This window comes from Zobellella sp. An-6 (assembly GCF_052487945.1).
Genome location: NZ_CP199259.1, coordinates 4,118,213 through 4,167,500 on the forward strand (window position 1 = coordinate 4,118,213; position 49,288 = coordinate 4,167,500).

Sequence of the window (49,288 nt, forward strand, 5' to 3'; positions counted from 1 at the left end):
TCTGCTACGTGAACTTCGGGGTGACCTTCGACATGGTGGCGCCGATCAAGGTGCGGGGCGGCGACGCCCACCCCATCTTCAGGGAGATCGCCCGCCAGAGCGGCAAGGCGCCGCGCTGGAACTTCTACAAGTACGTGATCGATCGGGAAGGCCGGGTCACGGCGGTGTTTTCCAGCCTGACCAAACCGGAGGACGAAAAACTGAAAACCGCCATAGAGGCGGTGTTGTAGCCACCCCGCGCAGGCACCCTACTCCGTCTCCCCCGCGCAGGCACCCTACCCCGTCTCCCCCGCGCAGGCACCCTACCCCGTCTCCCCCGCGCAGGCGGGGGTCCAGGGGCTCGGCGTTGTCGCCTTCGCAGTAAGGTACCCGGGTTCTGGATGCCCGCCTTCGCGGGCAACAGGTTACGGCGTCCTGGATTCAGGCGGTAAGCGGGGTGATGCGCACCTGGGCGATGCGAAAATCCTCCACTTCCGTCACCTCGAAGCGCAGATCCTCGCGTTCGAACACCGCGCCCTGCTCCGGCAACTGGCCGGCCAGGGCCAGCAGCAGGCCCGCCAGGGTGGCGTATTCCTCGTCCGGATCCACCAGTCCCTTGCGTGCCAGCACCTGCTCCAGATAATGCAGGTCGGTGCTGCCCTTCACCAGCCAGCCGTCTTCCTGGGCCAGCACTTCCGGGAGCTCGTCCTCGTCCAGGAATTCGCCGACGATGGCTTCCAGCAGGTCGTGGGGCGTGACCAGCCCCTGCACAGTGCCGAACTCGTCGTTCACCAGCACCATGTTGCCGCGGGCATCGCGCAGTATGTTGAGCAGGCGGATCACGCTGATGCTGTCCGGCACTATGATGGGCTCGTTGCCCGTGGCCAGTTCGGCCAGGCTCTTGCCCTCCTTGAGGCCGGCCACCAGATCCTTGGCCCGCACCACGCCCAGCAGGCTGTCCAGCTCACCCTCGCAGATCGGGAACTGGCTGTGGGACGAGGCCATCAGCTCTTCCAGCACCAGCTCGGGGCCGTCGGTCGCGTCCAGCCAGACGATGTCGGACCGGGGCGTCATCACGGTGCGGATGGAGCGCTCGGCCAGCGACAGCACGCCGCTGATCATGTGCCGCTCTTCCTCGGCAAAGCCCTGCTCCCGGGCCTGCTCCTTGGTCTCGGCCGGCTCGTCGGCGACCTGCCGGCCGCCGCCCATCAGGTTGAAGATGGCCTGGGTGGTGCGCTCGCGCAGGGGCAGGCGCGCCTCGGCCTTCTGCGAGTTGCGCTTGGCCAGCTGGTTGAGGAACTCGATCAGGATCGAGAAGCCGATGGCGGCGTACAGATAGCCCTTGGGAATATGGAAGCCGAAGCCCTCGGCCACCAGGCTGAAACCGATCATCAGCAGGAAGCTCAGGCACAGCACCACCACGGTAGGGTGGGCATTGACGAATTCGGTGAGCGGCTTGGAGGCGGCCAGCATCACCACCATGGCCACCACCACGGCGATCATCATCACCACCAGGTTGTCCACCATGCCCACGGCGGTAATGATGGAGTCGAGCGAAAACACCGCGTCCAGCACCAGGATCTGGGCGATAACCACCCCGAAACCGGCATAGGCCACGTTGGTGCTGGCCTCGTGCATCTTGCCTTCCAGCCGCTCGTGCAGCTCCATGGTGCCCTTGAACAGCAGGAAGATACCGCCGGCCATCAGGATCAAATCCCGCCCGGAGAAGCTCAGTTCACCCAGGGTGAGCAGCGGTGTGGTCAGGGTGACCAGCCAGGACACCACGCTCAGCAGGCCAAGGCGCATGACCAGCGCCAGCGTCAGGCCGATGACACGGGCCTTGTCGCGCTGATGGGGCGGCAGTTTCTTGACCAGGATGGCGATAAACACCAGGTTGTCGATACCCAGGACGATTTCCAGGATAACCAGCGTCAGCAGGCCCGCCCAAATAGACGGATCCATCAGGAATTCCATGATTTACCTCTTGATACGTGTCGATAGGTGCAGATCAGCGAACAGCGCAGGCCAGGCCGGCAAGCTGAGTATAGCCGGGGCAGCGGACAAATCCGGATGGGGCGGCGGGCGCCGGGAGCAGTGACAGGAAGGGAACAGCTAAAAAATCAACGTTGTTTTGCAAGCAACTTCGCGAGCAATCCATATGGTTTACCGGCGGTTGACCGGACCTCTTGGTTAAAATGAGCTGGTATCATAATCAGTTCCGCCCCTTTGATAAATAGGCAGAGGCCGAAATGATCCACCCCCGCCGCCGGACGGGGATGAGGGATGAGCTCGCCTTACAACGAGGCCGCCGCCCGGGCCGCCTGATCGTAGAGGCCGGACATGGCACGCAGGGCACCGGCTATCTGGTGCATGTCCTCCTTGGCGATGCCGAGGGAAGAGAGCGACTCCACCAGGCAGGCTTCGCGGATATCCGCATAGCGGGCACAGGTGTCGCGCCCCTGCTCCGTGGTCTTGAAGAAGGTTTCCTTGCCGTGCTTCTCGCCGGCGATCAGTCCCAGCTTGGTCAGCTTCTTCAGGGCATAACTCACGGTGTGGCTGTCCTCCACGTTCAGCACCAGGCAGATGTCCGACAGCCGCTTGGCCCGCTCCCGGTGGTTGATGCTGTGCAACACCAGGATGTCGAGCGAGCCCAGCTCGGGCAGGCCGACGGCGGTCATGCAACGCACCATCCAGCGGTTGAAGGCATGGCCCGCGATAATCAGGCCAAACTCGAACTCCGACAGCTCCCCCGCCTTGCGCGACAGATGTTCGGACGACACTATGGGCCCGCGCGGATCCACCATTACCAGTTTCTCTTGTTCCTTGCTCATTACCTGTTACTCATCGCTTCGGGCAGATAGGTCACAATCTGCGGAAAGATGCTGATCAGTACCACACCCAGCAGCATAAGGAAAAAGAAAGGCAGGGCCGCCCCGGCGATCTTCAGTATGTTCTTGCGGGTCATGCCCTGCAGCACGAACAGGTTAAAGCCCACCGGTGGGGTGATCTGGGACATTTCCACCACTATCACCAGGTAGATGCCGAACCAGATCAGATCGATGCCCGCCGCCTCCACCATCGGCAGCATGATGGAGGTGGTCAGCACCACCACCGAAATGCCGTCGAGGAAGCAGCCGAGCACGATAAAGAAGAGGGTCAGCACCGCCAGCAGCATAAAGGGCGACAGCTCCATGGTGGCAATCCAGGCCGCCAGTTCGCTGGGCAGCTTGGTAAAGCCCATGGCGGCGGTGAGGAAGGAGGCGCCGGCCAGGATAAAGGCGATCATGCAGGAGGTTTTCACCGCCCCCAGCGCCGCTTCCATGAAGGTGGCCCGGTTGAGGGCGCCGTTGGCCCGCGCCAGCACCAGCGACAGCACCACGCCGATGGCGGCGGCTTCGGTGGGCGAAGCCAGGCCGGCGTAGATGGAGCCGATCACCCCGACGATGAGCCCGACCATGGGGATCAGCTTGCGCGAGCGCTTCAGCTTTTCCCCGAAGGAGAGGTGGGGCTCGTCGGACTGGGGCACCCGGTCGGGGTAGCGCCATGCCCAGAACACCAGGTAGCCGGCGAACAGGGCGATCAGCATCAGGCCCGGGAAGACCCCGGCCATGAACAGGCGGGCGATGGACTGGTCGGTGGCCACCGCGAATACGATCAGGATGATGGAGGGCGGGATCAGCAGGCCCAGGGTGGCGGAGCCCGCCAGGGTGCCCAGCACCAGCCGCTCGTCGTAGCCCCGGCGGGTCAGCTCGGGAATGGTCATCTTGCCCATGGTGGCGCAGGTGGCGGCCGAGGAGCCGGACACCGCCGCGAACAGGCCGCAACCCACCACATTGGTGTGCAGCAGGCGGCCGGGCACCTTTTGCATCCAGGGCGCCAGGCCGGTGAACATGTCCTCCGCCAGCCGGGAGCGGAACAGGATCTCGCCCATCCAGATAAACATGGGCAGGGCGGTCAGCTCCCAGCTGTAGCTGGCGCTCCACACGTCCGAGGCCATCATGTCGCCCACCGGAATGGAGGTGAACTGGCTGATGCCCAGCCAGCCCAGCCCCAGCAGGGTGAAGGACACCCAGACGCCGCTGCCCAGCATCACGAACAGCGCCACCAGCAATACCAACATCATCAACAACATGGTTCTACTCCGTGGTTATTCGTGGTCACTGTCGGTGACACGGAAGGAAGAAGGACGGGTCAGCGCCGTGACCAGGGTGTGCAGCCAGGCTTCGAGCAGGGCCGTGCAGAACAGCAGGATGCCGGCCAGCATGGCGCTCTGCGGTATCCACAGCGGTACCCGCAAAATACCGTAGGACACCTCGTTGAAGGCCAGGCTGTCTTCCACCAGCCAGAAGCTGTTCCAGGCCAGGAAGCCGCACAGGGCCAGGGCGATGCTCTGGCACCAGAGTTCGAAGAACACGCGGACCTTGGGCGACAGGTGACCGATCATCAGGGTGACCCGGATGTGTCCCCCCTGTGCGAAGGTGTAGGCCAGGCCGAGAAAGCTGGCGCCCACCAGCAGAAAGCCGGAGGCTTCGGACAGACCGGGGATTTCCAGCCCCAGGCTGTTCATGCCCGCCGCCGCCAGCAGCTTGTCGGTCAGCCGGCCCAGGATCTGGGCGCTGATCAGGCCGCATATCAGGCACAGACAGAGCACGGAGCCATAGGCGCCCAGTTGGTAGAGTGGAAGGAGTCGAAAATGCATCGCGATTCACCATTGCCTGCGATAGAAAAACCCCGGCAATCCCGCCGGGGAGGAAAACTCAGGGCTTGAGCTGCCGGTATTGCTCCAGGATCCGCTGACCCTGGGGGCCGGCGAGTTTGGCCCATTCCTCGGTCATGGTCTGGCCGATCTGCTGCAGGCCCTGCTTGAGTTCGTCGCTCGGCTCGCTCACCACTATGCCGTTTTCACGCAGGGTGGCCAGGGCCTCTTCGGTTTCCTGCTTGCTCCACACCCAGCCGCGCCGCTCGGCCGTCGCCGCCGCCTCCAGCAGTGCCTGCTGGCTGGCTTCATCCAGCGCCGCGAAGGCGCGTTCGTTGACGATCACCATGTTCTTCGGCAGCCACAGCTGGGTATGGTTGAAGTGCTTGAGGTAGTCCCAGGCCTTGGTGTCGGCGCCGGTGGCCGGCGAGGTGATCATGGCCTCCACCCGGCCGGTGCTGAAGGCGGTGGGGATGTCCGGCACCTCCACCTGGGTGGGCACGGCGTTGCTCAGGCGGGCCAGCCGTTCGCTGGCGGTGTTGTAGGCCCGCATCTTGAGGTTGCGCAGATCGTCGACGGCGGTGATTTCCTTCTGGGTATAGAGCCCCTGGGGCGGCCAGGGCACGGCAAACAGCAGGCGCAGACGCTGCTTGGCCAGCTCCTCGGCAATCACCTCCCTGGAGGCCTGCCACAGCGCCCAGGCCTCGTCGTAGCTGGCGGCCAGGTAGGGCACCGAGTCCACGTCGTAGATGGGGTTTTCGTTGGCCAGGCGGGACATGATCAGCTCGCCCATGGGCACTATGCCCCGGCGCACCGAGTTCTTGATCTCCGCATGGCCGATCAGGGAGCCGTTGGCATGCACCGTGATCTTCAGCTCGCCATTGGTGCGGGTGGCCACCTCCTCGGCGAAGTCGCGGATATTGACGGTGTGGAAGGTGCGGTCGCCGTAAGGGGTGGGCATGTCCCACTCGGTGGCGGCATAAGCGCCACTGGCCAGAGTCAGGGTGGCGGCGGTGGCCAGGGTCAGGGCTGATTTACCATACTTCATAACGGTCCTCGTTCTCGTGCTGTGTGTCTCGGAGGTAGCAGGCGAGCCCTGCCACAACAACAGCACGCGCTTCCTGCGTCAGACCATCCGATTCTCCATAAACAGGCATCCATCCCGCTCGATCATAGGCTCTGCGTTGTAGCGACGGCCGGATCACATCACTGCGGTTCGGGGAACCCAGGATTCAAGATTAGGCAACAACCGGAGGGTAAGTCAACATTTTAATAAAATATTACCAATGTTTTGTTTGCATTTTATCGATAAATTATTAGATTGATTCTCAGGTAACCGATGACAGATGGAGTTGACACCATGCCCAAACTACTGTTGAACGCCGATATGGGGGAAAGCTTCGGCCCCTGGGTGATGGGCTGCGACCAGGAGGTGATGCCCTTCGTGGATCTGGCCAACGTGGCCTGCGGCTTTCATGCCTCCGACCCGGACACCATGCGCCGCACCGTGCGCCTGGCGCTGGACCACGGGGTCAGGGTGGGTGCCCACCCCGCCTACCCGGATCTGGTGGGCTTCGGCCGCCGCTCCCTGGCCTGCTCCCCCGCCGAAATCGAGAACCTGGTGCTCTACCAGCTGGGGGCGCTGGACGCCCTGTGCCGGGCCGAAGGCGGCCGGGTGGCCTACGTCAAGCCCCACGGTGCCCTCTACAACGACATGATGCAGGATCCGGCCCGGCTGGAGGCGGTGATGCGGGCGGTGGCCGCCTATGATCCCGCCCTGCCGCTGATGGTGATGGCCACCCGGGATCCGCAGCAAGCCCGCACCCTGGCCGCCCGGCACGGCGTCACCCTCTGGTTCGAGGCCTTCGCCGATCGCGCCTACGACGCCCAGGGCTACCTGGTCTCGCGCCGGCTGCCCGGCGCCGTGCACCACGACCCCGCCGTGATCGTCGAGCAGGCCCGCCGTATCGCCCTGGGCCAGGCGCTCACCGCCAGCGACGGCAGCCCGCTGCTGCTGGCGGCCGACACCCTGTGCGTGCACGGCGACAACCCCGAGTCCATCGCGGCGGTCAAGGCCATCCGCCAGGCCCTGGATCAACTGGCATGAGCACCCTGCCACGGCTGGAAAACGCCGGCATGGACGCCTGGCTGGTGCGGCTGTTCGACCGCATCGACGAGCGCAATATGGGCTGGATCACCGCCCTGGTGCGGGGCTGCGAGCAGGCCTTCGGCGACGAACTGGTGGATCTGGTGCCCTCCTACACCACTGTGCTGGTGCAGTACGATCCCCTGCGCCTGGATGACGACCAGGCACGGAAGAAGCTGCAGGGTGTGCTGGCCGGGCTGGCCCCGGATCGGGACCATGCCGACGCCCCGGTCAAGGAGCTGCCGGTGTGGTATCACCCCAGCGTGGGTCCGGACATGGCCCGGCTGGAGCGGCATACCGGCCTCGACGCCGGGCGGCTGATCCGGCTGCACAGCGAGCACGAGTACCGGGTATTCGCCTTAGGCTTTGCCCCCGGCTTCGCCTTTATGGGCAGCCTGCCCGCCGAACTGGAGCTGCCCCGGCTCGACACGCCGCGCCAGCGGGTGCCGGCGGGCAGCGTGGCCATCGCCGGCCGCCAGACCTCCGCCTATCCGCGGCCCTCCCCCGGCGGCTGGAACCTGCTCGGGCGCACCAGCGCCACCCTGTTCGACCCGCGCAGCAAACGCTTAAGCCTGCTGCAGGTGGGCGATCGGGTGCGTTTCGTACCGGTCGACAAGGCGACCTTCGAACGCCTGGGCGGCGACACTTCCCCCATGGAAACAAGGTAGTTCACGATGACACAAGGATATCTCACCATCAGCCGCCCCGGCCCGCTCAGCACCCTGCAGGACGGCGGCCGCTACGGCGTGCGCCGCCTGGGCGTTACCCAGGGCGGCCCCGCCGACCTGCACGCCTGGGCCTGGGCCAACTGGCTGCTGGGCAACCCCTGGGGCAGCACGGCGCTGGAAATCACCTTGGGCGGGCTGGAACTCAAGGCCGGGCAGGACTGCCGGCTGGCCCTGGCCGGCCCGGACATGCAGGCCACCCTGGACGACCAGCCCCTCGCGCCCTGGCGGGCCTTCACCCTCAAGGCCGGCCAGGTGCTGAGCCTCGGCATGTGCCGCCAGGGGATGCGCGCCTACCTGGCGGTGGCCGGCGGCTTTGTCGCCGAGCCGGTGCTGGGCAGCCGCGCCTGCGTGGTGCGCGACGGCCTGGGCGGCCACCGGGGCGACGGCAGCACGCTGGCGGCCAACGACCGGCTGGCGTTCGGCGACCAGGGTGCGGCCCCCCCGGCCCGTACCCTGCCGCTCGCGACCCTGCCCGACTACGCCGCCCCCGTGGTGCTGGAGCTGATCCCCGGCGCCCAGATCGCCGCCTTCACCGGCCAGAGCCTGTTCGAGGCCTTCAACCGACCCTGGCGGGTGGACAGCCGGGCGGATCGCATGGGCATCCGCCTGCAGGGGCCGGCGCTGCATTGCTCCGTCGCCTCGCTGATCTCCGAGGGCATCAACCTGGGCGCGGTGCAGGTGCCGCCGGACGGCCAGCCCATAGTGCTGCTCAACGACCGCCAGACCATCGGCGGCTACCCCCGCCTCGGCACCCTGAGTCCCCTGGCCTGCGCCCGCCTGGCCCAGTGCCCGCCGGGCACCGAGGTCAGGCTACGGGCGGTAAGCCAGGAGCGCGCCCTGCGGGACTACTGCCGCTTCAGGGCCGGGTTTGCCTGAGGGTAGGCATTTGGAGCGGATTTCCTTATTCTGACGGAAGCATCATATTCGCATCCGACAGGTCACCCCGATGACACCAGGATATCTCACCATCAGCCGCCCCGGCCCGCTCAGCACCCTGCAGGACGGCGGCCGCTACGGCGTGCGCCGCCTGGGCGTCACCCAGGGCGGCCCCGCCGACCTGCACGCCTGGGCCTGGGCCAACTGGCTGCTGGGCAACCCCTGGGGCAGCACGGCGCTGGAAATCACCCTGGGCGGGCTGGAGCTGAAGGCCGGGCAGGACTGCCGGCTGGCCCTGGCCGGCCCGGACATGCAGGCCACCCGGGACGACCAGCCCCTCGCGCCCTGGCGGGCCTTCACCCTCAAGGCCGGCCAGGTGCTGCGCCTCGGCATGTGCCGCCAGGGCATGCGCGCCTACCTGGCGGTGGCCGGCGGCTTTGTCGCCGAGCCGGTGCTGGGCAGCCGCGCCTGCGTGGTGCGCGACGGCCTGGGCGGCCACCAGGGCGACGGCAGCAAGCTGGCGGCCGGCGACCGGCTGGCCTTTGTGCCGAATGAAACCACCATACCGGCACGCCGCCTGCCCGACGACGCCCTGCCCGACTATGGGGAAACGCCCCGCCTGGCGCTAATCCCCGGCGCCCAGTTCCGCTTTTTCGATGACGCCAGCCTGCTCAACGCCTTCGGCCGGCCCTGGCGGGTCGACAGCCGCTCGGACCGCATGGGCATCCGCCTGCAGGGGCCGGCGCTGCATTGCTCCATCGCCTCGATGATCTCCGAGGGCATCAACCTGGGCGCGGTGCAGGTACCGCCGGACGGCCAGCCCATAGTGCTGCTCAACGACCGCCAGACCATCGGCGGCTATCCCCGCCTCGGCACCCTGACGCCCCTGGCCTGCTCCCGCCTGGCCCAGTGCCGACCGGGCCAGCCGCTCTGGCTGTACAGCGCCGCCACCGACGCCGCCCAGCGGGAATACCGGCAATTCCGGGCGCGGTTCGAGTAAGAAGAAGGCGCGATAACATCGGCATCGACGGACGCCGCCGTCCTCACATGGACACGGATACCCAAAGGTTGCACCATATCGGGCACCTTGGCCCCCAAGCAGAGATGGAATGCCTTTATGAGCGAATACCAATATTACGAGTTTGCCGCCCTCGACCAGCCCCTGAGCGCCCGGCAGCAGGCCGAGCTGCGCGCTCGCTCCAGCCGGGCCACCATCACCAGCGGCAGTTTTATCAACGAGTATCACTGGGGCGACCTCAAGGGCAATCCCGTGGAATGGATGCACCGTTACTTCGACGCCCACCTCTACTCGGCCAACTGGGGACATTGCCTGCTGATGCTGAAGCTGCCGACGGACGCCCTGGACCAGGCCATGCTGGATGCCTGCCTGCAGCCCTCGGCCGAGCACGGCCAGAGCGATGCCTTCGAGGCCAGCGTCTCCGGCCGGCACAGCGTACTGACCTGGAGCTTCAACGACGAAGCCGGCGAGAGTGAGCGGTTCTGGCGCCGGGATGACGGCCCCGACTGGCTGAGCCGGTTGCTGCCCCTGCGGCAAGAATTGCTGAGGGGCGATACCCGGCCCCTGTACCTCGGCTGGCTGGCCCGTCTCAGCGCCGGCGAGCTGGACGATGAGGACATGGAACCGCCCTTGCCGCCCGGCCTGGCGACCCTGACACCCGCCCAGCAGGCCCTGGTGGACTTTCTGGAGATCGATCCGGACTGGCTGCAGGCGGCGGCGGCGGCCAGCCCGGCCGAACCCGGGCAGGAAGAGCCGGAATACGAGCTCTGGCTGGAGCAACAGCCGCTGCCGGAGCTCAGGGCAACAGCGCGCCTGCTGCTCGAAGGCCGGGGGCTGGAGGCGGAGCGCGGCCTGCGCCGGCGTTTCCTCGACTGGCAACGGGGCCGCCGGCCTCAGGCGCCGGCCATCTCCCGCCGCATCCTGGCCCAGATCGCCACCGGTTATGCCATCGCGCGCGACCGGCGCCTTGAGCGCGAACGGCTCGCCCAGGTCGAGCTAGAAGCCAGGCGCCTGGCCGAGCACAGGGCCCGCCTCGCCGCCCTGGCGGCGGATCCGGAGCGGATCTGGCAGGAGATGGATACACAGCTCAAGCGCGGCTCCGGGGTCAGCTATGATCAGGCCCTGAACCTGGCCCGGACGCTGGCGGAAGCCCTGCGCCATGCCGGCAGGGAGGAGGACTTCAAGCAGGGCCTGGCCGAGCTGCAACGCCACCACGGCAAGCGCCCGGCCTGGATCACACGGCTCAGACAGGCCGGATTGCTGGGTTAAGCCGTCGCCCGCCAGTCCAGCTCTGTTCCGTCCTCCAGAATGGCGGCCAGAAAGGAAGGAGAAATGCGGTGGGCATCGACGATGTCCACCCGATAAGGCAGAGTCGACTGTTCAAAGGCTTCCTCCAATTGGAACAGCAGTGCCCGGGGAATCTTGTCCGGGCCGATCAGCAGCAAATCCAGGTCCGAATAGGGGCGGCTCTTTCCCGCCCTGGTACGAGAACCGAACACCCTGACCCGGATCTCCGGTGGCAGGTGGCGCCGCAACAATGACAGCACCAGTTCCCGCTCGGACAGGCTCCACTCAATCATTGCGTGCGGCCAGGGCATCCCGCAGCAGGCAGGCCTGCCGGTAGAAGAGTTCGGCACCGGTACAGACCTCGTTGGCGGTATCTTCATCGTAGGTATGGGAAGTCAGGTTGCGCAGCTTGTGGAAGAACATCCACTGCTCCACATCCGCGATCAACCGATGTTCGGCCGCGATGCGGAACAGCTCCCGCCGGGAGACCCCGTCCACATAGACGGCGCCCAGGTTGGCCTCCAGCCAGCGCTTGATAAACTTCCAGCTGAACTCATAGGTGAACTCGAAGCTCTGTACCAGCCCGTAACGCAGGGTGTTGTACTGGCCGGGTGTCAGCAGCAACTTCAGTTCCTCGGACCCGCCGGCCCTGATGGCCTCATCCAGGGCGTGCAGCGCTTTTTCGAAAGCGGATAAATCCAGCATCCGTGACTCCAGTTAGCAAAGGTTCGGAGAACGTATACTCCTATCCTACCCGAACCGGCGCGATCAGTGGTTTGAATAACCGAGCCCCGCCCGCGCGGCCTGCTACAGCCACCGTGCCGGATAGCTCCGCCGCCCCGTGCCGCGGTGATACAGCAGGCCCATCAGCACGATCAGCATCGCCCCCAGCGCCACCGGCGACCACAGGAAACCCCAGCCCTGACCGCTGAGCATCACGATAAGGGGATTGGCCCCGGCCGGCGGATGGGTGGTGCCGGTCAGCAGCATCAGGCTCACCGCCAGGCCCACCGCCAGCCCCAGCGACCAGGGATGTACCCCACACAGGCTCATGACCACCAGCCCGACCAGGGTGGTCAGGAGATGGCCGAACAGGATGTTCCGGGGCTGGGCCAGCGGGCTGTCCGGCAGGCCGAAGAGGATCACCATGGTGGCACCGAACGGCGCCATCAGCCACAGGGCTCCGTCATTGAACTGCTCCAGGCCGGCCAGCACCGAAATGCACAGCATGGCGCCCGCTCCCGCCACCAGGGCCTGGCCCGCGCCCGACAGGCGGGAAATCACCGTATTGCTCATCAGAATCTCCTCTGAAAAAAGTAGACCGAATTGTCTACTTTCAACCTAGAGTAGACAGATCGGTACACCTCTGTCAACATCGACGAAAAAGGAGAAACCCATGGACAAGCGCCAGCAGCTTATCGTCACCGCCTTCGAGCTGTTCTACCGCCACGGCATTCATGCGGTGGGTATCAACCAGATACTGCAATGCTCGGGGGTGGCGAAAAAAACCCTGTACCACCACTTCCCCGGCAAGGAGGCGCTGGTGGAGGCCGTGGTGGCCCATCGTGACCGGAATTACCTGGAATGGCTGGACGCCCGCCTCGCCCGGGCGGGGGACGGCGTGGCGGCGGTGATCGAGGCGCTGTTCGACGCCCTGGATGACTGGTTCAACGACAGGGTCGAGCTGCTTACCGAATTTCACGGCTGTTTTTTTATCAATACCTGCGGGGAATACGGCGATCCGGGGCACGAGGTGCACCGCCGGTGCGCCCGGCACAAGGCCGCCGTGCTCACCTGCATCGCCGGCCACCTGGCTCGCTGCGGCCTGGAGCAGGAAAAGGCCCGCGCCCTGGCCGACACCCTGGGGCTGCTGAAGGAAGGCGCCATAGTGCAGGCCCATGTGATGGGCGACAAACAGGCGGCGCTCAAGGGCAAGGCCCTGGCCGATGCCTTGGCCACCCCCTCTCTCTAGCCGGACCGGTCAGATAAATACTGAAGTGATGAATCCCGGGCGGTTTACCCGAACCGGCGCGACTCCCGGTTGACCTCGTCCACCTGGCTGTTCAGGGTCCAGTAGTCGTAGAGGTAGCCGAGCAGGAAGAGGCCGCCGGTGAAAAACCAGATAATGGCGGTGATCCACTTGCCCAGATAGAGCCGGTGGGCACCGAAGATGCCGAGGAAGGTCAGCAGTATCCAGCTGACGTTGTAGTCCTTGGGGCCGACCACGTAGCGGCGCTCGGCGGAACGGTCCATGGAAGGGATCAGGAACAAGTCCACTATCCAGCCGATAAAGAACAGGCCCAGGGTAAAAAAGTAGATGGTGCCGCTGATGGGGCGGCCGTAGTAGAAGCGGTGCGCGCCCATAAACCCGAATATCCACAGGATATAGCCGATCACCTTGCTGTGCGTGTTGTTCATGCTGCCTCGGAGCGGGTTGCCCAAAACGGCCATTCTAGACGTTGCCGTGTGCAACTGCCATGGCTGTGGGCGAAGCGGCGACCCGGTTCGTCGCCAGAAGCTGTAGGAGATCAGCCTTAAGTGTAAGTAAAACAACAAAGCTGCAGGCACGGCATGGTGCCTGCAGCTTATATCGGGCGGCTTAAAGCTATCAGTTAACGGCTGGCGGAGTAGCTGTTGTCCCAATCCTTCCAGACCGGCTGCAGGCCGGCGGCGGCCACCGCCCTGGCCACCTCGGCCGGGGCGCGGTCGTCGTCGATCTCGAACTGCTCCAGCTCGACGGTGGCGTCGGCGTAGCCGCCGGGCTGGGTCTTGGAGCCGGCGCTGATGCTGGTGATGCCGAGCGGGATCACCTTGTCACGGAACTGCTCCGACTCCCGGGTGGACAGGCTGAGCTCCAGCTCCTGGTCGAACAGCCGGTAGGCGCAGATCAGCTGCACCAGCTGGCGGTCGCTCATCACCGACTTGGGCTCCAGGCCGCCGGCGCAGGGCCGCAGGCGCGGGAAGGACACCGAATAGCGGGTCTGCCAGTAGTGCTTCTGCAGGTAGCGCAGGTGCGCCGCCACATAGAAGCTGTCGGCGCGCCAGTCCTCCAGCCCGAACAGGGCGCCCAGGCCGATCTTGTCGATGCCCGCCTGGCCCAGGCGGTCCGGGGTTTCCAGCCGCCAGCGGAAGTCCTTCTTCTTGCCGCGGATATGGTGCTGGTCGTAGGTCAGGTGCTGGTAGGTCTCCTGGTACACCATGACGCTGTCCAGCCCGTACTCCCGCAGTTCGGCGTATTCCTCTTGGGACAGGGGCTGCACCTCCATCATCAGGTAGCTGAAGTGGCGCTTGATGATCGGCAGCACCCGCTTGAAGTAGTCGAGCCCCACCTTGCCCTCGTGCTCGCCGGTCACCAGCAGCACGGTGTCGAAGCCCATGGCCTTGATCGCCAGGCATTCCCGCTCTATCTCTGCCTCCGTCAGGGTGCGCCGCTTGAGCCGGTTGCTCATGGAGAAGCCGCAGTAGGTGCAGTCGTTGGCGCACAGGTTGGACAGGTAGAGCGGGATATAAAAGCCCACCGTATTGCCGAAGCGCTGGCGGGTCAGGCGCCAGGCCTGCTGCGCCATCTGCTCCAGGTAGGGCTCGGCGGCCGGCGAGATCAGCGCCATAAAGTCCTGCAGATCCCGTTTCGGCCGGGCCAGGGCCCGCTCCACGTCCCGCGCCTGCTTGCCGTAGATGCTCAGCTTGATGTCGTCCCAGTCGAGGGACGACCAGACCTCGAAGAAGCTCATAACGCCCCCAGGAAGGCGGTGAGCGGGCTGGAAGCCTGGGCCTGGTGGCTCTGGCCGGCCAGCCCCGCTTCAAAGGCCATCCGTCCGGCTTCCACCGCCAGCCGGAAGGCCCGGCCCATGGCCACCGGATCGCCGGCCACGGCGATGGCGGTGTTCACCAGCACCGCATCGGCGCCCAGCTCCATGGCGTAGGCGGCGTGGCTGGGCGCGCCTATGCCCGCGTCCACCACCACCGGCACGGTGGACTGCTCGATGATGATCTCGAGGAAGTCCCGGGTCACCAGCCCCTTGTTGGAGCCGATGGGGGCGCCCAGCGGCATCACCGCCGCGCAGCCGGCTTCTTCCAGCCGCTTGCACAGCACCGGGTCGGCGCCGCAGTAGGGCAGCACCACAAAGCCCTCCTGCACCAGCCGCTCGGCGGCGCGCAGGGTTTCGATGGGATCGGGCAGCAGGTATTTGGGGTCCGGGTGGATCTCCAGCTTGAGCCAGTTGGTGCCCAGGGCCTCCCGCGCCAGCCGGGCGGCGAACACCGCCTCGTCGGCGTTTTTGGCACCCGAGGTGTTGGGCAGCAGGTTGACGCCCAGCGCCAGCAGCGGCGGCAGTATGTCGTCGCTGTGGGCCTTGAGGTCCACCCGCTTCAGGGCCATGGTCACCAGCTCGGAGCCGCTGGATTCGAACGCCGCCTTCATGACGGCGCCGTTGGCAAACTTGCCGGTGCCGGTGAACAGGCGGGAATTAAAGGTCTTGTCGGCGATGGTCAGGCTCATCTCAGCCTCCGGCGATGGCGTGGAACAGGGTGATGGTGTCGTCGGGCGCCAGGGCCTGCTCGGGCCAGCGGCTGCGGGCCACCACCTGCTGGTTGAGGGCGACCGCCACCCCGGGTTTGTCTTGCTCAAGCTCCGCCAGCAGCCGGCCCAGGGTGGTGCCCTCCGCCAGCTCCAGCGCTTCGTCGTTCAGGGTTACGCGCATGATGATTCTCCACTCTCTGGGCCGCACACGGGGCAGGCCGGATCCCTGGGCACCTTGAGGCTGTGCCAGCGATGGGCCTTGGCCTCGAACAGCTTGAGTTCGCCCCAGGGCACGCTGCCGGTGCCGGTTAAAAACTTGATGGCTTCCAGCGCCTGCAACAGGCCGATGGTGCCCACCACGGGGCCGATCACGCCGGCGTTGCCGCAGTTGAGCCGCTCGCTTTGTTCCGGCTGGTACAGGCAGCGGTAGCAGCCGTGGTCCAGTTCCGGGTTGAGCGCCAGCAACTGGCCCTCGAAACGGATGGCGGCCCCCACCAGCAGCGGCTTGCCCCAGGCGTAGCAGGCGGCGTTGATGGCCTGGCGCACCGCCATGTTGTCGGTGCAGTCCAGCACCAGGTCCACCTCGGCCACGAAATCGCCCAGGGCGCCTTCGTCCAGCTTCTGGTTGACCGCGATCAGCTCCACCTCGGGGTTGAGCCTGTGCAGCTTGTCCCGGGCTACCTCGGCCTTGCTCAGCTTGAGGCTGTCGCTGTCGTACAGGGTCTGGCGCTGCAGGTTGCTCACCTCTATCTGGTCGAAGTCGGCCAGCCACAGGGTGCCCACCCCGGCCGCCGCCAGGTACTGGGCGGCGGGCGAACCCAGGCCGCCCAGGCCGACGATCAGCACCGAGGCGTTTTTCAGCCGGAGCTGGCCGGCCTCGCCCACCTCTTCCAGCAGCAGGTGGCGGCTGTAGCGCAGGAATTCGCCGTCACTCAGCATGATCCCCCTCCACCAGGGCCAGCAGCTCGCGGGCGGCCGCATCCGGATCCGCCGCTTCGGTGATGGCGGTGACCAGGGCGATGCTACCCACCCCGGTTTGTGCCACCAGCGGTACCCGCTCCCGGCTGATGCCGCCGATGGCCACCAGCGGGTAGTCGTCCATCAGCGCCACGTAACGGCCCAGCCGCGCCAGGCCCTGGGGCCGGGACGGCATGTCCTTGGTCTTGGTGGGGAAGATATGCCCCAGCGCCAGGTAGGAAGGCTTGAGCTCCCGGGCCCGCAGCATCTCGTAGTAGCCGTGGGTGGACAGCCCCAGTTTCAGGCCGGCGGCGCGGATGGCCTCCAGATCCGCCACTTCGATGTCCTCCTGGCCCAGGTGCACGCCGTAGGCGCCGTGGCGGATGGCCAGCCGCCAGTAGTCGTTGATAAACAGACGGGCGTTAAAGCGCTTGCCCAGCTCAACAGCGGCCTGGATGTCGGCTTCCACCTCGGCATCCATCTTGTCCTTGATGCGCAGCTGCAGGGTGCGCACCCCCTGGCCGAGCAGCCGCTCCAGCCAGGCCACCGAGTCCACCACCGGGTAGAGCCCGAGCCTCAGGGTATCCATGGCCGCAAAAGCGCCTTGCGGCAGGCTGCCCGCGAGCCCCAGTTGCTTGCCCAGGGCCGAGCCCGGCATCACCACGGTGGGGAAGTCTTCGCGTCGGTCGGGCCAGCCCAGGTGGGCCACCGGACCGGCGCCCCGGCCCAGGCCTTCGGCGGCCTTGAGCCCCTGGTTGACGTAGGCCTTGGCCAGCACCAGGGCATCCTCGATCGGGTAGTCCTGGGCCACGGCGGTAGCGATGGCCGAGGCCAGGGTGCAGCCGGTGCCGTGACCGTGAACGGTGTCCAGCCGGGGGCTGGCCAGCCAGATCTCGCGTTGGCCGTCGGTGAAATAGTCGAGGGCCTGATCCCCGCTCCACGCCAGGTGGCCGCCCTTGACCAGCACGGCGCGCGCGCCCAGCTCCAGCAGGGCGGCGGCGCCGGCGCGCACCGCCCCGGGCGAGTCGGGCGCTATGCCCGACAGGGCCGCCAGCTCGGCGGCGTTGGGGGTGACCAGGTCCACCTCGGGCAGCAGGTGCTGCTTGATGGCCGGCAGCAGGTTGGGCTCGGCCATGGCCTGGCCGGTGCTGGCGATGGCCACCGGGTCCAGCACCACATAGGGTTGCCACTGGCGCCGATATTCCTTCAGGTAGCGGGCCAGCACCTCGGCGCGCAGGCCGCCGGGCAGCAGGCCAATCTTGATGGCCCGGGCCGGCAGGTCGGTGGCCAGGGCCACCAGCTGGCTGGTGAAGGCCTGCATCAGCACCGGCTCCACCATGGATACCGTGACCGAGTTCTGGGCGGTGATGGCGGAGATCACCGAGCAGCCGTGGCCGCCCAGCGCCTGTATGGTGTGCAGGTCGGCCTGAATGCCGGCGCCGCCGCCCGAGTCCGAGCCGGCGACGGTCCAGACGATGGGTCGGGTCATGCCTCCTCCCGCTCCAGCTTGTCGGCCTGGTGGTAGAGCTCGCCGCCGCGCTTCTTGAACTCCTGCGACATCTGGGCCATGCCGGCGACCACGGTTTCGCTGTTGCCGTCCATGTCCACCAGCTGCACCGCTATGTTGTTCTCCAGGCTGGCGGCGTAGTCGCGCACGTCCTGGGTGATCTTCATGGAGCAGAACTTGGGTCCGCACATGGAGCAGAAGTGGGCCACCTTGCCGGACTCCTGGGGCAGGGTCTCGTCGTGGTAGGCACGGGCGGTTTCCGGATCCAGCGCCAGGTTGAACTGGTCTTCCCAGCGGAACTCGAAGCGGGCCTTGGACATGGCGTTGTCGCGGATCTGCGCGCCCGGGTGGCCCTTGGCCAGGTCGGCGGCGTGGGCGGCGATCTTGTAGGTGATCAGGCCCTGCTTGACGTCTTCCTTGTTGGGCAGGCCCAGGTGCTCCTTGGGCGTCACGTAGCACAGCATGGCGCAGCCGAACCAGCCGATCATGGCGGCGCCGATGCCGGAGGTGAAGTGGTCGTAGCCGGGGGCGATGTCGGTGGTGAGCGGGCCCAGGGTGTAGAAGGGCGCCTCGTGGCAGTGCTCCAGCTGCTCTTCCATGTTGCGCTTGATCATGTGCATGGGCACGTGGCCGGGGCCTTCGATCATCACCTGCACGTCGTATTCCCAGGCGATTTTGGTCAGCTCGCCCAGGGTGTACAGCTCGGAGAACTGGGCCTCGTCGTTGGCGTCGGCGATGGAGCCGGGGCGCATGCCGTCACCCAGCGACAGGGAGACGTCGTAGGCGGCGCAGATCTCGCAGATTTCGCGGAAGTGCTCGTAGAGGAAGTTTTCCTTGTGGTGGGACAGGCACCACTTGGCCATGATGGAGCCGCCACGGGAGACGATGCCGGTGACCCGCTTGGCGGTCATGGGCACGTAGCGCAGCAGCACGCCGGCGTGGATGGTGAAGTAGTCCACGCCCTGCTCCGCCTGCTCGATCAGGGTGTCGCGGAACACTTCCCAGGTCAGGTCCTCGGCCACGCCGTTCACCTTCTCCAGCGCCTGGTAGATGGGCACGGTGCCGATGGGCACCGGGCTGTTGCGCATGATCCATTCACGGGTTTCGTGGATGTAGCGGCCGGTGGACAGATCCATCACGGTGTCGGCGCCCCAGCGGGTGGACCACACCAGCTTCTCCACCTCTTCCTCGATGGAGGAGGTCACCGCCGAGTTGCCGATGTTGGCGTTGATCTTCACCAGGAAGTTGCGGCCGATGATCATCGGCTCGGATTCCGGGTGGTTGATGTTGGCGGGAATGATGGCGCGGCCTTCGGCCACTTCCTTGCGCACGAACTCGGGGGTAATGAACTCGGGCAGGTTGGCGCCGAAGTTCTGGCCCGGGTGCTGCTTGAGCAGCAGTTCGTCCCGTACCCGCTCGCGGCCCATGTTCTCGCGGATGGCGATGTATTCCATCTCGGGGGTGATGATGCCCTGGCGGGCGTAGTGCAGCTGGGTCACGCACTGGCCCAGCTTGGCCTTGCGCGGCTTGGGCAGGTGCTCGAAGCGCAGGTGATCCAGGCCGTCGTCGGCCATGCGCTGCTGGGTGAACTGGGAGGTGACGCTGTCCAGCTCCTCGGTGTCGTCGCGCTCCAGTATCCACTGGCGGCGCAGCTGGGGCAGGCCCTGGCGTACGTCCAGCTCGGAGTCCGGATCGCCGTAGGGGCCGGAGGTGTCGTACACCGGCACCGGCGCGTTGGCCTCGAAAATGGGGTTTTCCTTGGTGCCGCCCTTGAAGCTGTCGGCCAGGCGGATTTCGCGCATGGCCACCTTCAGATCCGGGCGCGAGCCTTCGATATAGATACGGCCGGAGTTGGGAAAGGGTTCGCCCTTGAGGTTCTGGATGTATTCCTGGGCCTGGCTGCGTACTTCGCGACGATTCGTTTTTGACATAGCAATCTCACCTTGCGTCCATTGAGTTCGTGAAAATGCTTGTCAGGAGTGTTGAGGAAGAACCGGGCGGGTGGGAAAGGGTCTTGGGCCTGGTTCTCACTTGTTTCCCTTCGCAGGTATTAGCCTGATCAGGTTCAACGGATCCCGCTTTCGCGGTCTCAGCCCTTGGGGGCACTCCGACAAGATGGACGTCAGTATAGCCAGAGCCGCCGGTCAAAAGCAAAGCGGTTGGATACAATTTTTGCAATCCTGGGTTAACGCTTTATCAACAAAGACATTAATGCGGGGCCCTACCCCCAGGCCAGCCCCAGGGCCAGCAGGCCGGTAAAGATCAGGGTGGCGCGGGCGGTCAGCCCCAGGGCCCGGTTCAGCGCCGGCCCTTGCTCGGTCAGCACCAGCCGGGTGGCACCGGCCAGGGGCCAGAGCCCGAGCAGGGCCAGAAAACCCCAGCCCGCCATCAGCTGCATCCCCGCCAGCAGGGCCGTGGCCAGCAGCAGCAACTGGTAGGCCCGGGCCCGGGCCAGCCCCAGGCGCAGGGCCAGGGTGTGCTTGCCCGCCCGGCGATCCGATTCCAGGTCGCGGATATTGTTGATATTGAGCACCGCCACCGACAGCAGGCCCGCCACCAGGGCGGCCCAGACGGCGCCGGCCCCCGGCTGGTGCAGCATCAGCCAACTGGTGCCCAGCACCGCCACCGGGCCGAAGAACACGAACACCGCCAGATCCCCCAGCCCCCGGTAGCCGTAGGGCCGCCGGCCCAGGGTATAGCCCAGGGCCGCCAGCAGGGCCAAGGCGCCCAGCAGCAGAAAACCGAGCCAGGCGCCCCGGTCGGCGCCCAGGGCCCGGCCCAGCAGCAAGAGGCCGGACAGCGCCGCCAGGCCGGCGGTCAGCCGGATGGCGGACCGCAGCTGCGCCGGGGTCGCCAGGCCCGAGGCCAGCACCCGGGCGGGGCCGGCGCGCCCCTCGGCGTCGGTGCCGCGCACTCCGTCGCCGTAGTCGTTGGCCAGGTTGGAGAGGATCTGCAGCAACAGGGCGGTGAGCAGGGCCAGCAGCAGCACGCCGCCGTCGAAGCCACCCTCCCCGGCCGCCACCCCGGCGCCGAGCAGGATGGACGCCAGCGCCAGGGGCAGGGTCTTGGGCCGGATGGCGTTCAGCCAGGTGCTCAGGGGCATTGGCGCTCTCTTGGTCATCGAGGAAAAAACCTATCATACCCAAGCCCCGGGCGATAAAAACAGCACTACCCTCCCCGGCGGACAGATGTTACTTTTAGTTAAAGATATCTCTGACGGCGATTAACGGGGTCACAACAATGCGGATTGCGGTTTACGGCTATGAACTTCCCCTGACCATGGCGCTCACCATCAGGGGTACCCCCCTCGGTCGCCGCCGGGGCTTTTACGTGTGCATCGACGGCCGCTGGGGCGAGATCGCCCCCCTGCCCGGCGAGTCCCGCGAAAGCGTCGAAGAGGCCCGAGACGAGCTGCTGGCCGCCTGCGCGCGGCTGGCCCAAGGCCAGCCCCACGGCGCCCGCCTGCCCTCGGTGCAATTCGGGCTGGACTGCGCCCTCACCGCCATCGACGGCGAGCCGGCCCCCTCACTGCCGCTGCTGGAAGGCGAGCGGGAACCCATTATCCGCGCCTGGCGCTGCCGCCGGGTTCACCCCCAGCGGGCCTGGCTGACCCTCACCGGCGAGGTGCAGCACGACGCCGGCCTGGTGCGCGAGCTGACCCTGCTGGTGCCCAGCCTGCAACTGGTGCTGGACGCGGGCGGCCGGCTGAGCGAGGAGCAGCTGGAAGGGCTGTGGCGGCGCATCGATCCCACCCGCATCGACTGGCTGCTGGAGCCCGCCGCCGACCTGGCCGCCAGCCAGCGGCTGGCGGAGCGCCACGGCTGGCCGGTGGCCTTCGATCTCGGCCGCCATGCCGCCCCCCACTATCCGCTGTTCGACCAGCTCAGGGCCCTGGTGCTCAGGCCCAGCCAGCTGGGCGGCCTGGCCCTGTGCCGGGAGCTGGCCGAGGCAGCCCGGGCCCGGGGGCTGGAAGTGGTGGTGGCCGACAGCCTGGAAAGCGGCCTGGGCAACGCCCAGTTGGCCCGCCTGAGCGCCCAATGGGCGCCGGGCCAGGCGGCCATGCTGGACCGGTTGCGCTACCTGCTGGACAGGGGGGTGGACAGCAACGGCCGGCCGGACCTCGGCAGACTCACCCTGCTCCGGGAATACGGCTGACAGGCTCCGGTTGGGCACCGAAACCCGGCGCCGGGCCAAGGTTTCCTTGGCAGACGGGGGGTAAATCCGTATAGTCAGGCCGATATTTCGACAGGTTCCCTATCTATGCTTCAAGACAACCCCCTGCTGGCCCAGCTCAAGCAACAGCTGCGCGAATCCATGCCGACCAAGGAAGGCACCGTCAAGGCCACCGCCAAAGGTTTCGGCTTCCTCGAGGTGAGCGAGAAGGAAAGCATTTTCATCCCGCCGCCCTACATGAAGAAGGTGCTGCACGGCGACCGCATCACCGCCCTGGTGCGCACCGAAAACGAGAAAGAAGTGGCCGAGCCGGAAACCCTGGTCGAGCAGGGGCTGACCCGCTTCGTGGCCCGGGTGAAGTGGTTCCGCGACCGGCTCAACATAGTGCCCGATCACCCGCTGATCAAGGACGCCATCAAGGCCCGCACCATCAAGGGGTTGGATGAAAAGGGCCTGAAGGAAGGCGACTGGGTGCTGGGCGAGCTCAAGCGCCACGCCCTCAAGGACAACGGCTTTTTCGCCGAGGTGGTGGAGCTGATCGCCGGGGTCGACGACCCCATCGCCCCCTGGTGGGTGGTGCTGGCCCGCAACAAGCTGGCCAACCAGGCGCCCCGGGACCAGGACGAGTGGCAGACCCTGGAAGAATCGCTGCCGCGCCGGGATCTCACCGAGGTGCCCTTCTTCACCATCGACAGCGAGTCCACCCAGGACATGGATGACGCCCTTAGCGTGAAGAAGCTGGACAACGGCTGGGAGCTGACCGTGGCCATCGCCGATCCCACCGCCTATGTACCCCACGACAGCGATCTGGACAAGGTCGCCGCCGAACGCGCCTTTACCGTCTACCTGCCCGGCCGCAACATTCCCATGCTGCCGCGCACCCTGGCCGACGAACTGTGCTCGCTCAAGGCCGGCGAAGAGCGCCCCGCCCTGTGCGCCCGCCTGCTGATCGACTTTGACGGCAAGGTCACCGACCAGGTGGAATTCTTCGCCGCCCGCATCCGCTCCCAGGCCAAACTGGCCTACGACAAGGTCTCCGACTGGGTCGAGCAGAAAGGCGACTGGCAGCCGGAGAGCGAGGTGATCGCCGAGCAGCTGCGCGAGCTGACCGAACTCACCCGCGCCCGCAGCGCCTGGCGCAGCGAGCACGCCATCGTGTTCAAGGACAGGCCCGACTACCGCTTCGAGCTGGACGATGCCAGCAACGTGGTGGCCATTCACGTGGATCACCGCCGCATCGCCAACCAGATGGTGGAAGAGGCGATGATCGCCGCCAACCTGGCCTGCGGCAACTGGCTGGCCGAACACGCCGGCACCGGGGTATTCAACGTGCACGCCGGCTTCGACGCCGAGAAGCTGGCCCAGGTGGCCGAGCTGCTGCAGGCCCACGAAGCCCCCTTCGAGCCGGAAAGCCTGGCCAGCCTGGAAGGTTTCTGCGCCCTGCGCCGCTGGCTGGACTCTCGCGACACCAGCTACCTGGACAACCGGGTACGCCGCTACCAGTCCTTCGCCGCCATGAGCGTGACCCCGGCCGAGCACTACGGCCTGGGCCTGGCCGCCTACGCCACCTGGACCTCGCCCATCCGTAAATACGGCGACATCATCAACCACCGGCTGATCAAGGCGATACTGGCCGAGCAGGAGCACGAGGCCCATGTGCCCAGCGCCGAGCTGGCTCAGCACCTGTCCGAGCAGCGCCGCATGCACCGCCGCGCCGAGCGCGACATCGCCGACTGGCTCTATGTGCGCTACCTGCAGCCGGCGGTGGCCGAGGGCAAGGTGTTCGACGCCGAAATCATCGACATCGGCCGGGGCGGCGTGAAGCTGCGCCTGCAGGAAAACGGCGCCGTGGTGTTCATGCCCTCCTCCCTGATCCTGGCCAACCGGGACCGGCTGGAATGCAGCTGGGACGACGGCCGCGTCTACCTGGACAAGGAAGCGGTCTACGAACTGGGCCAGCATATCCAGGTGATCCTGACCGAGGCCATTGAAGACACCCGCTCCCTGATCGCCAAGCCGGCCATTCCGCTGGTACCGGAGAAGCAGGAAAAACCGGAATAACCCGCCTCCTGATGCCAAAAGGGCCTGCAATTGCAGGCCCTTTTCAGTTTGTGACAACAGCATATCACCCCGGTGTGAGTGAAGGTGACGGACCGCCACCAGCAGTGCCCGGGCCAGCAGGGTGTTGTCGTTAATTTGTTGCTCCACCGGCCGGGCCGGCCATGTCCGCCAGCACCTCCGCCACCAGCGACTGCTGGTGGCCTACCCGTTGGGTGACCTGCTGAACAATCTCCATGCGGGTCTGTGCACCCGCCTGGATGTCATCAATCGCGGCCAGCGCCTGGCTGGCCTCCTGCAAACAGGTGCCACGGGACTGGTCGATGTTCTCCAGTCCGGTGCGGGCCCTGGTGGCGGAATGCCCCAGGTTTTCGGCAATTTCCCGAATTTGTTCGCTGGACTGGTTCACCCGGCGGGACAGATTGCGGACCTCGTCCGCCACCACCGAAAAACCCCGGCCGTGCTCCCCCGCCCGGGCCGCCTCGATGGAGGCATTGAGGGCCAGCAGGTTGGTCTGTTTGGCGATGTCCTGAATGTTGCCCACGATGGCGCCGATCTCGGCAGACTGATCCTGCAACTGACTGAATACCCGATCGATATTCTCCATATCACCGGCGAGTGAGCGGATCGCGCCCTCCGAGGCGCGGATGCTGTGGGCGGTCTCGGCCACCTTGTCACCGGATTGCCGGGCCAGAATGCCGGCCTGTGCCATTTCTTCCAGGATCAGCCCGGCGTTGGCGCCCAGTTGGTCGAGCTGTGCCAGCAGGCGTTGATGGTAGACCGGAGCGGGTACTGGGTGGGCTATTTTCACGGGCTCGGGTTCGGCCGCAGGTGGCAGCACAGGCGCCGTTTCAACCACGACGGGCTCCGCTGCCGGTTGGTCGACCATGCGCGCCGGCAACCTCAGGGCCAGGCAAGCCGCCGCCAGGGCCAGCAGCGCGCCCGACAGAGACAGCGTCAGTGCCACGCCATCCTGACCACCCAGTCGGATGGAGAGGGCGACCAGCAGCAGGGTCGCGGTACCGATGGCGGCGATCAACACCACTTTGGTATGGGATTCCGGGTAGGTTGCGCGAACATCGCTGATTTCGTAGGAGTCCATGATGAGTTATCTCTTGCCGGTTCCGGGCTGGGGTTACTGAAGACAGGAGCGTTGGCGTGGATTGACGGTGGGCGCTCCCTGCAGGCAGGGGCGCCCTCGTTGCAGGTTAGCTCACTCGTTTAACCAGCAGTTCGGCGAACACCGCCGGACATTCCACCGAGGGCACATGGCCGATGTGCTCCAGGATCACCGGCTCGCCGGCGCCGCTGCATTGGGCCAGGGTACGCAGCGATTCGGGCGGAGTGGCGATATCGTCACTGCCGCCCACCAGCAGCAGGGGCACGCCGAGGCCCTGCAGTTGCTCGCGGAAGTCGGCGCGGCCCAGCATGTCGCACAGCAGGGCGTAGCTGTTGGCGTCACCCCGCCCCATGATGGTGTTCCAGCCCTTTAGCAGGGCCGGCTCGCGCTCGCAGGCGGCGGAGCCGAACCAGCGCGGCACTATGTCCACCGCCATGGCGGCCAGCCCCTTCTCCCGCACCGCCTTGGCGCGGGCCTGCCAGGCCTCGGCGGTGCCGATCACCGCCCCGGTGTTGGTGAGGGTGGCGGACAGCAGGCGATCGGCGTTGGCACTCAGCAGTTGCTGGCCGATCACCCCGCCGATGGAGGTGCCGACGAAGTGGAACCGCGCAGCGCCGGCCTGCTCGACCAGCGCCAGCAGCTCCGCCGCCAGATCGGCGGGCGTAATACGTTCGCCCTTCCAGGCCGCGCTGCTGCCATGGCCGGGCAGATCCCAGCTCAACACCCGGTAATGGGGCAGCAGGGCGGGCAGCAGCTCGTCCCACACCGCCTGGCTCATGCCCAGGGGATGGGCCAGCACCACCAGCGGCAGCGCCGGGTCGCCCAGCAGGCGGTAGCCGACGGCGCGGCCGTCAATTTCCAGAAAAGACATTCAGCCTCCGAATAGTTAGGAGAAGCCGGCCGGAGCCGGCGTTCAGACTGCTGATAAACCTTCAGACATTCCAGCACAGACACGCTCATGCCGAAAGGGAGGACAAAGGGAACTGCTCCGCCGACCGTCACATGCCAGGGATGGCATGTGCGAGCCTACATGGATGTACTTGCGGCGTGTTGGAGGAGCTGTCCCTTTGGCCGACTTATCTGCAGCCTACAGCGGCATGCACTCAGAATTAAACCCGCTCGATCAGGGTGGCAATACCCTGGCCGACGCCCACGCACATGGTGCACAGGGCCAGGCGCTTGTTCTGCCGGTGCAGCTCGTGGGCGGCGGTTTGCAGCAGACGGGCGCCGGACATGCCGAGCGGGTGGCCCAGGGCGATGGCGCCGCCGTTGGGGTTGACCCGGGCGTCGTCGTCCTTCAGCCCCAGTTCCCGCATGCAGGCCAGGGCCTGGGCGGCAAAGGCTTCGTTGAACTCGAACAGGTCGATGTCGTCCATGGTCAGGTTGTGCTGTTTCAACAGCTTGCGTACCGCCGGCACCGGGCCAATGCCCATGATGCGCGGCTCAACGCCACCGGTGGCCATGCCCAGGATGCGGGCCATGGGCTTGAGGCCGTGGCGCTGCACCGCTTCTTCGCTGGCGATCAGCATGGCGGCGGCACCGTCGTTCACCCCGGAGGCGTTGCCGGCGGTGATGCTGCCACCGGCGCGGAAGGGGGTCGGCAGCCTGGCCAGCTTCTCTGCCGTGGTGTCCGGGCGCAGGTGCTCGTCGTCGGCGAAGATCAGCGGCTCCTGCTTGCGGCGCGGGATCTCCACCGGCACGATTTCCTCGGCAAAGCGGCCACTTTTCTGGGATTCGGCGGCCTTCTGCTGGGAACGGGCGGAGAAGGCATCCTGATCTTCCCGGGAGATATTAAACTGTTCGGCCACGTTCTCCGCCGTTTCCGGCATGGAATCCACCCCGTACTGGGCCTTCATCAGCGGGTTGATAAAGCGCCAGCCGATGGTGGTGTCTTCGATGGCCTGGGTGCGGCTGAAGGCGGTGTCGGCCTTGCCCATCACGAAGGGGGCGCGGGACATGGACTCCACCCCGCCGGCCAGCACCAGCTCAAGCTCGCCGGCCTTGACGGCGCGCACGGCCGTGCCCACCGCGTCCATGCCCGAGCCGCACAGCCGGTTGATGGTGGTGCCGGGCACGCTCACCGGCAGGCCGGCCAGCAGGGACGACATCCGCGCCACGTTGCGGTTGTCTTCGCCGGCCTGGTTGGCGCAGCCCATGATGACTTCGTCGATGGCCGCCGGATCCAGCTCCGGCGCCTGGGCCAGCACGGCCCTGAACACCTGGGCGGCCAGATCGTCGGGGCGTACCGCCGCCAGGGTGCCGCCGAAGCGGCCGATGGCGGTGCGTCTGGGGTGGCAGAGGTAAACGGGCTTCATTGGGCGGCCTCCTGGGATACCGGCTTGGCGTGATGGGCGGCGGTTCTGGCCTTGAGCGAGCGCAGTATCTCCAGCTCCTCGGCAGAAGGTTCGGGGGTTTGCGCCAGCGGCTCGGCAAAGCGCACCGGCCAGCCGGTGGACTCGCTCACCTGCTCGCGGGTCACGCCCGGATGCAGCGAGGTCACCACCAGCTCCTTGGTGTCCGCGTCGGGGGCCATCACGCACAGATCGGTGATCACCTTGGTCGGGCCCCGGCCGATGTTGGGCACGCCGTCGCGGCCCTTGCCGTCCCGGCCGTAGCCCAGGGTGGTGATAAAGTCCACCGCCTCCACGAAGGCCCGCGGCGAGTGCTTGAGGGTGATAAACACTTCCCTGGCGTTGGAGGCGATTTCGGGCGCGCCACCGCCACCGGGCAGCCGCACCTTGGGCGCCTGGTAGTCGCCGATCAGGGTGGTGTTGAGGTTGGCGTAGCGGTCGATCTGGGCGGTGCCGAGAAAGCCCACGTCGATATGGCCGCCCTGCAGCCAGTAGCGGAACATCTCGGGCACCGCCACCGTGGTGAGTGCCTGCTCGCACAGCTCGCCGTCGCCGATGGACAGGGGCAGGATGTCGGGCCTGGTCTGCAGGGTGCCGGATTCATAGATCAGCACCACCTCGGGGGCGTGGGTCAGGCGGGCCAGGTTGGCGGCCTCGCTGGGCAGGCCGATGCCGACAAAGCAGGTCATGCCGTTGCTCAGGGCGCGGGCGGCGGTGACCGTCATCATTTCGGAAGAACTGTATGCGAGTGTCATTGGGCCTGCCCTCCTGCGTTGTATACGGTTTGATCCAGCCACTGGTTGAAGGTGTCACGATCGCGGGAGATCGCGTCCCATTCCTTGTAGAAGCTGTTGTTTCTCGGATAGTAGCCGTGGGCGTAGGACGGCGCCGCGCCCCCTTTCACCTCGGCGATGGCGTCGATGGCCCAGCCCGGGATCACGCAGGCATTGGGGTCGGCCCGCAGGTCGTCGACGATCTCCTCCACGGTGACGATGCTGTGTTTGGCCGCCAGCACCGCCTCCTTCTGCACCCCGACGATGCCGGAGACCAGCACGTTGCCCTGCCGGTCGGCGCGCTGGGCATGGATGATGCTCACATCGGGCCGCACCGCCGGCACCGCCGCCAGCCGTTCGCCGGTGAAGGGGCACTCGATAAAGCGGATCTGCGGGTTCACCTTGGGCAGGTCGCTGCCGATGTAGCCGCGCAGCACCGCCAGCGGCAGGCCGGCGGCACCCGCCTCGTAGGCGCAGGCCATGGCGGCGTGGCTGTGTTCGAAAATCTCGAGGGGCTGGGGGTAGCCCTTCTCCACCGCGTCGCGCAACCGGTGCAGGGAGCCGACGCCGGGGTTGCCGCCCCAGGAGAAGATCAGCCGCTCGGCACAACCGGCGCCGATCAGCTGGTCGTAGAGGATGTCCGGGGTCATGCGGATCAGCGTCAATCGACGCTTTTCCTGGCGGATGATCTCATGACCCGCCGCAAAGGGGATCAGGTGGGTAAAACCCTCCATGGCGACGGTGTCGCCGTCCTGGAGGTAACGGGCAATCGCGTCGTGCAGGCTCATGAATTGGGCCATGGGTATCGCCTCCCTGGGTGACTTTGAAGTTCGTATTGCGAACTTGAGTTTGCATTGCGAACATATTTACACCCATTCGACGGACGTGGCAAACCCAGATCCCGGCGATTTTTTTGAAAAAGCGATTAACCGTTTGAAAACGAAAAGATTATTTTTTACTCATCCGCAGGCAAAAAGGGAGGAATGAAAACGGGGGTTCGTTATGCGAACTTTTGCTACCATGGATGGCCAGGGCCACCGCCGACACCGCCACAGGAGGAATACCATGACCGCAGAGGACAAGCTCAGCCCCGAAGACAGGGACTTCGTCGCCGCCCTGGCCAGCGGCCTGGAGGTGCTGCAGGCCTTCGATCAGCAGCATCCGCGCATGACCCTGAGCGAGGTGGCGGCCAGAACCGGCATGGACAGGGCCAAGGCACGCCGCTTTCTGCTGACCCTGCACGCCCTGGGCTACCTGGACAAGCAGCAGCGCCACTTCGCGCTGACCCCCAGGGTGCTGCAGCTGGGCAACGCCTTCCTCTCGGCCAACCCCTACCGGGTGGTGATCCAGCACTATCTGGAGGAGATCACCCGGGAGATCGGCGAGTCCACCTCGCTGGGCGTGCTCGACGACGACGACGTGGTCTATATCGCCCGCTCCGCCGCCGAGCACCGGCTGATGGCCATTCGCCTGTCGGTCGGCACCCGGCTGCCCGCCGCCTACACCTCCATGGGCCGGGTGCTGCTGGCCCAGCTGCCGGAAGCCGAGCTGGCCGCCTACCTGGAGCGGGTACGGCTGCAGGCCCACACCGAACACAGCATCACCGACAAGGCGGAACTGCGCCGAGCCCTGGAGCAGGTGCGCCGCCAGGGCTACGCCATCGTCGATCAGGAGCTGGATTCGGGCCTGCGCTCGCTGGCGGTGCCGGCCTTCGATCAGCGGGGGCAACTGCTCGGCGCCATCAACATCAGCACCAACGCCGCCCGGGTGGACATGGACACCCTGACCGGCCGCTTCCTGCCGCTGCTGCAGGACAAGGCCCGGCTGATCCGGGAAACGCTGCAGGGCTGAGGGCGGCCTCTTGGTGACGGGTACGGCTGTCTGAATTGACGCAGAGAAGAGGGAACAAGGCTGCCTCCGCCGACACCTGATGATGGTGCCGGCAGGCGCTGCGGGGTGATTGGGAGGACAGAGGATGTCTGCTCCGCCGGCCCTCCGCGCCAGGGAGGCCGCGGCGGAGCCTCCATGGATGGATTCACGGCGTGCCGGAGGAGTAGCGCCCTTTGGCCGACGATCTGCTCGGCTTGAAAATCAACAAGAATTTGTGACCAGGAAACAGCACTGAAGGTCTTTAGCCCCTCGGCCTCTCAGGGGTAACGCCCGGTCAGCCGGTTTTCCACCAGCTCCGCCAATATGGTGTTGACCAGCCGCATCGCCGCATTGGGGTTCTCGCCCCGGCGGCGGGAGGCGATCACCGGAATGGTGAGCTGCTCATCCCCCACCGACACAAACGCCACCCCATCCCGCTTCAGCTTGTGCACCTGCTCCGGCACCAGGGCGAAGCCCATTTCCGAGGCCACCAGCGACAGCGCCGTCTGCAAATCGTTGACCTGCTGGATCACCTGCAGCTTCAGGCCCCGGCGGTGGAACAGCCCCAGGGCCACGTCGACAAAGTTGGGGCCGGGACCGGCGGGAAAGGCCACCATGGGCACCTCCGCCAGCTCCGCCATGGTCGGCGACCGCCCGACCAGGGGATGGGACGCGGGCAGGGCGATGAGCAAGGGCTCGTTGAACAGCACCTCCTGCTCCACGTCCGGATCCTCGATGTGCACCCGGCCGAAACCGATGTCGATCTTGCCGCTCTTGAGCGCTTCTATCTGCTCCCGGGTCTTGAGCTCGTGCAGCACGATCTCCAGGTTCTTGTTGCGCCGCAGCCGGCGCACCATCAGCGGCAGCTGGCCGTAGAACACCGAGGGCACGAAGCCGATGGCGAACACCGTCTTGCGCAACTGGGCGATCTGCCGCGTGCCCTCGATGCTGGCGTCCACCCGGTCCATGATGGTGCGGGCCTGCTGCAGGAAGTACAGGCCGCCCTGGGTCAGCTCCAGCCCCCGCGCCTTGCGGATAAACAGCTTCACCCCCAGCTCTTCCTCCAACTGCTTGATCTGCCGGGTCAGGGGCGGCTGGGCGATGAACAGCCGTTCCGCCGCCCGGGTCAGGTTCAGCTCTTCCGCCACCGCGATGAAATAGCGCAGGTGTCTCAGCTCCATCCATACCTCCAGGGTATTGGTTGCGACTTAATCAATATTGGTGAGTATGACTCCGAAAATGTAACTTCATCGCAACAGACAGTTATCACTCGACGTTCGGAGCTTACATGTCAGCAACCATCCAGTCCATCGAAGCCATCCTGGTCGACATCCCGACCATACGCCCGCACAAGCTGTCCATGGCCACCATGGGCGTGCAGACCATGGTCATAGTGCGGATCAAGGACAGCGACGGCCTCGAAGGTCTGGGCGAAGCCACCACCATCGGCGGCCTGGCCTATGGCCCGGAAAGCCCCGAAAGCGTCAAGCTGACCATCGACACCTACTTCAGCCCCCTGCTGCTCGGCCGGCCGGCGGATGCCATCAATACCCTCAGGGTAGGGCTCAACCGGGCGACCCGCGGCAACAACCTGGCCAAGTCCGCCATCGAAACCGCCCTGCTCGACCTGCAGGGCAAGCGCCTGGACCAGCCGCTGCACCAGCTGCTCGGCGGCGCCGTGCACCGGCACATCCCGGTGCTCTGGACCCTGGCCAGCGGCGACACCGCCCGGGACATCGACGAGGCCAAGAGCCTGATCGCCGCCCAGCGCCACTGCGATTTCAAGCTCAAGATCGGCTCCCGCCCGCTGATGGACGACGTGCGCCACGTGGCGGCGATCAAGGAAGCCCTGGGCGAGGGCGCCAGCGTGCGGGTCGACGTCAACCAGGCCTGGGACGAAAGCACCGCCGCCCGGGGCATGGCCGAACTGCAGGCCGCCGGCATCGATCTGGTGGAGCAGCCCACGCCGATGAAGGATCACGACGCCCTGGTGCGGCTGTCCGCGAAGTTCCACCTGCCGATCCTGGCGGACGAGGCGGTGGCCGACGCCGGCGACATGTTCCGCCTGGCCTCGGCCGGCTTCGCCGGCGCCGTGGCGCTCAAGATCGCCAAGGCCGGCGGCCCGCTGCGGGCACTGGAAGTGGCGGCGGTGGCCGGTGCCGCCGGGGTCGGCCTCTACGGCGGCACCCTGCTGGAAGGCACCATCGGCACCACCGCCTCCCTGCACGCCTGGGCCACCCTCGACACCCTGCACTGGGGCACCGAGATGTTCGGCCCGCGGCTGTTAAAGGACGACATAGTGGTGACGCCGCTGAATTTCCATCACAACGGCGTCGAACTGCCCACCGGGCCCGGCCTGGGCCTGGCGATAGACGAAGACAAGCTGGCCCGGTACCGCCGGAAATAAACAGCGGCCGCGAGGACCACCAACAGGAGGACAAGACATGCTGTTCAAAGTCGAGATGAAGGTGAACCTGCCCCACGACATGCCGGCCGAGGTGGCCGCCGAGATCAAGGCCCGGGAGAAGGCCTATGCCCAGGAGCTGCAGCGCCAGGGCAAGTGGCGCCACCTGTGGCGGGTGGCCGGCAGCTACGCCAACGTCAGCATCTTCGACGTGGCGGACAATGCCGAGCTGCAGGATTTGATCAGTGCCCTGCCGCTGTTTCCCTATATGGACATCAGTGTCGCGCCCCTGTGCCGGCACCCGTCCTCCATCCACCAGGATGACCGTTAAGCAAGTACTCATTACCCCTATGACCCGATAACAAGCAAGGAGCCAGAGCAATGTCAGTCAAGACCATGCACACTCAGGAAGTCAAAGAACTGCTGGAAAAAGTGGCCGGCCTGAACCAGGCCGGCGGCAACGAGCGGGTAAAAACCATCGTTCACCGTGTGATGCACGATGTCTTCCAGATCATTGAAGATCTCGACATCACCCCGGAAGAATTCTGGAACGCCGTCTACTACATCAACGACCTGGGCAAGAACGGCGAGGCCGCCCTGCTGGCCCCGGGCCTGGGGGTGGACCGCTACCTGGACATCCGCCAGGACGCCGAGGACGAGCAGGCCGGCCTGGCTGGCGGCACCCCGCGCACCATCGAAGGCCCCCTGTACGTGGCCGGCGCCCCGGTATCCGAGGGCTTCGCCCGCATGGATGACGGCACTCAGGATGGCGAAACCATGATCCTCACCGGTGTGGTGACCGATCAGCACGGCAACCCCCTGGCCGATACCCTGGTTGAAATCTGGCACGCCGACCTCAAGGGCGCCTATTCCTACTTCGATCAGAGCCAGAGCGAGTATAACCTGCGCCGCAGCATCAAGACCGACGCCCAGGGCCGCTACACCGCCCAAAGCATTATTCCGTCCGGTTACGGCTGCCCGCCCGAAGGCGCCACCCAGGCTCTGCTCAACCAGCTCGGCCGTCACGGCCGCCGTCCGGCCCACATCCACTTCTTCGTGTCCAAGCCGGGCCATAAGCACCTGACCACCCAGATCAACCTGGCCGGTGACGAATACACCTACGACGACTTCGCCTTCGCCACCCGCGAGGAGCTGGTGTGTGACGCGGTACGCATTGAAGACGCCGCTGCCGCCGAGCAATACGGCCTGAACCAGCCGTTCACCAAGGTGGAATTCAACATTCAGCTGCTGGCCACCGACAAGCCCGAACTGCAGAACCGCCACGAGCGCAAGCGCGCCCTGGAAAGCGAAACCGCTTAACTTCCGCCCAAACCACCGACGTTTGCCGGCCGCCCCCAGCGGGGCGGCCCGGGAAGACTCACGCCCGACAACGGCATCACATGGAGTGACGACAGATGACTCGCCAACTCGACCGACTCGAAAACAAGATCCGCGGCGCGGTGGAAGCCGACGCCCAGAACGGCCACTACCGCTGCGATCGCAGCATCTTCACCGACCAGGAGCTGTTCGACCTGGAGATGAAACACATCTTCGAAGGCAACTGGATCTACCTGGCCCACGAAAGCCAGGTGGAAAACCCGGGTGACTACTTCACCACCACCGTCGGCCGCCAGCCGGTGGTGATCACCCGCACCAAGGACGGTGAGCTGCGCGCCCTGCTCAACACCTGCTCCCACCGGGGCGCCACCCTGTGCCGCAAGAAGCGCGGCAACAAGGCCTCCTTCACCTGCCCCTTCCACGGCTGGACCTTCAAGAACGACGGCCAGTTGCTGAAGGCCCGCGACCAGAAGAAGGGCGGCTACCCGGACAGCTTCAGCACCGACGGCTCCCACGACCTGAAGCGGCTGCCGAAGTTCGAGTCCTACCGCGGCTTCCTGTTCGGCAGCCTCAACGCCGACGTGCAGCCCTTGCGGGAATACCTGGGCGAAACCACCAAGATCATCGACAACATCGTCGATCAGGCGGAAGACGGCCTGGAAGTGTTGCGCGGCAGCTCCACCTATACCTATGAAGGCAACTGGAAGCTGACCGCCGAAAACGGCGCCGACGGCTACCACGTGGGCACGGTGCACTGGAACTACCTCTCCACCATGAGCCAGCGCAACTACGAGAAGGGCGGCACCGAGGCGGTGGACGCCAAGAGCTGGTCCAGCGAGGGCGGTTTCTACTCCTTCGACAACGGCCACATGATGCTGTGGACCCGGCTCACCAATCCCCAGGTGCGGCCGGTGTTCAACCACCTGCCGCGGCTGGAAGAAAAGCTGGGCGCGGCCCGGGCCGACGCCATCGTCAACACCACCAAGAACCTGTGCCTGTACCCGAACGTCTACCTGATGGACCAGTTCTCCACCCAGATCCGGGTGCTGCGCCCCATCTCCGTCGACAAGACCGAGATCACCATCTACTGCTGGGCGCCGAAGAACGAGCCGGCGGCCGATCGCGCCAAACGCATCCGCCAGTACGAAGACTTCTTCAACGTCAGCGGCATGGGCACCCCGGACGACCTGGAAGAGTTCCGCGCCTGCCAACAGGGGTACGAAGCCCGCGGCCTGAAGTGGAACGACATGAGCCGGGGCGCCGCCCACTGGATCCAGGGGCCGGACGCCGGCGCCGACGCCATCGGCCTCAAGCCCCTGCTGAGCGGCGCCAAACCGGAAGACGAAGGGCTTTACGTCACCCACCACCAGCACTGGGTCAAGGAGATGCTGCAGGCCGTGCAGACCGAGCGGGCCCGCCTGATTTCCATCACCGAACAGGAGGCATCCGCATGAGCATGAGCTTCGAACAAATCCAGGCCTTCATCCACCGGGAGGCCCGCCTGCTGGACGACCGCCAGTGGGACGAGTGGCTGCGGTGCTACCACGAAGAGGTGGTGTACTGGATGCCCGCCTGGGACGACGAAGACCGGCTGACCGAGGATCCGCAGACCGAAATCTCGCTGATCTACTACCCGAACCGCCAGGGCCTGGAAGACCGCGTCTACCGCATCAAGACCGAGCGCTCCGGCGCAAGCTCCTTGCCGGAGCCGCGCACCACCCACCTGACCAGCAACCTGGAGATCCTGGAGCAGGCGGACGACAGCGTGAAGCTGCGCTTCAACTGGCAGACCAACAGCCACCGCTACAACCAGACCCAGTTCTTCTTCGGCACCTCCTTCTACACCCTGAACACCAGTGGTGAGCAGCCGGTGATCACCGAGAAGAAGATCGTCCTGAACAACGACTACATCAATCAGGTGATTGATATCTATCACCTGTAAGGGTGGGGAGAGGATCATGAGCTACAACATAGCCCTCAACTTCGAAGACGGCATCACCCGCTTCATCAACTGCAACCCGGGCGAGACCGTGCTGGACGCGGCCTACCGCAACCAGATCAAGCTGCCCATGGACTGCTCCGACGGCGTGTGCGGCACCTGCAAGGGCAGCTGCCGCCAGGGCAGTTTCGACCTGGGCGACGACTACCTCGACGAGGCCCTGACCGAGGAGGAAGTGGCCGAGGGCAAGGTGCTGACCTGCCAGATGGTGCCCTCCGGCGACTGCGTGGTGGAAATCCCCGCCCCCTCCACCCTGTGCAAGACCGGCCAGGTGGAGTTCGGCGGCACCCTGGCCGAGGTCAACCTGATCTCCCCCACCGCCATCGAGCTCAGGGTGAGCGCGGACCAGGAGGTCCCCTTCCTGCCGGGCCAGTACGTCAACATCAGGGTGCCGGGCAGCGAGGAAAGCCGCGCCTACTCCTTCAGCTCGCGCCCGGGCAGCCGGGAGCTGAGCTTCCTGATCCGCAACGTGCCGGGCGGCCTGATGAGCTCCTGGCTGGTGGGCCAGGCCCGGGCCGGCGATCGGCTGAGCCTGACCGGCCCCATGGGCGTGTTCTACCTGCGCCCGGTGGCGCGTCCGGTGCTGATGCTGGCCGGCGGCACCGGCCTGGCGCCCTTCCTGGCGATGCTGGAAGAACTGAAGGTGAAGGGCTGCGACCAGCCGGTGCACCTGATCTACGGCGTGACCAACGACGACGACCTGGTCGGGGTCGAGGCACTGGAGCGGTTCGCCGCCGAGATCGAACATTTCAGCTTCAAGACGGTGGTCGCCGGCGCCGACAGCGCCCACCCGCGCAAGGGCTATGTCACCAACCATATGGAAGACGCCCCGCTCCGGCACGGCGAGGTGGACGTCTACCTGTGCGGGCCGCCGCCCATGGTGGACGCGGTGCTGGGCTACTTCCGCAGCCAGGGCATCCAGCCCGCCTCCTTCCACTACGAGAAGTTCAGCCCCAGCGTCACCGCCGTCGCGGAGCAGGTGGCATGAGCGCCCGCTTCACCGGCAAGGTGATGGTGATCACCGGCGCCGCCCAGGGCATAGGCCGGCGGGTGGCCGAGCGGGCGGCGGCGGAAGGCGCCCGCCTGGTGCTGGCGGATCTGGCGGATTACGTGCACGAGCTGGCGGCCGAACTCGAACAACAGGGGGTCGAGGCCCTGGCGGTGCAGGCCGACCTGGAAAGCTGGGACGGGGCACACACCCTGATGACCCGGGCCCATGAGCGGTTCGGCCGTATCGACGTGCTGGTGAACAACGTGGGCGGCACCATCTGGGCCCAGCCTTACGAGCACTACAGCCCGGAGCAGATCCAGAAGGAGATCCAGCGCTCCCTGTTCCCCACCCTGTGGTGCTGCCGGGCGGTTCTGCCCCATATGGTGGCGCAGCGTCACGGCGCCATCGTCAACGTGTCGTCGGTGGCCACCCGTGGCCTGATGCGGGTGCCCTACGGCGCCGCCAAGGGCGGGGTCAACGCCATGACCGTCAACCTGGCGTTCGAATACGCCGAACACGGCATTCGGGTCAACGCCACCGCCCCCGGCGGCACCGAGGCGCCGCCCCGGCTGACCCCGCGCAACAACGAGGCCCAGGGTGAGCGCGAGCAGCAGTGGTACCAGGCCCTGGTCGAGCAGACCAAGGCCACCAGCCTGATGCACCGCTACGGCACCCTGGACGAACAGGCGGCGGCCATCCTGTTCCTCGCCTCCGACGAGGCCAGCTATATCACCGGCACCATTCTCCCCGTGGCGGGCGGAGATCCGGGCTGATACACGAAAAGGCGGCGGAGGAATCGACCGCCTTTACATCGGAACTGCGGGGGCCCGAGCCCCCGGACTCCAGACTTAAGGACAACACGCGGAGTAACACCTGATGAAACATATCGATGTCAACGACACCATAGACAACGCCAGCTTTACCCCCTTCCACTGGAAGGTGCTGTTCTGGTGCACCCTGATCATCATTTTCGACGGCTACGACCTGGTCATTTACGGGGTGGTGCTGCCGATACTGATGGACCAGTGGTCGCTCAACCCCTACGTGGCCGGCCTGCTGGGCAGCAGCGCCCTGTTCGGCATGATGTTCGGCGCCATGGGCTTCGGCATGCTGTCGGACCTGCTCGGCCGCAAAAAAACCATACTGATGTGCGTGGTGCTGTTCAGCCTCACCACAGTGCTCAACGGCCTGGCCAGCAACCCCTGGCAGTTCGGCCTGCTGCGCTTTATCGCCGGCCTCGGCATCGGCGGCGTCATGCCCAACGTGGTGTCGCTGATGAGCGAATACTCGCCCAAGCGAAGCCGCAGCACCCTGGTGGCGCTGATGTTCAGCGGCTACGCGGTGGGCGGCATGATGTCCGCCGGCCTGGGGATATGGATAGTGCCCAACTACGGCTGGGAGATCATGTTCTACCTGGCCGCCGTGCCCATGCTGTTGCTGCCGCTGATGATCAAGTACCTGCCCGAGTCGGTGGCCTTCCTGATGGCGCAGAACCGCCAGCAAGAGGCCCGGGTACTGTTGCAGAAGGTGGCGCCGGAACGGCAGATTCGCGGTGAGGACAAGCTGGTGGTGCCGACGGTCAAGGAGCAGAAGGCGCCGGTGCTGGAGCTGCTGCGCGGCGGCCGCGCCCTCAGCACCCTGATGTTCTGGACCGCCTTCTTCTGCTGCCTGCTGATGGTCTACGCCCTCGGCTCCTGGCTGCCCAAGCTGATGTCCATGGCCGGCTACGCCCTGGGCTCCAGCCTGATGTCGCTGATGGTGCTCAACATCGGCGCCATCGTCGGCGCCGTGGGCGGCGGCTGGCTGGCCGACCGCTTCTCGCTGCGCTCGGTGCTGGTGACCTTCTTTATGCTGGCCTCCGTCTCCCTGGTGCTGCTCGGCTACCCCCACCCCATGTGGCTGCTGTACAGCCTGATGGCCGTGGCCGGCGCCACCACCATCGGCTCGCAGATCCTGCTGTACGCCTATGTGGCCCAGTTCTACCCGGCCAGCATCCGCTCCACCGCCCTCGGCTGGGCCTCGGGCGTGGGCCGCAACGGCGCCATCGTCGGCCCCATGCTGGGCGGCACCCTGCTGGCCCTGGCGCTGCCGCACCAGATGAACTTCCTGGCCCTGGCGGTACCGGGCGCCATCGCCACCATCGCCATCGCCCTGGTGGGCCGGCGCCTCGGCGCCAGCCAGCCCGCCGCCGAAGCCGGCGCAACCAGCAACGGCTGATCCCTTGCGGCGATAACCATGGCCCCGGCCTTGTGCCGGGGCTATCAGTTTGTCGACAAAGCCGTCATCATGGCCCGAAGAAGTCGGCCAAAGGGCCAACTCCGCCGACACGCTTCGAACACATCCCTGTGTCGCTCGGCACATGCCATCCCTGGCCTGTGACGGTCGGCGGAGCCGTTCCCTTTGTCCGCCTATTTGAGCATGGGTGCTACTGGATTGAGTGACTCCGAAAGTTTGTCGCGGCCTGATAGATCCTGGTAGAACCTGCTATTTATCCCTCATATTGCTTTATTTTCAGAAGGAGCCGGATATGACCTCTTTTCTGCGCGATCTGTCGCTGCCGGCGGTGGCCGCGGGCTTTCTGGCGGTGCTGGTGTCCTACGCCGGGCCGCTCGCCATCTTCTTCCAGGCCGGCGCCAGCGCCGGCGTATCCCAGGAGATGATGACCTCCTGGGTGTGGGCCATTTCCCTCGGCGCCGCCGTTTCCGGCATGGTGCTGTCGCTCTGGCTCAGGGCTCCGGTGGTCACCGCCTGGTCGGCCCCGGGCACCGCCCTGCTGGTGACCCTGTTTCCTGATCTTTCCCTCAACGAGGCGGTGGGCGCCTACCTTACCGCCGCCGCCATCACCCTGGTGATCGGCCTGTCCGGCAGCTTCGACGCCCTGGTGCGTGCCATTCCCAAAGGCGTGGCCGCCGGCATGATGGCCGGCATCCTGTTCCAGTTCGGGGTGGGCGCCTTCACCGCCATCGACGGCTCCCCCGCCCTGGCCCTCGGCATGCTGGCCGCCTATCTGCTGTGTCGCCGGCTCTGGCCCAAGTACAGCCTGATCCTGCTGCTGCTGGCCGGCATACTGCTGGCGATGGTGCTGGAGGGAGCGTCGCTGGCCGGTCTGCGCTGGGAGCTGGCCACCCCGCAACTGATCAGGCCGGAATGGTCGCTGGCCGCCACCCTGGGCCTGGCGCTGCCGCTGGTGCTGGTCAGCCTGTCCGGCCAGTTCCTGCCGGGCATGGCGATACTGCATGGTTCCGGCTACCCGGTCGGGGCCAGGCCCATCATCGGCGTGACCAGCCTGGTGTCCCTGCCCATGGCGCTGTTCGGCGGCATCAGCATAGTGGTGGCGGCCATCACCGCCGCCATCTGCGCCGGCAAGGACGCCCATGAAGACCCCACACGGCGCTATGTGGCCGGGGTGTTCAACGGTATCTTCTACCTGGTGGGCGGCCTGTTCGCCGGCACCATCGTCAGCCTGTTCACCTCGCTGCCGGTGGCCTTCGTGGCGGTGCTGGCCGGCCTGGCCCTGCTCGGCGCCATCGGCGGCAATCTAGTGACCGCGCTGGAGGAGCCGAAGGGGCGGGAAGCCGCGCTGATCACCTTTATCGTCACCGCCTCGGGGCTGTCGCTGTACGGGCTGTCCTCGGCCCTGTGGGGTGTGGTGTTCGGCCTGGCCGCCCACCTGGTACTGAATGGCAATCCCGCCGGCAGCCGGGCTCCCTGGCGGGAATGGCGGCGCGCCCGGGGGCAGAAAACATCCTGAACCATAAAGCCGGAAGCCGGAAGCCGGAAGCCGGAAGCCGGAAGCCGGAAGCCGGAAGCCGGAAGCCGGAAGCCGGAAGCCAGCCATCTTCAAGCTTCCAGCTATCGGCCTCAAGCCCGAGTGCCGTTGAACACCCCGGACGACAGGTAGCGATCGCCCCGGTCGCAGATGATGGCCACGATCAGGGCATCGTCGACCTGCTCCGCCAGCCTGAGGGCGCCGGCCACGGCGCCGCCGGAGCTGATGCCACAGAAGATGCCCTCTTCTTTTGCCAGCCGGAGCATGGTGTCCACCGCCTCCACCTCGCCGATGTCCAGCACCTGATCCACCCGGCTCCGCTCGAAAATGCCCGGCAGGTAGGCCTCGGGCCAGCGGCGGATGCCCGGGATCTGGCTGCCCTCGCCGGGCTGCAGACCGACGATCTGTATGTCGGGATTCTGCTGTTTCAGGTATTGCGACACCCCCATGATGGTGCCGGTGGTGCCCATGCTGGACACGAAGTGGGTGAGCAGCCCCCCGGTCTGGCGCCAGATCTCCGGCCCGGTGGTCAGCAGGTGCGCCTCCGGATTGTCCGGGTTGTTGAACTGATCCAGGATGACGCCCTTGCCCTCGGCGGCCATGCTATCGGCCAGGTCCCGGGCACCCTCCATGCCGGCCTCCCTGCTCACCAGGATCAGCTCGGCGCCATAGGCCCGCATCGAGGCCTTGCGCTCTTCGGTGGCGTTGTCGGGCATGATCAGCACCATGCGGTAGCCCTTGATGGCGGCGGCCATGGCCAGGGCGATGCCGGTATTGCCGCTGGTGGCTTCGATCAGGGTGTCGCCGGGCCGGATCCGGCCCCGGGCCTCGGCCTGGCGGATCATGTTGAGCGCCGGCCTGTCCTTGACCGAGCCCGCCGGGTTGTTGCCTTCCAGCTTGACCAGCACCTGGCTGCGGGTGTGGCCGGCCAGCCGCTGCAAGCGCACCAGGGGGGTGTTGCCGACAAAATCTTCGATGGTGGGAAACTGCATCTTGAACCTTGGTGACATGGCGTTTCCACCAGTTTACCCGCCACCGGGCCCGGGAACCACAGGAACGCGTCGTGATGAAAAAAACCACAGTGCCGGGACGCCACCATCTTGTGCAAGTTTGCGCCAGGCCCGATAATCCGCGCGCCTTATCCGGAGATCATGTCATGAACCCCTTACTCATCACCATCGGCCTGCTGACGCTCAGCAATATCTTTATGACCTTCGCCTGGTACGGCCACCTGAAGAACATGCAGAACAGCCCCTGGATCTGGGCCGCCCTGATCAGCTGGGGCATCGCCCTGTTCGAATACCTGCTGCAGGTGCCGGCCAACCGCATCGGCGTCCAGGTGGTCAACGTGGGCCAGCTGAAGATACTGCAGGAGGTGATCACCCTGTCGGTGTTCGTGCCCTTCTCCATCCTCTACCTGAAGGAGCCCTTCCGCATGGACTTCGTCTGGGCCGGGCTCTGTCTGCTGGGCGCCGTTTTCTTTATGTTCCGGGAGCGGCTGTTCGGCTGAGCCTCCCGGCGGCAGCTATTCGGTCTGCTCCAGCCGTTGCAGGGAATCCGCCAGGCCTTCGATGCGCACCTTGGTGTCGCCCAGCAGCCGGCTGATCTCGTCCGCCGAGGCCCGGGAGCGGGCCGCCAGGGTGCGCACCTCGTCGGCCACCACCGCGAAACCCCGTCCCTGCTCCCCGGCCCGCGCCGCCTCTATGGCGGCGTTCAGGGCCAGCAGGTTGGTCTGTTCGGCGATATCGTTGATGGTGCGGGCGATATGCTGGATTTGATCGCTCGAGCCCAGCACTTCCCCCATGGCGTTGTTGGTCTCTTCGATGGTGCGCTTGCGCAGGCTGATATCGGAGCCGTACATCACCACCTTGGCCAGGTGCTGGTTGACATCCAGGATGGGAGTAAAGGTCACGTCGAGCCAGACCACCTGGCCAGCTCCGTCAGGCACTTCCAGATCCCGCTGCAGGCTCCGGCCCTGTTGCAGTTGCTGCCAGCCGTCCTCGCCCAGCAACTGGCGCAACCGCCCCAGAGGCCCCGAGGCCATGGCGGCGTGATCCCGGTGCATCAGCTTGTCGAGCAGGGCATTGGTATAGCTGAGTTCGCCGCTACCGTTCCATTCGGCCACCGCAAAGGAAGCCCCGATGGCCTCCAGCCGGGCATTGAACTCCAGCGCCTTGGACTTGGTCTCGGTGATGTTGACCTGGATGGAGATAAAGCGCTCCAGCTTGCCCTGCTCGCTGAACACCGGGTTGATGGCGAGCGACACCCAGTAGGGGTTGCCCTGCTTGTCGTAGTTGAGAATTTCGTCGTAGAAGGCCTGCTGGCGGGACAGATAATCGCGGATCCGCGCCCGGGTGGCCGGATCGGTCAGCTCGCCCTGCAGGAAGTCGCCGGGCTTGCGGCCCCTGACCTCGTCCAGGCTGTAACCGGTCAGGCTGCAGAAGCCCGGGTTGACGTATTCGATGCGCCCCTCGGCATCGGTGATGATCACCGAGTTGTTGGTGCGGTTGGCCACCAGTGACAGCAGCCGGAATTCCTCCCGCCGCTCCACCTCGGCGGTCACGTCCTTGAGGAAGGCGGTATAGATGATGCGCCCGTCGAGCTGCACCTTGGACAGGGCCAGGGTGGCCCACAACCGGCTGCCGTCCTTGCGCAATACCGGCACTTCGCGGCTGGTGCCGACGATCTTGTCCTGGCCGGTGCGGCGGTTGGCATTCACATAGTTGTCATGGTTGGGGCGGATATCGTGGGGCACCAGCATCTTGACGTTCTGCCCCAGCACCTCGGCCCGGTCGTAGCCCCAGAGCCGCTCCGCCGCCTGGTTGAAGAAGGTGACGGTGTTGTGTTCGTCTATGGTCACCACGGCGTCGATGGCCTGCTCCAGGGTCTGGTTGATCATCTCCCGCATGTTGTGCTCGGCGGTGATGTCGCGCACGAAGGCGGTGTAGCCGATATCACGGCCCAGTTTATAGCGGGAAAGGGACAGGCTCACCCACACCATCTGGCCGTCCTTGCGCTGCAGCTGTACCTCGCGGCTGGTGCCGACGATGCGGTTCTCCCCGGTGTCCCGGTTGCGGTTGACGTAGCCGTCGTGGGCGGCGCGGATGGCGCCGGGCACCAGCATATTGACGTTGTTGCCCAGCACTTCGTCCCTGCGGTAGCCCCACAGCCGTTCCGCCGCCGGATTGAAGTAGACGACCCTGTTGTGCTGATCGATGCTCACCACGGCGTCGATGGCGTGTTCCAGTGCCTCGCGCAGCCGGCCATTGCCGCTGCGCCCCAGGCGGAAAAATCCCAGATGCTTGCTCCAACCCATAATGATTATCCTTAATCGTGCCCGCCTGAATAAAACTAGACGCATATGAGAACAACGACCAAGGGCGGCGGAAAAATTAACATGCCCTTGCACGCCCGCCCCCGGTCTCCGGTTTTATCATACCCGAGCAGAACTTGCGGCAAGACAAGCCTTGAACTCGCCCGGGATGCTAGCTTCATACCGCCAACCCCTGGAACCTGCTCACACCACTAAAAATGAAATCCGGATCAGTATCTTATAATGTGCTAGAACCACTCGGGCCCAGTCCCCTCATCCACTCAAGGAGTCGCTATGCCGCTGCAAGGACTTGACGCCCTCTTCCGGCCCGCCAGCATCGCCGTGATCGGCGCCTCCCACCGGGACAACGGCGCCGGCAAGCTGGTGATGAAAAACCTGCTGGCCGGCAACTTCAGCGGCCCGGTGATGCCGGTCAACCCCAAGTACGACGCCGTGGCCGGCGTCATGGCCTATCCGGACATCCAGAGCCTGCCACGAGTACCGGATCTGGCCATCATCTGCACCCCGGCCGCCAAGAATCCCGGCATCATCGACCAGCTCGGGCGGAAAGGCTGCAAGGCCGCCATCGTCCTGGCCGCCGGCACCAACGGAGAACAGCTGGCGCAGATGAAGGACGGCGCCCGCCGCCACGGCATGCGCCTGCTCGGCCCCAACAGCATGGGGGTGATACTGCCGCACCTGGGCTTGAATGTCAGTTTCGCCCCCTTCCCCGCCAAGCCGGGGCGCATCGCCTTCGTGTCCCAGTCGGCGGCGGTGTGCGCCACCATCCTCGACTGGGCCCGCCACAACGACATCGGCTTTTCCCACTTCATCTCCCTGGGCGACGCCAGCGACATCGACTTCGCCCAACTGCTCGACTACCTGGCCCGGGACCGGCACACCAACGCCATACTGCTGTACATGGACGCCATCCAGGACGCCCGTACCTTTATGTCGGCGGCCCGGGCCGCTTCCCGCAACAAGGCGGTACTGGTGGTCAAGAGCGGCAAGACCCGGATCGGCGCCCAACTCGGCCACCTGCACACCGGCGGCGACGTGGGGCTGGACGCGGCCTACGATGCCGCCATCCGCCGGGCCGGTATGCTCAGGGTGCGGGATACCCATGACTTGTTTGCGGCGGTGGAAACCCTCAACCATGCCCAGAGCCTGCGCGGCGAACGGCTGGTGATCCTCACCAACGGCGGCGGCCCGGCGATCATGGCCATCGATACCCTGCTGGCCCGGGGCGGCAAGCTGGCGTCCTTGAGCGAGCCCACCCTCTCTGCCCTGGACAGGGTGCTGCCACCGGCCTGGTCCCATACCAACCCCATCGACATCGTCGGCGACGCCCCGGTGGAACGCTATATCGCCAGCCTCAAGGTGCTGCTCGACAGCGACGACTTCGACGCCATCCTGATCATGCATGCCCCTTCCGCCGCGGTGAACAGCACCCTGGTGGCCAGGGAGCTTATCCAGGTGATCAAGGAGCATCCCCGGGCCCGGCGCTTCAACATCCTCACCAACTGGTCGGGGGAAACCAGCGTGTTCGAGGCCCGCCGCTGTTTCACCGAGGCGGGCATTCCCACCTACCGTACCCCGGAAAGCGCCGCCGGCGCCTTTATGCATCTGGTGGAATACCGCCGCAACCAGAAGCAACTGATGGAAACCCCGGAGTCCGTCTCCGACATGCCGAGCGACGCCGAGACCGTCAAGGCATTGATCCAGCAGGCCTTCGAGGAGGGCATCCAGCAGCTGGACACCCATGAGGTCAGCCGGCTGATGGCCGCCTACGGCATCCAGACCCTGCCCACCTGGATCGCTTCGGACGCCACCGAAGCGGCCCATATCGCCGAGCAGATCGGCTATCCGGTGGTGATCAAGCTGCGCTCCCCGGACATCGCCCACAAGTCCGATGTTTCCGGCGTGGTGCTCAACCTGCGCTCGGCGGCGGAGGTGGCCCAGGCGGCCGACGCCATTCTCGATCGAGTCCGCCAAACCTACCCCGGCGCCCGCATCCACGGCCTGCTGGTCCAGCGCATGGCCCGGCGGGCTGGCACCCAGGAGCTGCACATCGCGGTGCGTTCGGATCCGGTGTTCGGCCCGGTGATACTGCTGGGCGACGGCGGCGTCGACTGGGAAGGAGAAGAGCAGGCGGCGGTGGCCCTGCCGCCGCTCAACATGACCCTGGCCCGCTACCTGGTGATCCACGCCTTGAAAAGCGGCAAGGTCAGGGCCAACCGCTCCCAGCAGGCCCTGGACATGGAAGCCGTCTGCCGGGTGCTGACCCAGGTGTCCCACCTTATCATCAACCACCCGGAGATCACCCGGCTCGATATCCATCCCCTGCTGGCCACCGGTAAGGAGATGATCGCCCTGGATGTCAGCCTCAGGCTCAGCCCCTTCGAAGGCGACGGCCAGGCCAGGCTGGCCATCCGCCCCTATCCCAAGGAATGGGAGGAGCAGGCCCGGCTGAAGGATGACAGCTCCATCCTGCTGCGCCCCATACTGCCCGAAGACGAGCCGGCCCATAAGGAATTTGTCGCCCACGTGTCCGACGAGGACAGGTACAAGCGCTTCTTCGCCGATGTGGTGATCGGCCATGAGGAGCTGGCCCACATGACCCAGATCGATTACGACCGGGAAATGGCCTTCGTGGCGGTGGCTGGCAACGGCGATATCCTCGGCGTGGTCAGGGCGGTCTCGGATCCGGACAACAGCGACGCCGAGTTCGCGGTGCTGGTGCGCTCCGATCTCAAGGGGGTGGGCCTGGGCCGGCTGCTGATGGAAAAAATCATCCGTTACGCCCGGCAACGGGGCCTGCACAGCCTGAGCGGCATCACCATGCCATCCAACAGGGGGATGGTGGTACTGGCGCGCAAGCTGGGATTCAAGGTGACGATGCACCTGGAAGACGGCATAGTGGAGCTCCGGCTGGCCCTCGACCAGGCCGGCGCAGAATGACGTATAGTTGGCAAAGCATCATTATTTTTTCATAACAGGGAGTTCCGCCATGTCCGTTACACGCGTATTAGTCAGCCCCGAAGGCCCCAAGTTTTCCCGCCTGATCATGGGCTACTGGCGGCTGCTGGAATGGCAGATGTCGCCCCAGGATCTGCTCCGGTTTATCGAGCAGCACCTGGAACTCGGTATCACCACCATTGACCATGCGGATATCTATGGCAGTTATGGCTGCGAGGCGGCCTTCGGCCAGGCGCTGAAACTCAAGCCCGGCCTGCGCGAGCAACTGCAGATCGTCACCAAGTGCGGCATCGCCCTGCCTTCCGCCGCTCATCCCGGCCACCAATTGCCCCACTACAACAGCGAAAAGGCCCATATCATCGCCTCGGCGGAGCAATCGCTGCGCCATTTCGGCACCGATCACCTGGATCTGCTGCTGATCCACAGGCCCGACTACCTGATGAACGCGGATGAAATGGCCAAGGCCTTCAACAACCTGAAGAAAAGCGGCAAGGTCCGCCATTTCGGGGTATCCAACTTCACCCCCAGCCAGTTCGAGCTGCTGCAGTCCCGGCTGGACTACCCGCTGGTCACCAACCAGGTCGAGATATCTCCCCTCTACCAGAACACCCTCACCGACGGCACCCTGGATCAATGTCAGCGGCGGCATTTCAAACCCATGGCCTGGTCCTGCTTGGGGGGCGGCAGGCTGTTCAAGGAGCCGGCCTTCCAGGCGCTACGGGATGAGCTGGCACAGATCGCGCTGGAAGTGGACGCCGCCACCATAGAGCAGGTGGTCTTTGCCTGGGTCATGATGCTGCCCAGCCAGCCGCTGCCTATCATTGGCTCGGGCAGGATTGAACGGGTCCGGCAGGCGGTACAGGCCGAGCATATCCAGCTCAGCCGCCAGCAGTGGTACCGCATTCGCCGGGCGGCCCTGGGCCGGGATGTGGACTGACAGCAGGAGCAAACACGCCCCTCGCCGAGGTGGGGGGCGTGCGCGGCAGGTGGTGTAGTCCGGCCGCAAACGCAAAAAACCCCGACACTTGCGTATCGGGGTTTTCTAATTTGGGTGCCTGGCAGTGACCTACTTTCACATGGCAGCTGCCACACTATCATCGGCGCGGGTGCGTTTCACTTCTGAGTTCGGCATGGGGTCAGGTGGGACCACAACGCTATCGCCGCCAGGCAATAAACTTTAATCCGGAAAAGCTGTCTTTTGATGAATTCGCTCTCGACCTGCAAGGTCTCACACTTCTTGGGTGTTGTATGGTTAAGCCGCACGGGTCATTAGTACAGGTTAGCTGCACGTATCGCTACGCTTCCACACCCTGCCTATCTACGTCCTAGTCTCGGACGGCCCTTTAGAGAGCTCGAAGCTCTAGGGATGACTCATCTCGGGGCTCGCTTCCCGCTTAGATGCTTTCAGCGGTTATCGATTCCGAACTTAGCTACCGGGCAGTGCCATTGGCATGACAACCCGAACACCAGCGGTTCGTTCACTCCGGTCCTCTCGTACTAGGAGCAACCCCCCTCAATCATCCAACGCCCACGGCAGATAGGGACCGAACTGTCTCACGACGTTCTGAACCCAGCTCGCGTACCACTTTAAATGGCGAACAGCCATACCCTTGGGACCGACTTCAGCCCCAGGATGTGATGAGCCGACATCGAGGTGCCAAACACCGCCGTCGATATGAACTCTTGGGCGGTATCAGCCTGTTATCCCCGGAGTACCTTTTATCCGTTGAGCGATGGCCCTTCCATTCAGAACCACCGGATCACTATGACCTGCTTTCGCACCTGCTCGACCTGTCCGTCTCGCAGTTAAGCTGGCTTATGCCATTGCACTAACCGTACGATGTCCGACCGTACTTAGCCAACCTTCGTGCTCCTCCGTTACGCTTTGGGAGGAGACCGCCCCAGTCAAACTACCCACCAGGCACTGTCCGCAACCCCGATTAGGGGCCTACGTTAGAACATCAAACATACAAGGGTGGTATTTCAAGGTCGGCTCCACGGCAACTGGCGTCACCGCTTCACAGCCTCCCACCTATCCTACACATGTAGGGTCAATGTTCAGTGCCAAGCTATAGTAAAGGTTCACGGGGTCTTTCCGTCTAGCCGCGGGTACACCGCATCTTCACGGCGATTTCAATTTCACTGAGTCTCGGGTGGAGACAGCGTGGCCATGGTTACACCATTCGTGCAGGTCGGAACTTACCCGACAAGGAATTTCGCTACCTTAGGACCGTTATAGTTACGGCCGCCGTTTACCGGGGCTTCGATCAAGAGCTTCACCTTGCGGCTAACCCCATCAATTAACCTTCCGGCACCGGGCAGGTGTCACACCGTATACGTCCTCTTACGAGTTTGCACAGTGCTGTGTTTTTGATAAACAGTCCCAGCCACCTGGTCACTGCGACTGGCTCAGGCTCCATCCGCAAGGGACTTCACCC

The 49,288-nt window shown here is 65.6% G+C and carries 47 protein-coding genes, 2 rRNA genes and 1 riboswitch (2 of these 50 cut by a window edge); of the genes, 23 read left to right on the forward strand and 26 right to left on the reverse strand.

Annotated elements, in window-relative coordinates:
- Nucleotides 1-230 carry the final stretch of a glutathione peroxidase gene (locus tag ACT7DK_RS19365; RefSeq protein WP_445402050.1) on the forward strand. Its footprint begins 310 nt before the window's first position, so the window shows 230 of its 540 coding nt (coding positions 311-540); the start codon falls outside the window, past its left edge; the stop codon is at nt 228-230.
- A gap of 190 nt (nt 231-420) precedes the next feature.
- Here ACT7DK_RS19365 and ACT7DK_RS19370 read toward each other — a convergent pair whose 3' ends face one another.
- The 5 genes from ACT7DK_RS19370 to ACT7DK_RS19390 form a co-directional block, all read right to left on the reverse strand.
- On the reverse strand, nt 421-1,953 hold the full coding sequence (locus ACT7DK_RS19370) for a TerC family protein (RefSeq protein ID WP_445402052.1): 1,533 nt from the start codon (nt 1,951-1,953) through the stop codon (nt 421-423).
- A 320-nt stretch (nt 1,954-2,273) separates the two neighbouring features.
- The gene (locus tag ACT7DK_RS19375; RefSeq protein ID WP_445402054.1) at nt 2,274-2,810 is read right to left on the reverse strand and encodes a winged helix DNA-binding protein; all 537 of its coding nucleotides are present in this window, start codon (nt 2,808-2,810) and stop codon (nt 2,274-2,276) included.
- A complete protein-coding gene (locus ACT7DK_RS19380; protein ID WP_445402056.1) occupies nt 2,810-4,111 on the reverse strand; it encodes a TRAP transporter large permease in 1,302 nt (433 codons plus the stop codon). Before ACT7DK_RS19380 ends, ACT7DK_RS19375 begins: the two co-directional genes overlap by 1 nt.
- Before the next feature lie 15 nt (nt 4,112-4,126).
- Nucleotides 4,127-4,678 carry a TRAP transporter small permease gene (locus ACT7DK_RS19385; protein WP_445402058.1) on the reverse strand — a complete coding sequence of 184 codons (552 nt, stop codon included), beginning with the start codon at nt 4,676-4,678 and terminating at the stop codon, nt 4,127-4,129.
- 58 nt (nt 4,679-4,736) lie between these two features.
- Nucleotides 4,737-5,723, reverse strand: a complete 987-nt coding sequence (locus ACT7DK_RS19390) for a TRAP transporter substrate-binding protein (protein WP_445402060.1) — start codon at nt 5,721-5,723, stop codon at nt 4,737-4,739.
- Nucleotides 5,724-6,035: 312 nt separating this feature from the next.
- Here ACT7DK_RS19390 and ACT7DK_RS19395 point away from each other — a divergent pair, with 312 nt between their 5' ends.
- The 5 genes from ACT7DK_RS19395 to ACT7DK_RS19415 all read left to right on the forward strand — a co-directional run bounded on the left by ACT7DK_RS19395 (nt 6,036) and on the right by ACT7DK_RS19415 (nt 10,712).
- On the forward strand, nt 6,036-6,782 hold the full coding sequence (locus ACT7DK_RS19395; RefSeq protein WP_445402062.1) for a 5-oxoprolinase subunit PxpA: 747 nt from the start codon (nt 6,036-6,038) through the stop codon (nt 6,780-6,782).
- Nucleotides 6,779-7,489: a 5-oxoprolinase subunit PxpB gene (pxpB, locus tag ACT7DK_RS19400; RefSeq protein ID WP_445402064.1), complete on the forward strand. Its 711-nt coding sequence runs from the start codon at nt 6,779-6,781 to the stop codon at nt 7,487-7,489. The genes ACT7DK_RS19395 and pxpB overlap by 4 nt, the downstream gene beginning before the upstream one ends.
- A gap of 6 nt (nt 7,490-7,495) precedes the next feature.
- Entirely contained in the window at nt 7,496-8,425 is a 930-nt protein-coding gene (locus ACT7DK_RS19405) for a 5-oxoprolinase subunit C family protein (RefSeq protein ID WP_445402066.1), read from the forward strand.
- A gap of 70 nt (nt 8,426-8,495) precedes the next feature.
- Entirely contained in the window at nt 8,496-9,425 is a 930-nt protein-coding gene (locus tag ACT7DK_RS19410; protein WP_445402068.1) for a 5-oxoprolinase subunit C family protein, read from the forward strand.
- Between the two features lie 117 nt (nt 9,426-9,542).
- The gene (locus ACT7DK_RS19415) at nt 9,543-10,712 is read left to right on the forward strand and encodes a hypothetical protein (protein ID WP_445402070.1); all 1,170 of its coding nucleotides are present in this window, start codon (nt 9,543-9,545) and stop codon (nt 10,710-10,712) included.
- Here the strand turns inward: ACT7DK_RS19415 and ACT7DK_RS19420 are convergent.
- From ACT7DK_RS19420 to ACT7DK_RS19430, 3 genes are all read right to left on the reverse strand, one after another.
- The gene (locus ACT7DK_RS19420; protein ID WP_445402072.1) at nt 10,709-11,023 is read right to left on the reverse strand and encodes a nucleotidyltransferase family protein; all 315 of its coding nucleotides are present in this window, start codon (nt 11,021-11,023) and stop codon (nt 10,709-10,711) included. The genes ACT7DK_RS19415 and ACT7DK_RS19420 overlap by 4 nt on opposite strands.
- On the reverse strand, nt 11,016-11,435 hold the full coding sequence (locus ACT7DK_RS19425; RefSeq protein ID WP_445402074.1) for an HI0074 family nucleotidyltransferase substrate-binding subunit: 420 nt from the start codon (nt 11,433-11,435) through the stop codon (nt 11,016-11,018). Before ACT7DK_RS19425 ends, ACT7DK_RS19420 begins: the two co-directional genes overlap by 8 nt.
- Before the next feature lie 102 nt (nt 11,436-11,537).
- The gene (locus ACT7DK_RS19430; protein ID WP_445402076.1) at nt 11,538-12,026 is read right to left on the reverse strand and encodes an HPP family protein; all 489 of its coding nucleotides are present in this window, start codon (nt 12,024-12,026) and stop codon (nt 11,538-11,540) included.
- 100 nt (nt 12,027-12,126) lie between these two features.
- On the opposite strand from ACT7DK_RS19430, the gene ACT7DK_RS19435 reads away from it, so the two are divergent.
- Nucleotides 12,127-12,702, forward strand: coding sequence for a TetR/AcrR family transcriptional regulator (locus ACT7DK_RS19435; protein ID WP_445402078.1), 576 nt, complete (start codon nt 12,127-12,129; stop codon nt 12,700-12,702).
- Nucleotides 12,703-12,746: 44 nt separating this feature from the next.
- On the opposite strand, the gene ACT7DK_RS19440 is transcribed toward ACT7DK_RS19435, so the two are convergent.
- The 8 genes from ACT7DK_RS19440 to menA form a co-directional block, all read right to left on the reverse strand.
- The gene (locus ACT7DK_RS19440; protein WP_445402080.1) at nt 12,747-13,148 is read right to left on the reverse strand and encodes an NINE protein; all 402 of its coding nucleotides are present in this window, start codon (nt 13,146-13,148) and stop codon (nt 12,747-12,749) included.
- Nucleotides 13,149-13,342: 194 nt separating this feature from the next.
- Nucleotides 13,343-14,461: a 2-iminoacetate synthase ThiH gene (thiH, locus tag ACT7DK_RS19445; protein ID WP_445402082.1), complete on the reverse strand. Its 1,119-nt coding sequence runs from the start codon at nt 14,459-14,461 to the stop codon at nt 13,343-13,345.
- Complete coding sequence (locus ACT7DK_RS19450; protein WP_106730380.1) at nt 14,458-15,228, reverse strand: thiazole synthase; 771 nt, start codon at nt 15,226-15,228, stop codon at nt 14,458-14,460. Before ACT7DK_RS19450 ends, thiH begins: the two co-directional genes overlap by 4 nt.
- A 1-nt stretch (nt 15,229) precedes the next feature.
- Complete coding sequence (thiS, locus tag ACT7DK_RS19455) at nt 15,230-15,430, reverse strand: sulfur carrier protein ThiS (protein ID WP_096778238.1); 201 nt, start codon at nt 15,428-15,430, stop codon at nt 15,230-15,232.
- The gene (locus tag ACT7DK_RS19460; protein WP_094041312.1) at nt 15,421-16,188 is read right to left on the reverse strand and encodes a HesA/MoeB/ThiF family protein; all 768 of its coding nucleotides are present in this window, start codon (nt 16,186-16,188) and stop codon (nt 15,421-15,423) included. The genes thiS and ACT7DK_RS19460 overlap by 10 nt, the downstream gene beginning before the upstream one ends.
- A complete protein-coding gene (gene thiE / locus ACT7DK_RS19465; RefSeq protein ID WP_445402085.1) occupies nt 16,178-17,695 on the reverse strand; it encodes a thiamine phosphate synthase in 1,518 nt (505 codons plus the stop codon). Before thiE ends, ACT7DK_RS19460 begins: the two co-directional genes overlap by 11 nt.
- Entirely contained in the window at nt 17,692-19,644 is a 1,953-nt protein-coding gene (gene thiC, locus ACT7DK_RS19470; RefSeq protein ID WP_445402087.1) for a phosphomethylpyrimidine synthase ThiC, read from the reverse strand. The genes thiE and thiC overlap by 4 nt, the downstream gene beginning before the upstream one ends.
- Nucleotides 19,645-19,731: 87 nt before the next feature.
- Nucleotides 19,732-19,833, reverse strand: a riboswitch (TPP riboswitch).
- Between the two features lie 101 nt (nt 19,834-19,934).
- The gene (menA, locus tag ACT7DK_RS19475) at nt 19,935-20,816 is read right to left on the reverse strand and encodes a 1,4-dihydroxy-2-naphthoate octaprenyltransferase (RefSeq protein WP_445402089.1); all 882 of its coding nucleotides are present in this window, start codon (nt 20,814-20,816) and stop codon (nt 19,935-19,937) included.
- A gap of 137 nt (nt 20,817-20,953) precedes the next feature.
- On the opposite strand from menA, the gene ACT7DK_RS19480 reads away from it, so the two are divergent.
- Entirely contained in the window at nt 20,954-21,868 is a 915-nt protein-coding gene (locus tag ACT7DK_RS19480) for an enolase C-terminal domain-like protein (protein WP_445402091.1), read from the forward strand.
- 105 nt (nt 21,869-21,973) lie between these two features.
- Nucleotides 21,974-23,947 carry an exoribonuclease II gene (locus ACT7DK_RS19485; protein WP_445402092.1) on the forward strand — a complete coding sequence of 658 codons (1,974 nt, stop codon included), beginning with the start codon at nt 21,974-21,976 and terminating at the stop codon, nt 23,945-23,947.
- A gap of 130 nt (nt 23,948-24,077) precedes the next feature.
- Here the strand turns inward: ACT7DK_RS19485 and ACT7DK_RS19490 are convergent, their stop codons facing one another.
- From ACT7DK_RS19490 to ACT7DK_RS19510, 5 genes are all read right to left on the reverse strand, one after another.
- On the reverse strand, nt 24,078-25,046 hold the full coding sequence (locus tag ACT7DK_RS19490; RefSeq protein ID WP_445402094.1) for a methyl-accepting chemotaxis protein: 969 nt from the start codon (nt 25,044-25,046) through the stop codon (nt 24,078-24,080).
- Nucleotides 25,047-25,152: 106 nt separating this feature from the next.
- Nucleotides 25,153-25,935 (reverse strand): alpha/beta fold hydrolase, encoded by a 783-nt coding sequence (locus ACT7DK_RS19495; RefSeq protein WP_445402096.1) that lies wholly within the window; start codon nt 25,933-25,935, stop codon nt 25,153-25,155.
- Between the two features lie 238 nt (nt 25,936-26,173).
- Nucleotides 26,174-27,379 carry a 3-oxoadipyl-CoA thiolase gene (pcaF, locus tag ACT7DK_RS19500; protein WP_445402098.1) on the reverse strand — a complete coding sequence of 402 codons (1,206 nt, stop codon included), beginning with the start codon at nt 27,377-27,379 and terminating at the stop codon, nt 26,174-26,176.
- Entirely contained in the window at nt 27,376-28,170 is a 795-nt protein-coding gene (locus ACT7DK_RS19505; protein ID WP_445402100.1) for a CoA-transferase subunit beta, read from the reverse strand. The genes pcaF and ACT7DK_RS19505 overlap by 4 nt, the downstream gene beginning before the upstream one ends.
- Entirely contained in the window at nt 28,167-28,988 is an 822-nt protein-coding gene (locus ACT7DK_RS19510) for a CoA transferase subunit A (RefSeq protein WP_445402102.1), read from the reverse strand. The genes ACT7DK_RS19505 and ACT7DK_RS19510 overlap by 4 nt, the downstream gene beginning before the upstream one ends.
- Here ACT7DK_RS19510 and ACT7DK_RS19515 point away from each other — a divergent pair.
- On the forward strand, nt 28,987-29,175 hold the full coding sequence (locus tag ACT7DK_RS19515) for a hypothetical protein (protein WP_445402104.1): 189 nt from the start codon (nt 28,987-28,989) through the stop codon (nt 29,173-29,175). The genes ACT7DK_RS19510 and ACT7DK_RS19515 overlap by 2 nt on opposite strands.
- A gap of 78 nt (nt 29,176-29,253) precedes the next feature.
- On the forward strand, nt 29,254-30,039 hold the full coding sequence (locus ACT7DK_RS19520; RefSeq protein WP_445402106.1) for an IclR family transcriptional regulator domain-containing protein: 786 nt from the start codon (nt 29,254-29,256) through the stop codon (nt 30,037-30,039).
- A 296-nt stretch (nt 30,040-30,335) separates the two neighbouring features.
- Here ACT7DK_RS19520 and ACT7DK_RS19525 read toward each other — a convergent pair whose 3' ends face one another.
- Nucleotides 30,336-31,238, reverse strand: coding sequence for a LysR family transcriptional regulator (locus ACT7DK_RS19525; protein ID WP_445402108.1), 903 nt, complete (start codon nt 31,236-31,238; stop codon nt 30,336-30,338).
- 107 nt (nt 31,239-31,345) lie between these two features.
- Here ACT7DK_RS19525 and ACT7DK_RS19530 point away from each other — a divergent pair, with 107 nt between their 5' ends.
- From ACT7DK_RS19530 to ACT7DK_RS19570, 9 genes are all read left to right on the forward strand, one after another.
- Entirely contained in the window at nt 31,346-32,464 is a 1,119-nt protein-coding gene (locus ACT7DK_RS19530; RefSeq protein ID WP_445402110.1) for a muconate/chloromuconate family cycloisomerase, read from the forward strand.
- Between the two features lie 37 nt (nt 32,465-32,501).
- Nucleotides 32,502-32,792: a muconolactone Delta-isomerase gene (catC, locus tag ACT7DK_RS19535; RefSeq protein ID WP_445402112.1), complete on the forward strand. Its 291-nt coding sequence runs from the start codon at nt 32,502-32,504 to the stop codon at nt 32,790-32,792.
- 50 nt (nt 32,793-32,842) lie between these two features.
- Entirely contained in the window at nt 32,843-33,781 is a 939-nt protein-coding gene (catA, locus tag ACT7DK_RS19540; protein WP_445402114.1) for a catechol 1,2-dioxygenase, read from the forward strand.
- Between the two features lie 95 nt (nt 33,782-33,876).
- Nucleotides 33,877-35,253, forward strand: a complete 1,377-nt coding sequence (locus ACT7DK_RS19545) for a Rieske 2Fe-2S domain-containing protein (protein ID WP_445402116.1) — start codon at nt 33,877-33,879, stop codon at nt 35,251-35,253.
- Nucleotides 35,250-35,741 (forward strand): benzoate 1,2-dioxygenase small subunit, encoded by a 492-nt coding sequence (benB, locus tag ACT7DK_RS19550; RefSeq protein ID WP_445402118.1) that lies wholly within the window; start codon nt 35,250-35,252, stop codon nt 35,739-35,741. The genes ACT7DK_RS19545 and benB overlap by 4 nt, the downstream gene beginning before the upstream one ends.
- Nucleotides 35,742-35,757: 16 nt before the next feature.
- The gene (gene benC / locus ACT7DK_RS19555) at nt 35,758-36,786 is read left to right on the forward strand and encodes a benzoate 1,2-dioxygenase electron transfer component BenC (RefSeq protein ID WP_445402120.1); all 1,029 of its coding nucleotides are present in this window, start codon (nt 35,758-35,760) and stop codon (nt 36,784-36,786) included.
- Nucleotides 36,783-37,562 (forward strand): benzoate diol dehydrogenase BenD, encoded by a 780-nt coding sequence (gene benD / locus ACT7DK_RS19560; RefSeq protein ID WP_445402122.1) that lies wholly within the window; start codon nt 36,783-36,785, stop codon nt 37,560-37,562. The genes benC and benD overlap by 4 nt, the downstream gene beginning before the upstream one ends.
- A gap of 103 nt (nt 37,563-37,665) precedes the next feature.
- On the forward strand, nt 37,666-39,006 hold the full coding sequence (locus ACT7DK_RS19565; protein ID WP_445402124.1) for an MFS transporter: 1,341 nt from the start codon (nt 37,666-37,668) through the stop codon (nt 39,004-39,006).
- 310 nt (nt 39,007-39,316) lie between these two features.
- Nucleotides 39,317-40,540: a benzoate/H(+) symporter BenE family transporter gene (locus ACT7DK_RS19570; protein ID WP_445402126.1), complete on the forward strand. Its 1,224-nt coding sequence runs from the start codon at nt 39,317-39,319 to the stop codon at nt 40,538-40,540.
- Between the two features lie 110 nt (nt 40,541-40,650).
- Here the strand turns inward: ACT7DK_RS19570 and cysM are convergent, their stop codons facing one another.
- Complete coding sequence (gene cysM / locus ACT7DK_RS19575; protein WP_445402416.1) at nt 40,651-41,550, reverse strand: cysteine synthase CysM; 900 nt, start codon at nt 41,548-41,550, stop codon at nt 40,651-40,653.
- Nucleotides 41,551-41,714: 164 nt separating this feature from the next.
- Between cysM and ACT7DK_RS19580 the strand changes: the two genes are divergently transcribed.
- Nucleotides 41,715-42,068, forward strand: coding sequence for a DMT family protein (locus ACT7DK_RS19580; RefSeq protein ID WP_094041154.1), 354 nt, complete (start codon nt 41,715-41,717; stop codon nt 42,066-42,068).
- Nucleotides 42,069-42,083: 15 nt separating this feature from the next.
- On the opposite strand, the gene ACT7DK_RS19585 is transcribed toward ACT7DK_RS19580, so the two are convergent.
- Nucleotides 42,084-43,874, reverse strand: a complete 1,791-nt coding sequence (locus ACT7DK_RS19585) for a PAS domain S-box protein (RefSeq protein ID WP_445402128.1) — start codon at nt 43,872-43,874, stop codon at nt 42,084-42,086.
- Nucleotides 43,875-44,165: 291 nt separating this feature from the next.
- On the opposite strand from ACT7DK_RS19585, the gene ACT7DK_RS19590 reads away from it, so the two are divergent.
- Both ACT7DK_RS19590 and ACT7DK_RS19595 read left to right on the forward strand, forming a co-directional pair.
- Nucleotides 44,166-46,832: a bifunctional acetate--CoA ligase family protein/GNAT family N-acetyltransferase gene (locus ACT7DK_RS19590; protein WP_445402130.1), complete on the forward strand. Its 2,667-nt coding sequence runs from the start codon at nt 44,166-44,168 to the stop codon at nt 46,830-46,832.
- Nucleotides 46,833-46,881: 49 nt separating this feature from the next.
- Nucleotides 46,882-47,787, forward strand: coding sequence for an aldo/keto reductase (locus tag ACT7DK_RS19595; RefSeq protein WP_445402132.1), 906 nt, complete (start codon nt 46,882-46,884; stop codon nt 47,785-47,787).
- A gap of 116 nt (nt 47,788-47,903) precedes the next feature.
- On the opposite strand, the gene rrf is transcribed toward ACT7DK_RS19595, so the two are convergent.
- Both rrf and ACT7DK_RS19605 read right to left on the reverse strand, forming a co-directional pair.
- Nucleotides 47,904-48,018, reverse strand: a 5S ribosomal RNA gene (gene rrf, locus ACT7DK_RS19600).
- Between the two features lie 80 nt (nt 48,019-48,098).
- A 23S ribosomal RNA gene (locus tag ACT7DK_RS19605) occupies nt 48,099-49,288 on the reverse strand (it continues 1,701 nt past the right edge of the window).

Excerpts from the sequence above, each read along its gene's own strand:
- ACT7DK_RS19370 (WP_445402052.1), bottom strand. The coding sequence starts at position 1,953 with ATGGAATTCCTGATGGATCCGTCTATTTGGGCGGGCCTGCTGACGCTG.
- ACT7DK_RS19375 (WP_445402054.1), bottom strand. The coding sequence starts at position 2,810 with ATGAGCAAGGAACAAGAGAAACTGGTAATGGTGGATCCGCGCGGGCCC.
- ACT7DK_RS19380 (WP_445402056.1), bottom strand. The coding sequence starts at position 4,111 with ATGTTGTTGATGATGTTGGTATTGCTGGTGGCGCTGTTCGTGATGCTG.
- ACT7DK_RS19385 (WP_445402058.1), bottom strand. The coding sequence starts at position 4,678 with ATGCATTTTCGACTCCTTCCACTCTACCAACTGGGCGCCTATGGCTCC.
- ACT7DK_RS19390 (WP_445402060.1), bottom strand. The coding sequence starts at position 5,723 with ATGAAGTATGGTAAATCAGCCCTGACCCTGGCCACCGCCGCCACCCTG.
- ACT7DK_RS19395 (WP_445402062.1), top strand. The coding sequence starts at position 6,036 with ATGCCCAAACTACTGTTGAACGCCGATATGGGGGAAAGCTTCGGCCCC.
- pxpB (WP_445402064.1), top strand. The coding sequence starts at position 6,779 with ATGAGCACCCTGCCACGGCTGGAAAACGCCGGCATGGACGCCTGGCTG.
- ACT7DK_RS19405 (WP_445402066.1), top strand. The coding sequence starts at position 7,496 with ATGACACAAGGATATCTCACCATCAGCCGCCCCGGCCCGCTCAGCACC.
- ACT7DK_RS19410 (WP_445402068.1), top strand. The coding sequence starts at position 8,496 with ATGACACCAGGATATCTCACCATCAGCCGCCCCGGCCCGCTCAGCACC.
- ACT7DK_RS19415 (WP_445402070.1), top strand. The coding sequence starts at position 9,543 with ATGAGCGAATACCAATATTACGAGTTTGCCGCCCTCGACCAGCCCCTG.
- ACT7DK_RS19420 (WP_445402072.1), bottom strand. The coding sequence starts at position 11,023 with ATGATTGAGTGGAGCCTGTCCGAGCGGGAACTGGTGCTGTCATTGTTG.
- ACT7DK_RS19425 (WP_445402074.1), bottom strand. The coding sequence starts at position 11,435 with ATGCTGGATTTATCCGCTTTCGAAAAAGCGCTGCACGCCCTGGATGAG.
- ACT7DK_RS19430 (WP_445402076.1), bottom strand. The coding sequence starts at position 12,026 with ATGAGCAATACGGTGATTTCCCGCCTGTCGGGCGCGGGCCAGGCCCTG.
- ACT7DK_RS19435 (WP_445402078.1), top strand. The coding sequence starts at position 12,127 with ATGGACAAGCGCCAGCAGCTTATCGTCACCGCCTTCGAGCTGTTCTAC.
- ACT7DK_RS19440 (WP_445402080.1), bottom strand. The coding sequence starts at position 13,148 with ATGAACAACACGCACAGCAAGGTGATCGGCTATATCCTGTGGATATTC.
- thiH (WP_445402082.1), bottom strand. The coding sequence starts at position 14,461 with ATGAGCTTCTTCGAGGTCTGGTCGTCCCTCGACTGGGACGACATCAAG.
- ACT7DK_RS19450 (WP_106730380.1), bottom strand. The coding sequence starts at position 15,228 with ATGAGCCTGACCATCGCCGACAAGACCTTTAATTCCCGCCTGTTCACC.
- thiS (WP_096778238.1), bottom strand. The coding sequence starts at position 15,430 with ATGCGCGTAACCCTGAACGACGAAGCGCTGGAGCTGGCGGAGGGCACC.
- ACT7DK_RS19460 (WP_094041312.1), bottom strand. The coding sequence starts at position 16,188 with ATGCTGAGTGACGGCGAATTCCTGCGCTACAGCCGCCACCTGCTGCTG.
- thiE (WP_445402085.1), bottom strand. The coding sequence starts at position 17,695 with ATGACCCGACCCATCGTCTGGACCGTCGCCGGCTCGGACTCGGGCGGC.
- thiC (WP_445402087.1), bottom strand. The coding sequence starts at position 19,644 with ATGTCAAAAACGAATCGTCGCGAAGTACGCAGCCAGGCCCAGGAATAC.
- menA (WP_445402089.1), bottom strand. The coding sequence starts at position 20,816 with ATGCCCCTGAGCACCTGGCTGAACGCCATCCGGCCCAAGACCCTGCCC.
- ACT7DK_RS19480 (WP_445402091.1), top strand. The coding sequence starts at position 20,954 with ATGCGGATTGCGGTTTACGGCTATGAACTTCCCCTGACCATGGCGCTC.
- ACT7DK_RS19485 (WP_445402092.1), top strand. The coding sequence starts at position 21,974 with ATGCTTCAAGACAACCCCCTGCTGGCCCAGCTCAAGCAACAGCTGCGC.
- ACT7DK_RS19490 (WP_445402094.1), bottom strand. The coding sequence starts at position 25,046 with ATGGACTCCTACGAAATCAGCGATGTTCGCGCAACCTACCCGGAATCC.
- ACT7DK_RS19495 (WP_445402096.1), bottom strand. The coding sequence starts at position 25,935 with ATGTCTTTTCTGGAAATTGACGGCCGCGCCGTCGGCTACCGCCTGCTG.
- pcaF (WP_445402098.1), bottom strand. The coding sequence starts at position 27,379 with ATGAAGCCCGTTTACCTCTGCCACCCCAGACGCACCGCCATCGGCCGC.
- ACT7DK_RS19505 (WP_445402100.1), bottom strand. The coding sequence starts at position 28,170 with ATGACACTCGCATACAGTTCTTCCGAAATGATGACGGTCACCGCCGCC.
- ACT7DK_RS19515 (WP_445402104.1), top strand. The coding sequence starts at position 28,987 with ATGGGTATCGCCTCCCTGGGTGACTTTGAAGTTCGTATTGCGAACTTG.
- ACT7DK_RS19510 (WP_445402102.1), bottom strand. The coding sequence starts at position 28,988 with ATGGCCCAATTCATGAGCCTGCACGACGCGATTGCCCGTTACCTCCAG.
- ACT7DK_RS19520 (WP_445402106.1), top strand. The coding sequence starts at position 29,254 with ATGACCGCAGAGGACAAGCTCAGCCCCGAAGACAGGGACTTCGTCGCC.
- ACT7DK_RS19525 (WP_445402108.1), bottom strand. The coding sequence starts at position 31,238 with ATGGAGCTGAGACACCTGCGCTATTTCATCGCGGTGGCGGAAGAGCTG.
- ACT7DK_RS19530 (WP_445402110.1), top strand. The coding sequence starts at position 31,346 with ATGTCAGCAACCATCCAGTCCATCGAAGCCATCCTGGTCGACATCCCG.
- catC (WP_445402112.1), top strand. The coding sequence starts at position 32,502 with ATGCTGTTCAAAGTCGAGATGAAGGTGAACCTGCCCCACGACATGCCG.
- catA (WP_445402114.1), top strand. The coding sequence starts at position 32,843 with ATGTCAGTCAAGACCATGCACACTCAGGAAGTCAAAGAACTGCTGGAA.
- ACT7DK_RS19545 (WP_445402116.1), top strand. The coding sequence starts at position 33,877 with ATGACTCGCCAACTCGACCGACTCGAAAACAAGATCCGCGGCGCGGTG.
- benB (WP_445402118.1), top strand. The coding sequence starts at position 35,250 with ATGAGCATGAGCTTCGAACAAATCCAGGCCTTCATCCACCGGGAGGCC.
- benC (WP_445402120.1), top strand. The coding sequence starts at position 35,758 with ATGAGCTACAACATAGCCCTCAACTTCGAAGACGGCATCACCCGCTTC.
- benD (WP_445402122.1), top strand. The coding sequence starts at position 36,783 with ATGAGCGCCCGCTTCACCGGCAAGGTGATGGTGATCACCGGCGCCGCC.
- ACT7DK_RS19565 (WP_445402124.1), top strand. The coding sequence starts at position 37,666 with ATGAAACATATCGATGTCAACGACACCATAGACAACGCCAGCTTTACC.
- ACT7DK_RS19570 (WP_445402126.1), top strand. The coding sequence starts at position 39,317 with ATGACCTCTTTTCTGCGCGATCTGTCGCTGCCGGCGGTGGCCGCGGGC.
- cysM (WP_445402416.1), bottom strand. The coding sequence starts at position 41,550 with ATGCAGTTTCCCACCATCGAAGATTTTGTCGGCAACACCCCCCTGGTG.
- ACT7DK_RS19580 (WP_094041154.1), top strand. The coding sequence starts at position 41,715 with ATGAACCCCTTACTCATCACCATCGGCCTGCTGACGCTCAGCAATATC.
- ACT7DK_RS19585 (WP_445402128.1), bottom strand. The coding sequence starts at position 43,874 with ATGGGTTGGAGCAAGCATCTGGGATTTTTCCGCCTGGGGCGCAGCGGC.
- ACT7DK_RS19590 (WP_445402130.1), top strand. The coding sequence starts at position 44,166 with ATGCCGCTGCAAGGACTTGACGCCCTCTTCCGGCCCGCCAGCATCGCC.
- ACT7DK_RS19595 (WP_445402132.1), top strand. The coding sequence starts at position 46,882 with ATGTCCGTTACACGCGTATTAGTCAGCCCCGAAGGCCCCAAGTTTTCC.